The sequence below is a fragment of the Streptomyces sp. NPDC002868 genome (assembly GCF_055563295.1).
The window spans coordinates 1-51,991 of sequence record NZ_JBVHDR010000004.1 but is presented as its reverse complement, the minus strand read 5'-3'; the positions used below and the strand labels follow the sequence as shown (position 1 = coordinate 51,991).

The window sequence follows — 51,991 nt, the reverse complement described above, 5'->3', positions numbered from 1 at the left end:
GTCCGTCGTCCGGTGGCTTCCGCCGCGACGACCGCCCCACGGGTGGCTTCAACCGTGACCGTGACGACCGTGGTGGCCGTTCCTTCGAGCGCCGTGACGACCGTTCCTCGGGCGGCTTCCGCCGCGACGACCGCCCGACCGGCGGCCACCGTGGCAGCGACCGTCCGTTCAACCGCGACCGCCGCGACGACCGCCCCGCGGGCGGCTTCCGCTCCGGTGGCAGCGACCGCCCGTACGGCCGCCGCGACGACCACCGCGGAGGCACCACCGGTACCGGCACGAACACGGGTTCCTTCGGGCGCCGTGACGACAAGCCGCGCTGGAAGCGCAACGGCTGATCCGATCTGGTCCGACCAGACGGTCTGATCCGACGGTCTGACTGACAGGGCCCGTACGACACTTCGGTGTCGTACGGGCCCTGTTTGCGTCTGTGGGGCGGCTGTTGCTGCTGTTACGATCCGTCCACTCGCGTGGGGGTTCTGCCGGGGGGCAGCTCAACAAGATTCCGGTGCCGGACAGGTGCTTGGCCCTCCCACGCCATCTTTTTTGTCCTGGGGAGGGACTGAGTGGCCCATCGTGCCCTCATGCGCGGCGCTGCCATAGCGGTCAGTGTTGCCATCGGAATGACTTCAGGGATCGGCCCCGTCGGCGCAGCGCCCGCGGCCGTGGATCCCGCGCCCGCGCATACGGTCTTCCAGGCCGACCGCTATGTGCCGCGCGGCAGTTCGATGATCTCCGCCGGAGCGAGCGGCTTTCTGCGGCGGGTGGACGGAACGCCGGGCTATCTCTGGACGCGCTACTCCGATAGGCAGTCGGTTACGGTCGACGGGCTCGTCAGCGCCGGGACATATCCCGGGTACGCGGGTGCCGGATCGGACACGGTGGCAGTCCGGAGGGGCGGCGGCGTCGAGCTGCGGGGGATGCACGACGGCAGCGTGCGCCAACTCCCGCTCTCGACGGGCAGTTATCTGGGTACCTACGGCGAGACGGTCGTCACCTATGCCGCCGCGAGCGATACGTATGTCGCCGACCTGAAGCTGCACCGGTTCGCATCCGACGGCTCCGTTGAGGTACGGGACGTGGCACTGCCGGTCACTGCGCGGGTCGAGAAGACTCCTCTCGCTGCCGATGCCCGAACAGTCGTCCTGCGCTACTGGGATTCTTCGGTCTCTCCCGCGCGTCCCCACCTCGGATTGCTCGACATCGCCACCGGGACGTTCACCGTGGGACCGGAGGGGCCCGGGGGGAGCATCCTCGATGCCCGGGCGGCCCTGGGCCGGGACCTCATCGCCTGGTACAGCCCGGGGAACCCGATCCGCGTCGTGCCGCGCGACAACCCCGGTGCGGAACCCGAGATCAGGGCGCTGTCGGCCGGCGAGGGGTCCGTGCGGCTGGGCATCGCCGGTGACTGGGTGGTCGTGGCGCGCGCGCTCGTCAGTCAGCCCCAGGATTCGCGGAACGTGCGTGGCATGCCGCTGGTGGCTGTGCCCCCGGGCGGCGCTGCCCCGGTGAGGCTGCTGACGCACGCCGACAACGAGCTGGTGCAGACCCCGGACGGCGGTCTCCTGGTGACGGGCGGACCGGACTCCGCGCACTGGAGCGTGCGCCGGCTGTCCGGGGGGTCGGGCGGAGGCCCCATCTTCACGACCGACCTTGTCGGTGTTCCGCCCGAGCCTGCGACGATCCGGCACCTCTCTCTGGCCAACGGCACGCTGGCCACTGACGAGGCCGACTCAGGCTTCGGCGGCACATTCGTCAGTCGGTCGGTGACCACCGCCGGGACGAAGCTCTCGGTGGGCGAGCCGGTCACGATGGGCTGGTCGGACTACGGGGCAGGACCATGGTCTGCAGGTGACGGCCGGATGATCCGTACGATGCCGTTGAGCGATGAGACCAACTTCGACTCGCTCGACAAGAATGACTCCGCCGGATTCTTCCGGGTGCCCTCTGGGAATGCCACGGTGCTGGACATCACCGGCCGCTACGCCGTGGTCAACGGCGCGAACCCGGCCATGCAGTACGTGGGCGACCTCGGCGTCTACACCGACCTGATGCCGATCCGCACCCGCCCGGTCACCGCCGCCTCCGTCTGGGGCTCCATTCTCTGGTCGCCGTCGGCCACCGCCGGGGTGCTCGCGGCCGAGAACCTCCAGACCGGTGCCAAGTCGACCCTCGCCACGGGCGCCCCCTGCGTCGCCAAGGACCTTCAGGCGGTGGGGCGTTGGATCTACTGGTCCTGCGGCCCGACCGGTCAGGCCGGGGTGTGGGACCGTACCGCCCGCAAGAACATCCCTGTACCGTCCGGTGAGGCACTCATCGGCGACGGTTATCTCGTACGCCACGACAAGGCGGCGGGCAAGCTGCTGCTGACCGCCTTCCAGGACGGTACGGCCGACGTGACCCGGACCGTCGGCGATCTGCCCGGCACTGCGGTGAACAAGCGGGGCGTGACCTGGACGGTCGACAAGTTCGGTGGGCCGGTCGCGTATGTGGCCTCCGACAAGCGGGTCCATCTGGCTCACAGCGGTGTTCCCACCGAGCGGGTCTCGGCCCTCGAAGCCACCGCTTCCACTCTGGTGACGGTGGGCGGAGCGAGCTGGAGCGGGCGCTGGCTGGTCTCCAAGCCGGTGTCCGGCTGGCAGGTGACCGTACGGAGTGCCGCCACCGGCACGGTCGTACGGACCCTGTCGGGCACTGCGCCCCGTGGGGTGATCGAGGCGTACTGGGACGGGCGGACGGCCACTGGCGGGTACCTCCCCAACGGCAGCTACACCTTTGCGCTGACCGCCACGCCTGCCGACGGCCAGGGCCCGGCGTTCACCGCATCGGGGCCGGTGGCCCTGCGGAAGGGCGCGCCGGTTCGGCACGACCACGTCGGCACCCTGCCGGACGGCATCGGCGATCTGCTCACCCTCAACGGGGCCGGAGACTTCACCTTCCATCGCGGCGATTCCGGGATGCTCTCCGGCAAGACCACAGGCAGCGGCTGGTCCACCTCCGCCCTCGCGGTGCCCTTCGGGGACGTCAGCGGCGACCGGTGCAACGACGTGCTGATCCGGCTGGGCACCGGTGAGTTGCGGGCCTACCGGCCCGGGTGCGGCAAGCCGTTGGACGCCGAGGCCGTGTACACACGCGTCGGCACGGGCTGGGGGCAGTACAACGTGCTGACCTCGCCCGGCGACATGAACGGCGACGGCCGCGCCGACCTGGTGGCCCGCCACAAGGACACCGGGGACCTCTTCTTCTACGCGGGAGTGGACGGCGGTGGCTTCGCCGCCCGGGTGCTGATCGGTACGAACTGGAAGGCGTACACCAAGGTCGTCGGCGTCGGCGACATCACCGGAGACGGCCGGCCCGACCTGCTGGCGCACGACGCCAACGGAGGGCTGTGGCGCTACGAGGGTGCCGGCAACGGCACGTTCAAGGCGCGCGTGCAGGTCTTCTCGGGCTGGGGCCGCGGCTACAACGCGCTCGTGGGGGTCGGCGACATCACGGGCGACGGCAAGGCGGACCTCGTGGCGCGGGACACGGCGGGAGGCCTGTACCGGCACAACGGCACCGGCACCGGGACGTTCGCCGGCAGTGTGCGGATCGGCGCGGGCTGGCAGAGCTACAAGCTCTACTGACCCGGGCGAGAGGCTCTGGCGGCCGGGCCCGTACGGCCGGTCACCGGGGCGTCTCACCTGCGGGATCGATGTAGTAAGAGATGCGGAAACCGTCTTCTGCGCCTGACGGTGCAGCTGTTACGCTCCGGTCACTTGCATGGGGGTAGTGCCCGGGGGGGCTCAACACTTCACGAGGTCGACCGCGGCACATCGTGCCGCGTCCTCTCCATGCGCCAAATCGCCGTATGGAGAGATCCGTGACTCAGCACGTTCAGCCCCGTCGGGCAACTGTCCGCCGGATACTTGGCACCGCACTCGTGCCTGTCCTCGGGTTCGGCATCGCAGCGACGGGTGCCGCGTCCGCCTTCGCGGCCCCGGCCTCCGTCGCCGTCAACGCCGCGGCCGCCGACCCCTGGTCGGCCTCCGTTCCGCTGACGGACGGCACGGCGATCCAGGGTGTTCTCGACGTCAAGACGGCCAAGAACGGAGCCGTCGTCGCCCTGTGGAACCGGAAGCCCGCCGATCACAGCAAGCGTGAACTCGTCGTGGCGGTGCGCCCGGCAGGCAGCTCCACCTGGGGTGCGCCGCACGTCCTGGCCACTACCCCCAACGAGCGCGGTAACGCCCAGCTCGTCACCGCCCCCGACGGTGCCGTCACCGCGGCCTGGGTGGAATACCCGAACGACATCGCCCCGTTCGACGAGAAGCCCGGCGCCGCGTTCCGGATGTCCGTCCTTGCGGCCGGCGCTACGACATGGTCCGCCCCGGCCGACATCGCGACCGCCACGGACAACCTCAACGGCGGGAAGCTGGCCGGCTCCCCGTCCGGGACGCTCATCGCGGTCTGGTCGCACGGCTCGGGACGGTCGTCCGAGATCTACTCCTCCGTCCGCTCGGCGCCCGGCGCAGCATGGTCGGAACCGACCCGGCTGGACGACGGCGTGCTGGAGACGCTCGTCTCCGAACCGCAGCTCGTGTACTCGAGCGCGGGCACGGCGACGGTGGCCTTCTCGCAGTACGGACCCGACGGCGGTGTGCTCAAGGTCGTCGACCGGGCCGCCGACGCCGAGGGCTGGACTGCGCCTGTCCCGGTCTCCGACCCGAAGGTCAGCTCCGGAGCCGCCACCTTGGCGCTCGGTGAGGACGGCCGGGCCACGCTGGTGTGGACGTGGCACGACTTCAACGGGGGCGGCTTTGGCTGGGCGTCCGCTCAGCGGTCGGCCGGCAGCCAGGCGTGGGGGGCTCCGGAGCCGATCAGCGGCAGCGAAGGCGGGGCTTCCAGGGGCGCCGAAGTGGCCGTCGGCCCCGACGGCGATGTCACCGTGCTCTGGGTCGACTACATCGAGGGCAGCGGATTCGGCGCCCGTACCGTCACCCGGTCCCTGGCCACCGGCACCTGGTCCCCGGTGAAGGCGCTGTCCACGGGCTATGTGCCCGACGACCAGTTCGACCTCGCGGTCGGCCCCGACGGCACCGCGCACGCCGTGTGGACCCAGGGCGATGACTTGCGGAAGCTGATGACGGCCTCCCGGGTGAACGGTGTCTGGACCGCACTGAAGCCGCTGAGCACCAACACTGACGGCTACGCCCTGGGACAGGTCACCGTCGACGCCAACAACCGCCCCGTGGCGGTGTGGCAGCAGTCCACCGGCGACTTCACCACACAGCTGCGCGCCGCCACCACCGCACCCGCACCCCCCGCGCCCCTGCCCAAGTGGCGCGACTTCAGCGGCGACGGCAGGGGCGACCTGATCGCGCTCACGTCGGGCGGGACGTTGGCCGTACGCACGGGCACGGGCACCGGCGGCCTCGGGACCGGCGTGTCGGCGACCGGCTGGCCGTCGTCGTCGCTCGTCGTCCCGTTCGGCGATCTGTCCGGGGACAAGTGCAACGACCTCCTCGTACGGAACTCCTCGGGCGCGCTCACGCGGTACGACGGCAGCTGCGGCAAGGCGTTCTCGCCGAGCGGCCCCAAGCTGGCGCTAGGCACCGGCTGGAACATCTACAACACGCTGACCTCGCCCGGCGATCTGACGGGCGACGGTCGGGCCGACCTGCTGGCGCGTACATCGGCCGGTGAGCTGTACCTGTACGCGGACAGTGGCGCGGGCAAGCTGAAGGCCCGGGTGAAGATCGGCACGGGCTGGCAGATCTACAACTCGGTCGTGGGTGCCGGAGATCTGAACGGCGACACGTTCGGTGACCTGCTGGCCCGGGACAGCGCCGGAGTGCTGTGGCGCTACAACGGCACGGGCAAGGGCACGCTGAGCGCGCGCGTGAAGGTCGGCTCCGGCTGGCAGATCTACAACTCGGTTGCCGGTGTCGGCGACATCACCGGCGACGGCAAGGCGGACCTGGTCGCCCGCGACACGGCCGGTGTGCTGTGGCGCTACAACGGCACGGGTACGGGCACGCTGAGCGCCCGCGTGAAGATCGGCTCCGGCTGGCAGACGTACAAGGCGCTGTCCTAGCCTCCCGGGCGAGGGCGCTGCGCCTGGCCTGCCCCATCTTGTGACCGGCGACGGGCCGGTGATCCGATACCCGATCGGCTCACCGGTTCCGTCCGGCTATGCTCGGGGGTGTTGTGCCGAGGGCCGTTAGCTCAATTGGCAGAGCAGCGGACTTTTAATCCGTTGGTTGTGGGTTCGAGTCCCACACGGCCTACCACTCAGCCCCAGGTCAGAGACTCTCTGGCTTGGGGCTGATCTTGTTTCCGGTGCGCCCGGGTCGATTGCCGGCCCGATCGGCAAACGATCAAGACAGGAAAGAGCCCCGGTCTGTCCGCGACGGGGGACGCAGACAGGCCGGGGCAGTTGGAGAGGGCTAGGCGGTGGCCGGCGCGCTACCGGAGAGGCGGCCCTTCGGCGTGGCTCCTCCGCAGTTCTCGCAAGAGACGACGACCAGGCCCTGATAGATCAGCGGGACCGTTTGCCGACTCTGGCACTCCCGGCACGGGGTGTGGCGGAACTGCTCGATGCACCTGTGTGCCTGAACCACCTGGCTCGCGTCCATGATCAGACAGCCGCGGCGATCTCTGGAGCGGCCGCCAGCTCCTCCTCGCTCGCCCGGAGGTGGTCGAATTCGCCCGCGAGCACTCCGTCGAAGAACTTGCTGATCTCCACACGGCTCATGAACAGGACCGGACCGTCCGTGTCCTTGTCGTCGGAGATCGCCACCATGCGGGTGCCGTCCGGGATGCGGTCGTGCGGATGGTCCTTGGCGTCCGGCGCCGCGGCCAGAATCACGCAGTCCTTCACGATCGGGTCGAGGTCGGTCCGCCCTGCCTTGTGCCAGTCCAGCCCGGGGGCGTTCGCGTTCTCGAAAGCGACCGTTCCGCGGCCATTGCTGAGTGTGCCCATGAGTGGTGTCCTCTCTCGTGGATGTGCGCTGTCTGTGCAACCGCCCCGGCCGGGGTTTCCTGGCCGGAGTCATCCGGTCGGGGCGGGCGTCAGTGGGGTGTACGCAGCCGGCCGCGCGCCTTCTCAGCGGGCTCGTCGTTCTCACCTTCGGCGGTCTCGCAGTGCCCGCCGGCCTGGGCGATGCGGCGGCGCATGACGGCGCTGTGCGAGGCTCGCGGGCGAGGCGGTCCCAGTCGTCAACGAGGCACACGATGGGGCCGGTGGCTGCGTCCATGGCTACGCACAGCGAACTGAACTGCGGCGGTGCTGGCCAAGGGCGTGGTCGCCGAGGTCGAGCCAGATGCCCGCGATCTCCCAGCCGCGGGACTCGGCGTAGGCGCGGCACCGGGCGAGGCGGATGTCGAGGGTGACCGGGATCGGTGAGGCTCCGCACATCCAACTGTCCGACGACTTCATTGCCGCGTCTGACGCGGGTCCCTGGCAAGGCAACAGACGGATGCGCCACCTGGTGCGCGGTCTCACGCCACACCAGGGTTCTTCGACCTCAACGTGCACACCTTGTGGACGTTCCTCGCTGCCCGACCGAGCCTCCTGCGCCCTTCTCCTGCAGGCCGCGCCCTGCGCGAGCGGCTCCCCGTGATGTTGGATGGCCCAGAGCTGTCGACGCGTGCGCGCCGAGAGATAGAGGGCATCCGGTACGCAATCCGCCTTGCCGAGGCGTGAGAGGAGACGGACGGTGGCTGACGACCTGTCCGCGGTGGCGCACTTCCTGTACGAGGCGGGCACGCTCAAGCACGCGCGGCGCACGGGATGGTGGATGGCGGGGTCCGCGATCCGGAGAGCGTCGCCGAGCACGCGTGGCGCACGTCGTTGATCGCTTCGATCATCGCGAAGCTTGAGGGCGCTGACCCCGCGAGGGCAGCATTTCTCGCGGTGTGGCACGACTCCCAGGAGACCCGCACCGGAGACGTGAACTACCTCGGCAAGAAGTACTCGTCAGAGGCCAAACCGGAGGACGTGACCGCGGACCAGACGGCCGGCATGCCCGAGGTGCTGGCCTCGACCGTGCGGGACCTGGTGGCCGAGTATGAGGCGAAGGAGACCCCGGAAGCGATCTGCGCCCGGGACGCGGACAAGCTCGAGTGCATGCTGCAGGGCATCGAGTACAAGGCGCAGGGATACGAGAACGCGCAGCGGTGGATCGACAACAGTCGCGGCCGGCTCGTCACCGAAACCGGGCAGCGTCTCGCCGACGAGCTTCTCTCGCAGGGGTCGCTGGATTGGTTGCGTGCCGCCCTGGGCGAGAAGCCGGCCTGACCCTGGACGCACGAATGCGCCCCCTCCCACCCCAAGGTGAGAGGGGGCGCAGTGCGTCACGCAGGACGGACGCGTCAGCGCCCTGGGCGGCCTTGCCCTTGCCGAGGACCGTCACTCAGCTGGGTCGTCAGCGCGTGATCAGCTAAACGGGTCGAGCGTGATGTACGCCTGCTGCGGATTGCCGTCGTGCACCAGCGACTCATGGGCGCCGACATCGTCGAAGGCGAAGGCGTACGCCTTGCCGTCCGCCATCTGCGCGTGGATCTTCCGCGCGAAATGGTTGGTCACCGCGTCCTTGTAGAAGCCCGCTGAACTCGCGTCCGGCTGGCTGGGGTTGCTCAGCAGTGTGGAGCGGTTGTAGCCCGCGCACAGCGTGCGGGAGATCGGGCCGCGCACCTGGTCGTTCGGGGCGTCGAGCAGCTTGTAGCAACCGAAGATGCTGTCCGAGTCCGGCTTCTGGAAGGAGGTGACGACCGCACCGGAGCTGTTGGTGAAGTTCATGGTGTTGCCGGAGACCCTGCCGTAGTACTTGACGTTGGGCTGGTCGGCGAACGGAGTGACCGTCAGCGTCGAGGTGGAGTACTTGCTCCACACACGGTTCACGTAGTCGTTCATGACGCTCGCGGGCAGAGCGCCCGACGCGATCCCGTGGCCGGGCGCCAGCGCGCGCAGCACGGTGCCGTCGGAGCGGGTCTGGATCAGACCGGCCCAGCCGCCCGGCTGGCCCCGGAGCGCGTTGAAGAAGCCGTTGTAGCCGCCCGGCTTAAGACGCCCTGTGCTCTTGGTGGTTCCGTCGGGGCGTTTGACGCCGACGGCGTAGGGAGCCGAGAACATATCGACCTGTGTGCTGTTGATCCACAGGCCGGAGTCATTGAGCGTGTACTCGGACCAGTTGAACAGGATGTTCCTGTTCGGGTCGCTGGGGTTTTGGACCGCGGGCTGCACGAGGCCGCCCGTCGTCAGCTTGAAGACAAGCTTTTGTCCGTACGAGAAGTAAATCCGGCCCGAGAACTTCGGTATCCGGATGGTCTTCGACTGGCCGCCTGCCGGGCCGGCGATCGAGGCGTCGGGCGCCGGGGTGGGCGGATTGCTCCCGGCAGGCCAGGGGTGGAAGGTGCCGCTCGCGTCGGCCCAGCCCTGCTGACCCGTCGAGAGCAGGGTCCCGATGTTGTAGACGTAAATCTGTTCACTGCGGCCGGAGTTGTTCTTGAAGGTGAGCGGGATGGTCGCGGGGACGGCGGCTTTGGTGGTTCCTTCGGCCTCGGCGGCTCCGGCGGGGGCCCGTGGGGCCGGCCGTCATCAGTCCCGCGGCGCTCAGCATCGCCGCGATGAGCGGCACCAGCAGCTTTCGTCTCAGCTTGACAGGCACGCGGTACTCCTTGTCAGAGGGAGAAGGGCACGATCACCGGGGCAGGGTCGTGGAGTCGATGTACGCGTTGACGGCGGCCTGCGGCTGGTCGTGTGCCGGTCCGTCCAGCGGATCCCAGGTGTTGGTGTGCCAGACGTTCTGCATGAAGGCGGACGGCTTGCCGGGGATACGGGAGGCGGGGCCCCGGTAGTCCCACAGGATGTTCTTGGTGCCGTCGTTGTTGTACGTCCAGAACGTCACCGATCCGGGCTGCCAGTCGAACATGTAGGTGTGGAACTGCGTCGCGGAGTTGAATCCGGCGATCGGTTTGACGCTCGCGGGGCTGTTCTCGCCGGGCTGCGCGCTCTGGCAGGGGCCGCCGAGCTTGGTGACGTAACAGTTGTGCAGAACCGTTCCCGTACGCATGTCAATGGCACGGGAGATCTTCCTTACCGCGCCGGTGCTGTCGCTGTAGTCGGTCCACAGGGTGAGCCAGACGACATGCGGCTGGGCGCAGAGCACCTCGACGTCGATCTCGTCGTTGTCGGGAAGGCCGTTGCCATTGGCGTCGGAGTGGTCGGACGCATAGGTGAAGGTGCCGGTGACGACGCCCGGGCGCCCTTGTCCCGAGCAGTCGGCGGTGCGAAGACGCGAGCCGTAGGTGCCGTAGCGATACGTCTTGTCGTCGCTGGTGATCTCCACCCCCTTGCCGGGACCGACGCCGGGGCGGGCGGCGAGCTGCATCCGCAGGGCCTTGCTGTCGTTGGCACCGGACATCGTGACCACGCTGACGGTGCCGCCGGACGCGGAAGTTTTCGAGAAGTAGGGGGAGTTGCCCGTCCAGTTCTCGACGCGTGGCGCGGCGGAAGCGGGGGTGATCGCGAGCACGAACGCCGCGGCGGCTGCGGCGACGACCACGACTCGGCGCGAGCGCAGCCGGGTTTGACGGGCGGGCAGGCAGCCGTTGGGGGACGTGTGGGGTGGCTCGTGATGACGATCCATGACCTCTACTTCGTGGGGGAAGCGTAGATGCTGACGGAAGCGTGAGAGCGCTCTCAGAATGGGAGGACACCGTCAACCTGTCAATGGTCCAGACAAAGGCGCAGGCCGACGCGTCCGCGCCGCACGGTGCCGGGCGGCGAGGCGGGCATAGCGGCTCTTTCGGGATGCCGCGGGGTGGGGGTGCTGCCGCGCATGCGCGGCTACCGCGCCGGAGCGCGGCGCTCCGGCGCGGTATCGGTGCGCTGAGGGCTGGTGCTAGTTCCAGGGGAGCTGGGACCTGCGGGACCAGTAGGTGTGCGGGGTCTCGGCGAGGTCGGCGAGCTGGGCAAGTTGGTCGGTGCTGAGGTGCACGGTGGTCGCGAGCAGGTTGGCGGTGAGCTGGCGCGCGGTCGCTGCCCCGGACAGGACGATGTGGGCCCAGGGCTGATGGAGTGCGGCGGCCAGGGCGATGGCGTCGCAGGAGGCGTTCGTCGCGTCCGCGATCGGGGCGAGGACGGGGTGCAGAGCCAGGTGTGGCTGGGCGAGCCGGCCGTTGGCGAGTGCTTCCTTGACGATGACCGTGCGGCCGGCGTCGTACGCCTCGGCCAGGGCCGGTCCGGCGGAGGGCTCCAGCAGGTTCCAGGTGGTCTGCACGCTGCGGAAGAGGGGTTCACCGTCGACGGCGATGTCCAGGGCGGCGCGGATGGCGTCGCGCTGATTCGGGCCGCTCGTGGTCAGGCCCACGGTGACTCCCTGGGCGGCCAGTTCGGCGAGGCGGTGGTGCAAGGTGGTGTCGGTGAGGGCGGTGCTGTCGGGGGTGACCGAGTGGACCTGGTGGAGGTCGAGCCGTCCGCCGAGGAGGGATCGGGTCTCGGCGAGCTGCCGGTCGTAGGTGCGGGCGCTGTGGTCCTTGACCTCGTGGGTCGGGGCGTCGACGCGCCAGTCAGCGGTGTACGTGTAGCCCCACTTGCTGCCGACGAGCAGGTCCCGGGGCTTGCCGCGGCCGTTCAGCCAGTCGGCGAGGAACTCCTCGGCGCGGCCGTAGGAGCGGGCGGTGTCGATGTAGCGGATGCCGCGGTCGTAGGCGAGGTCGAGGAGTTCGTGCGCGTGCCGCCGCATCGCGGCGATGGTGCGCTCGGCCGGCAGATCGCTCTCGTGCCCGAGGGTGATGTAGCCGGGCCGGCCGACCGCGGCCAGGCCCAGACCCATCCGTTCGATCGACGCCCGGGGAGGTGCGGGGGACATAGGCATGGTCGGCGGCTCTTCCGGTGCGGTGGTGGGTGGGCCTGGCTATTCGGCGGTGGCGAGGATATCGGCCAGGGCGGTGACCGCCCTGGCCGCGTCGGGGCCTTCGGCGCGCACAGTCACCGTGCTTCCGGCGGTGGCGCCCAGGCCCATCACGGCAAGGACGCCGGTCGGGTTGACCGTCCGGCCCGCGTACTCGAGCTGTACGGCGGCACTGGTGAAGCCGGCAGCAGCGCGGGCGAGCCGGCCCGCCGGACGGGCGTGCAGGTTGGCGGGCAGGACGATGGTGATCTCGTGGACGGCGGTAGGCGCAGTGGCTGCGGTGGTCGCGGCGTATGCGGTGGTCGCGGTGTGTGGGGTGGCGGTGGACTCAGAGCTTGGGGACATTGCGGGCCTCCTTGGCGGCCTTGGAAACCGTCTCCAGGTCGGCGCCGGATGCGGCGGTGACCACGGCTGTGACAGCTCCCTCGACGAAGGGCGCGTCGACGATCAGCACGTCGGAGCGGGGATGGTCTTCCAGAACGGTGCGGGCGGTGAGGACGGAACTGCCGAGGTCGGGAAGTACGACAACGCCGCCTCCGCGATCGGCATCACGGATCGCGGCGAGAACGAGGTCGTAGCTGGTGCCGATCCGGCCGTCCTCGGTCCCCCCGGCCGTGGCGACGGGGACATCATCGGAGCCGATCTGTTCCACCAGCAGGCGAAGGCCCGCGGCGAGCTCGGCGCTGTGGGACACGAGTACGATGCCGACAGGTGTGTTCATGAACGCCTACGCTAAATCTCGGAACGAGATTCAGCAATACTGAACAAGGAGTTTTTATGGTGCAGGCGGTGCAGCGGGCGGCGCAGATCCTGCGGGAGCTCGCGTCCACAGGGCCCCGGCTGGGCGTGACCGAGCTGGCCGACCGCCTGGGTGTGGCCAAGCCCACCGTCCATGCCCTGCTCCGCACGCTGGAGGCCGAGGGGATGGTGGTCCAGGACCGTGACAGCTCCAAGTACCAGCTCGGCCCGGGCCTGGTGCGGCTGGGCAACGCCTACCTGGACACCCAGGAGCTGCGCACCCGCTCGCTGACCTGGGCGGACCAACTCGCCACCCGGGCGGGCGAAGCGGTGTGGGTGGCCGTGCTCACCGACGACCACATCCTGGTGGTGCACCACGCCTTCCGGCCGGAGGGCGCCGTGCAGATCCTCGAAGTGGGCGCCAGTATCCCGTGGAGCACCTGCGCCCTCGGCAAGGCCATCGTGGCTTTCGTTCCGGCGGCCGAGCGCGAGCGGCTGCTCGCCGGCGAGCTCGCGGTCCTCACCGGCACCAGCGTCACCGACCCGAAGGAGCTGGCGGGCCAGCTGGGCGAAGTCCTCAAGACGGGTTACGCGCTGGAGGACCAGGAGTCCGCCATCGGTGACGCGGGCATTGCGGCCCCCGTCTTCGACCGCTCGGGCGAGGTGGTGGGTGCCATCGGCATTGTGGGTCCAGTCGAGCGTCTGCTGGCCGAAACGGCACGTCAGGAGCTCGCTGTCGCGGTCCGCGAGACCGCCCGCAATCTCTCCCGCGACCTGGGCGCACCCCGGGGAACCGCCCGGCGCGCAAACACCTGACCCACCAGGGGGCGCAAGCGCCCTGGCCCGCCCGCCCCGTACGCCCGAGACTCCCTCCGCAGTCGGGCCGCGACCGTCCGAGCAAGCCCGGTCGCGTAGCTGACAAAGGCCCACGGCACCCGCCGTGGGCCTTTTCGCTGCCCGGGCAGCCGCGGCTTCAGACCTCTTGACACGCGCGAAACCCGGGCTTAACGTCCGAACAACGTTCATCAATGATGAACGCTTTTGCCGGAAGTTCCTATCCGGTTCCCTTGAGCCGGCCGCCAGGCTGCCCGTCCCCAACCGCAGACTGGCGGCCACCTCCCTTCACAGCCCGCTCCGCGCGGAGGAGGTGAGACGCCCAATGCGCCGCCCGGCGCTGGGCGCCATCATGGAAGAGAACACTTACCCTCAAAAGCTTCTCGCCGAGATGCTGGGCACCGCGACGCTGGTGTTCATCGGCGTCGGTTCGGTCCCCGCCACGCTCATCATCGGCGGCCAGGCCCCGTTCACCATGGCCGAGCTGGGAATGATTTCGCTCGCGTTCGCCACGGCCGTCATTGCGATGGTCTACGCGATCGGTCACATCTCCGGCTGCCAGATCAACCCGGCCATCACCCTGGCGCTGGCCGTCACCAAGAAGATGCCCTGGCGGGACGTCCCCGGCTATATCGCCGCCCAGGTGACCGGTGCACTCCTGGGATCCCTGGCGATCGTCGGCGTACTCGGCCACAAAGCCGTGGACGTCGGTCTGGGCATCGCCACGTACAGCCCTCAGATCAGTACGGGCCAGGCCTTCTTCGCCGAAGTCATAGGCACGTTCATCCTGGCCTTCGTCGTCTTCGGTGCCATCGACCGCCGCTCGGCCGGTGGCTTCGCCGGCCTTGCCATCGGACTGGCCGTGTTCGCCATCATCATCCCGGTCGCGCCCGCCACGGCGGCGGCCATCAACCCTGCCCGTGCCATCGGCCCCATGATGATCGGTCAACTGTTCGGCGGCACGGTCCACTGGAACCAGCTGCCCGTCTATGTGATCGCCGAGGCCGTCGGCGCAGTCGCGGGCGGTTTGCTCTACGCCGCCTTGAACGCCCGTCGCCGCGCCGCCATCGTGACCGAGGGACCGGCCAAGCCGGTCGCGGCCGCCGAAGGAGTCCTGTCGTGAAGAAGCTCATCAACGCTCCCGAGGCCGTCCTGGACGACGCCCTCGCCGGGATTGCCGCCGCCCACCCCGATCTCCGTGTGGACGCGGAGAACAAGGTGATCACCCGGGCCGACGGCATCAGACCGGGCAAGGCCGCCCTCATCTCCGGCGGCGGCTCCGGACACGAGCCGCTGCACGGCGGCTTCGTGGGACTCGGCATGCTGGACGCCGCCTGTCCCGGGGAGGTGTTCACCTCGCCCGTACCCGGGCAGATGCTTGCCGCAGCCCAGGCTGTCGACGGCGGTGCGGGCGTGCTGTTCATCGTGAAGAACTACACCGGCGACGTCCTCAACTTCTCGATGGCTGCCGAACTGGCCGCCGAGGAAGGCATCACGGTCGAGACCGTCCTGGTCGACGACGACGTCGCCGTCCAGGACTCCACCTGGACCGCCGGGCGCCGGGGCACCGGAGCCACCGTCTTCGTCGAGAAGATCGCCGGGGCCCTGGCCGAACAGGGCGCCTCCCTCGCTTCTGTCGCCAAGATCGCCCATCAAGTCAACACCTCCTGCCGGTCCTTCGCCGTCGCCCTGACCTCCTGCACCACACCCGCCTCCGGGAGGCCCGGCTTCGACCTGCCCGAGGACGAGATCGAGGTCGGCGTCGGCATCCACGGCGAACCCGGACGCAGCAGGGAAAAGCTCCGTCCGGCCAAGGAGATCGTGGCCACCGCCCTGGACGCGATCCTCGCCGACCAGCCCCTCACCGCAGGGGACGAGACCATCGTCATGGTCAACGGCCTGGGCGCCACGCCCCTGCTGGAGCTGTACGTGGCCTACAGCGAGGTCGCCGCCGTACTCGCGGACAAGGGCATCGTCATCGCCCGCAACCTGATCGGAAACTACGTCACCAGCCTGGACATGGCTGGTGTTTCCATCACCGTGTGCAAGGCCGATCCCGACATTCTGTCCCTGTGGGACATGCCCGTGAACACCCCCGCCCTGCGCTGGGGAGCCTAGAGAGAGCCGGGCGGGTCCGGCACTCGTGAGAGTTCCGGACCCGCCCCCACCCCCGACAGCGCGACCCCCAAGAACGGAGACTCCGTGGACATCGACCTCGCCCGCACCTGGGTGCAGGCCATCGCCGCCGCCGTGGAAGAGCACAAGGACCACCTCACCCAGCTCGACTCGGCCATCGGCGACGCCGACCACGGCACCAATATGCACCGCGGCTTCTCCGCCGTCGGCGCCGCACTCGCCGACCTCGCGCCGGACACCGTGGGGGCCGTGCTGGTCAAGACGGGCACAACCCTGATCTCCAGCGTCGGAGGCGCCTCCGGCCCCCTCTACGGCAGCGCCTTCCGCGCCATGGGCAAGGCCCTGGACACACCCACCGCCGACACGGAACAGTTCGCGGCCGCCCTCGCGGCCGGACTCCACAGCGTCCAGACACTCGGCACGGCGGCGGCCGGGGACAAGACAATGATCGACGCCTACGCCCCCGCGCTGGCCGCCTTCCGACTGGCGGCCGACTCAGGCAGCGATTTCGCCGCCGCCGCCCTCGCGGCCGCCGACGCCGCCGAGGAAGGCATGCGTGCCACTACCCCCATGCAGGCCCGCAAGGGACGCGCCTCCTACCTCGGCGCCCGCAGCATCGGCCACCAGGACCCGGGGGCCACCTCCACCGCGCTGATCTTCCGCGCCCTCGCCGAAACGATGGCCTCCCGATGACTCGTCGGACCTTCCCCGGCCACGCCGCCTCGCACGGCATAGCCCTGGGCTTCCTCCACCGCACGGACCGCCCGCCCACCCATACCGCCCTGCCCCGCCGTAACGCCGGCGACCCGGTGCAGCAGGTCACCGACGCCTTCGACTCTGTCGCAACCCGGCTGCTCGACCTGTCCACCTCCCTGCGCGACCAGGGCAAGGACGAGCAGGCCGACATCATGGAGGTCAACAGCTACATCGCGCTGGACCCAGACCTGCGCGGCCAGGCGATCCAGCGAACGCGCCAGGGACAGCCGGTGCCCGTCGCCGTCCACCAGGCTGTCGACAGCTACGCCGGGGTCATCGCCGCTCTCCCCGACCCCACGCTCGCAGAGCGCGCCGCCGACGTCCGACAGGTCGGCCGCCGCGTCCTGGCCCACCTGCACGGTGACACCGGCACAGCGCCCGACCAACCGCTTGTCCTGGTCGCCCACGAAATAGGCGCGGCCGACCTGCTCGAACCCGGACAGACAGTGATCGCCGCCGTCTCTGTCACCGGCGGCCCCAACTCCCACGCCGCGATCGTTGCCCGCTCCCTGGGCATCCCCCTCCTGCTGGCGGCCGACCGCCAACTCCTGGACCTGCCGGACGGCCAAGAGGTACTGCTGGACGCCCACCGAGCCACGGCGGTCACCCACCCCGACGAGCACGAACGCACCGCAGCCCTGGCAGCCATGGACGCCGCCCGTGCCCGCCGGGCCACGCTCGCTGAAGAGCGGTATCTGCCCGCCGAAACACTCGATCACCACCGCGTCACGCTGCTGGCAAACGTTGCCACCCTCACCGAGACCCGCGCGGCGCTGGAGGCCAATGCCGAAGGTGTGGGCCTCCTCCGCACCGAACTGCCCTTCCTCAATGCCCGCACCTGGCCGACCCGCAGCCAGCACGCCGCCGCACTCGGCCCGCTCCTGCGAGCCCTCAAGGAACACCCCGTCGTCGCCCGCACCCTGGACTTCGCCGACGACAAGCTGCCCCCCTTCCTCAGCAACGGCCACGAAGGCCAACGGCTCGGGCGTGGCCTTCCCCAAATGCTGGCCCAACCCGACGCCTTCGCCGATCAGTTCCGCAGCCTGCTCACCTCGGGCAGCGAGACCGATCTGCGCATCATGATCCCCATGGTCGCCGGGATCGACGAGCTACGCGCCTGCCGGCGTCTGCTCTACGCCGCCGCCGCCGAGCTCGGCGTCGACGCACCGCCCCTTGGCATCATGGTCGAACTCCCCGAAGCTGTCGCCGCTGCCGACGACCTCGCCCGCGAGGCAGCCTTTCTCTCCATCGGCAGCAACGACCTCACCAGCCAGATCCTGGGCCTGGACCGACGCGACCCCGCTGCCACCCCGGCCCTGGCCGCCCACCCCGCCGTACTCCGCGCCATCGCCCAAGTCGTCACCGCGGCGCACCGCCACCACCGTCACGTCTCCGTCTGCGGCGATGCGGCTGCACACCCCCTCGTCCTCCCCCTCCTCATCGGCCTCGGCTGCGACACCCTCTCCGTCGCACCAGCCGCTCTGGACGAGGTCCGCGCCCGCATCCGCCGCCTCAGCCGCGACACCTGTGCCTCTGTCGCCACCACCGCCCTCACCCGCGAAACTCCCGAGGACGCGTGGCAACTCGTCCAGCAGCACTGCCTGCCCCCGCTGCCCTGATAGTTGCGAGCGTGCTGCGGGATCGCCCTCACATCCCTTCAGCGGAAGGTGCGGTCACTTCTCGGCTTGGCTGCTCAGCAGCCCCCTTCGTGCGTGAGCGATGCGTGAGCGATGCGTGAGCGGACGACGAAGCGCACGCCGTCCTGGGGCGGGTGGGCGGTTGCCCCTCTGACCTGCTACGCAGCGCCCCGACTGGTTTTCCACGGTCGGGGCGCTGCTGATGGCGGTCTTCACCGTGTTCGCCCGACTGTCGAGTCGCAGGCAATTCCCTTACACGGACTGAAAAAACCTCAACGCCTCGGCGTCCCGTCGACGTATTCCGGGGTGCCGTAGACCAACTCTGGCTGGTGTTACGGCGCTTCCGGGCGCCCCTCGCGAAGTTTCTCGGGGATCTGCTGCTCGAACCAGACGACCTTGCCGGTGCTCAGCCTCCTCGCACCCCAGCGCCGCGCGAGCTGATCGACCAGGAACAGGCCGCGGCCGCCCTCGTCGCCCGGCTCCGCGTGCCGCATCCTGGGCACTTGCGGCGAGTCGTCGGCCACCTCGCAGCGGAGCACGTCGGTGCGGAGCAGCCGCAGCGCGACGGGCCGCGAGGCGAAGCGTACGGCGTTCGTCACGACCTCGCTGACCAGGAGTTCCGTCGAATCGAGCATGGAGTCCAGGCCCCAGCGGTGCAGTGCCCTGCGGGTCAGCCGGCGTGCCCGCCCCGCGGTCAGCGGATGAGGTTCCAGGAACCAGTACGCGACGCTGTCCGGAGGGAAGCCGTCGAACCGGGCGGTGAGCAGTGCGATGTCGTCGTCCCGGTCGCCCGGGCCCAAGGTGTCCAGCACCTGGTCGCACAACAGTTCCAGCGGTGCGAATACGAGCTTTTGGGCTGCGGCCGAGAGGCGGGCGCGCAGCGACTCAATCCCTGTCCACACGTCTGTGCCGCGGGACTCGACGAGGCCGTCCGTGTAGAGAAACAGGGTCGCTCCGGTGGGCGCGGGCATCTCCACCGATTCGAAGGCGACGCCGCCGACGCCGATCGGCGCGCCCGGCGGGACGCGCAGCACCTCCCCGCGACCGTCCGGGTGCAGGAGAACCGCGGGCGGATGGCCGGCGTTCGCCACCAGCAGGCGGTGCGATATCGGGTCGTAGACCGCGTAGAGGCAGGTCGCTATGTGCTCGCTGCCGAGGCGCTGGGCCTGCTCGTCGAGGTGGTGCAGGACCTCGTCCGGGGGCAGGTCGAGCCCGGCGAGGGTCTGCACGATGGTGCGCAGCTGGCCCATGATCGCGGCCGATGTCATGGAATGGCCCATGACATCGCCGACGATCAGCGCGACGCGGTTGCCGGGGAGGGGTATCGCGTCGTACCAGTCGCCGCCGACCTGGGCGGTCTCCGAGGCGGGCAGGTACCGGCTGGCCAGCCGGACGCCGGTGGGCTCGGGCAGCGACGACGGGAGCATGGTGCGTTGCAGCGTGTCCGTGACGGAGGCCTCGTGTCCGTACATCACTGCCTTCTGGACGCCGAGAGCGGTGTGCGTCGCGAGCTGGGAGGCGACGAGCAGGTCGTCACCGGTGAAGGCGGGCCGGTCGGGCCGGCGCAGGAGGACGACGGTGCCCAAGACGCGGTGGCGGCCGTGCAACGGGGCGATAATCAGCCTCCGGCCCGGCGGCAGCGTCCCCGGGTCACTCGCCATCGGCCCCAGCAACTGGGCCACCGCGGGCGCGACCTCCGGCTCGTCGCCGAACGCCGGCCGCCCGGCCCACAGCAACTCCGTGAGCTCGGCGACATCCGGGCAGGTGAGAAGGCTGCCCAGCAGGGGCATCCGGGACCAGTCGGCGTCCCGAGCCTCCGGCGCGACGTCGATGCTGTGCAGCTTCAGCGCGACGGGCGTGGCCGACTTCTCGTCCCCGACCGGCAGCGGATCGTGCAGGTGGATGACTATTGCGTCGGCGAACGCGGGGACGGCTGCCCGGCGCAGTTCCAGGAGCGTCTCGTCCAGGTCCATCCCGCGGGCGATCTGCCGGGTCGCCACGTCGAGGTATCGAAGCCGGTCCGTCTGCGGCCCGGCATCGTGTGTCGCCGCGTCCCGGGAATGTTCCACTTCGGGACTTTCGGCGCGCGACGCGGTTCGCCCCGTGTCGAGGGCCGGGGCGAGCGGCCCCCACTCCGGCCGCCCGGACGCGGCCCCGGCGCGGCCCCGGCGCGGCGGGGGCGGCCGGGGTGTCCGGGTGACCCGCGGGTCCATGGGCGCGGTACCCCCCACCTGACCCAGGGGACCGCCCGGCCGGGCGGCCTCGGGGGACGGCCCGGCTGGGCCTTCATCGGGGATACGGTGCTCCGTCACGCGGTTCGTCCCGTTCGGGGGTTGGCGCCGCGGACCGCGGCAGAAGGATTGCGCGTCTCAGCCGCGTCGCCTGCAGCAGAGGAAGAGCTGCTCCTCGGGCGGCACGTCGGTGATCGCCGGGGCGTAGGTGTAGGAGGACTCCTTGATGATCTCGAAGCCCCCCTCCCCCATGACCTTGTGCAGGTCCTCACGTAGGTAACCGGACACCCGGATGGTGTTTCCGAGGAACGGGATCGAGAAGTCGTCCACATCGGCCTCCACCATCGACATGATGAACAGCCCGCCGGGAACCAGCAGCTCGTGGACAGTCCGCAGCGCGAGGGGGATCTCGGCGCGCGGGAGCATCAGCAGGGAGAAGAAGGCCGCGACCGCGTCGAAGCGGCCCAGGTCCACCGGGCCACCGTGCCGCAGGTCTGCGATGTCCAGCTGGTGGAATGTCGCGCCGGGGACGTACTGCCGGGCGAGTTTCACCATCCCGTCGGACAGGTCGACGCCCACAACATCGAACCCCGCGTCCGCCATCTGGCGCGCGGTCGGGACGCCGGTGCCGCAGCCCAAGTCCAGCACCCGGGATCCGGCAGGCAGGGACGCGGCCAGCCATTCACCGGCGGAGAGCTGACCCTCCTTGTGCGGGAAGGCCTCGTCGTAGCGGTCGCCTATGGCGTCGAAAGCCTCGGCCTGGCCCCTGCGGTCGAGCCGAATGCTCTCGTAGCTGGTCCCTCTGTCCCCATTGATCACGAAAGTACCCTTCCGTAAGCCATTTCGAAGTATCCCATAATCGCATTGCCCGTCCACGGCCGTCGATCACGAGCAGGCACGAACAGGCTCGTGTACGTGTCCGAGGTGAGCGTGAGCGTGATCGCGGAGTGGAGCAGGGTCTCGTTGATCGTGTGGAGATCACCACCGCGTGCGCCTTGGTGGCGTCGGTGATGCGGCGAGGGCCATATCGTGCGCGGGCCGCACTGCGCACGCCAGACTTCCCTCCCCGCATTCCCTGAGTGGGTGTCAAGTAGGCGTCTGCACACGGCAGTACGAGTCGACAGGGGCCGCTGTCCGCAACCCTTGGGCGGGACTACTCTGTTGAGTGAAGCCCCAGCCCCCGGCAGCGATGACCTGTTCTGCTCCGGGAGGCCTGCCATGCTCGTCCTGCTTTTCATCCTCGTCGTGGCTCTGATCGGCTTCGGTTTCCTCAACTCCCTCTGGTGGGTGGCCGCGGCCGTTTTGATCTTCGGTCTCGTCCACTACGGCCGCGGTGGTTCCGGGCGCCGCGGCCATGGCGACGATCCCGATTACCGGGACTATCGGGACTACCGCGATCAACAGGACCGCTGGGACCGCCGATACAGTCGGCAACACCGGAGCCGCTGGAATCGCCAGGACCGTCGGGACCACGATCGTCGCAGGTGAGCGATGGTCGACGCCGCCCGACAGAGCCGCCCGCGCGGCAGGTCGGCGTGGTGGGGCGTGGGGCGTGGCGAAAATATCGGCGGTCGGCAACGCGCATCAGACCCTCAGCCGGGGGCACTCGGGGACTCAGGACGCGTACCGCGCGCCCACACTCGAGGGAGACATCGTGACGTCGTCCCACACACGCGGGCGGGGCCGAGCCTCGAGATTCACGACCCGCCACTCCGCGGAGGAGCAGACTTTGACCGCCGCAGGTCGGGCGGGCTTTGTCGCCCGGGGTGTCGTGTACATCCTCATCGGCGCGCTGGCCGTCGGGATCGCTCTGGGAAGCGGTGGCGAGGAGGCTGATCGCCAGGGCGCGCTCCGCCAGGTCGCGGAGCAGCCCTTCGGGAGTGTGATGCTGTGGGCGCTTGTCGTCGGCTTCGGCTGTATGGCGCTCTGGCGGGGCGCCCGCGCGGTGACGACCAGGGGGCCTCGGCGGAAGGCCGGTTCCCGGCTGCTGGACGGTGGCCGGGCGCTCTTCTACGCCGCGGTCTGCTGGGCAACTGCCGCGTTTGCCGCCGGGAGCGGCCAGGGCTCCAGCGGCGATGCGAAGTCTCAGGACTGGACGGCATCGGTGCTGAAACTGCCGTACGGACGTGTGCTGGTGGGTGTCGTGGGCTGCATCCTGATCGGCGTCGGCGTGGTGCTCGCCGTGCGAGCGGCGCTGCGGCGCTTCCTGCGGCATTTGGACACCGGCGCCATGGGCCGCCGCACGCGGCAGGTCGTGACCTGGCTGGGCGTGGGCGGCGGAGTGACGCGCGGCACGGTGTTCGCCGCAGCAGGGATCTTCATCCTGGTGGCGGCCGTCCGTTTCGACCCGAATGAGGCCAAGGGCGTGGACGCGACGCTCCGCAGCTTCGCGCACACCCCGATGGGGCCGTGGCTTCTGGTCGCCGTCGCGGTCGGACTGATTCTCTTCGGCATCTTCTCCTTGGCCTCGGCACGGTGGCGCCGCCTGTGACCGTTTCACCGGCGGCGGTCGTCGAGTCGTGTGGCGTCGCGGCCGGGGACTCGGGCTGCTTGGGTGCTGTGCAACTGCCGTGGCGAGGGTCAGGTGCCCAGGCCGGTGAGGGGTTCGGAGTCGTTGATGAAGGCGCGGGCGAGGTCGGACAGGCGGCGGTTGTGTGCGCGGGCGTAGCCGCGTAGTGCGGTGAAGGCTTGTTCCATGTCGATGCCCTGGCGTTCGGCGAGTTTGCCTTTGGCCTGTTCGATCAGTACGCGGCTGTTCAGCGCGGTCTGCAGCTGTTCGTTGAGGACGTTGCTGCGGTGGGTGGAGCGTTGTTGCAGGAGGCTGATGGTGGCGACGTCGGCCAGGGCTTGGGCGATGGGTGTGCCGACCGGGTCGAAGGGGCCGGGGTGGGTGCGGAAGAGGTTGAGGGCGCCGACGACCTCGTCCCGCAGGCGCATCGGGAGGGCTTGGACTGCCGTGAACCCGCTGTGCTGGGCCTGCGCGACGAAACGGGGCCAGCGGTCGGCCTGCGTGCGCAGGTCGGGGACTGTTACGGGTGCGCCGGTGTGGAAGCATTCCAGGCAGGGGCCTTCGTCGTTCTGGAGCTGGAAGAGCTCGAGCAGGCGTACTTGTTCGTCGGAGGCGGCCATGACGCGGAGTTCGCCGTCCCGGTCTGCGAGCAGCACTCCGGCCGCGCTGGCACCGAGCATGCCGACGCACCGGTCGGTCAGCAGGCGCAGGAAGTCGATCAGGTCGAAGTCGGCGACCAGGTTGTCCGCCAACTCGACAAATGTCTTGGCGAGGAGCTGCTCATTCATCGTGCCACCCTCCGTCGAAACTACTCCCGCCGGGGAGGGGCGGGAAGTGCAGCACGTGCATCGGTCGGCTCCTGCCTCAGGCGTCCTCGTCGGCCTGATCCGCGTCCGTGTCTGTGTCTGTCTCCGGGAGGAATTGGTCTGTCTCCAGAAGGAATTGGAGTCGGTGGTCCACCACGTCGGCGGCCACGTCGGCGAGCCGGCGTCCGTGGGCGTAGGCATGGGCGCGCAGTCGGACGAAGGCCTCCTCGACGCCGACACCGAGTTGTACGGTGAGCATGCCGGTGGCCTGGTCGATCTGGGCCCGGTACCTGCCCAGGTCTTCGGACGGCCTGTCCGGCGGGATCCCGGCGGGCGGCGTATTCGGCTCTTCGATCTGCGCATCGAGCAGGACCAGCGTCGCGGTGTCGGCGAAAGCCATGGCATCGGCCAGCTCCTCCGCGTTCAGCTCGATGGGTACGCTGGAGTAGAGGTCAAGAACTCCCGGGCTGATCGCCCCGATCTGCAGAGGGAACGCGAAGACCGCGCCCGCTCCGGCCTCCAGGGCCGCAGCGGCGAACGCAGGCCAGCGGCCCTGTATTTCACCGGTGCGCAGATCGGGTGTCAGAACGGCCGTGCCGAGGGCGAAGGCATCCACGCACGGCCCCTCACCGAGGGTGAGTTGCAGTTCCTCCAGCTGCTGGCTGATGTCGTCGGTGTGCACAACGGATGGCTGGCCGCGGTCCGGGACATCGCGGACACCCCGGCCCCGCCGACCGGCAGGGCTGCCACCGCGGCGGTGCACACATCCACCACGCCGACCCGGGCGCCCCGTGGGGCCGCCTGCTCGGCCACCAGCACCCGGATCCGCGCCGACCGGCTTTGAGGCATCATCCGGGCCACTGCTCACACAAGTCCTCGGCCTGTCGGCGGTTCACCCGGCAGGCCATCCCGGCACACCGCCCGAGAGGGCAGGCACGACCGGAGCAGGCCGACGCGGCGAGGCTGAAGCAGTCGGGACGGGTCCGCCCTGGAGAGGAGCGAGCAGGCGTCCGAGCGGGAGGCCCCGGAGCAAGAAGCCGGAGTCGGTGAGATCGACGAGCCGGGCCACCAGCGGCCGCGGGTAGTGCAGTTGGAGTGATCCACCGGCTGCGGTGGTCTGCTGTGACGCGTGGAGGAAAGCGTTGAGGCCGCTGCAGTCGCAGAAGGCGACAGCGGTGAGGTCGATGTCGATGGTGCGGATGCCGTCGCGCAGGCAGTTCTCCAGCGATTCGCGCACCAGCGGGGCTGTGTCGATGTCGATTTCACCGGCCAGGGTGAGCAACGCCCGGTTCTCTCTGTCGTGCCGATAGACCTTCAGCTGCGGAATGGGCATGACGCCTCGGTTCAGGAGACCATCCGGGCAGCGGATGCGGCGATGCCGGACTTCCGGCTCCTCCTGGCGCGCTGCCGGTCGGGGCATACATTCGGCGGAGGCAGGCGAATGACCGGTCCAGCAGCCTGTGTACCAGGACAGGGGACCCACCCAGTTCCCTCCAGAGGGATGCGCCGGGTGACCGGACGGAAGATCCGCTCCCCGCAGCCATCTGTGTTGAGCAACAACATGCCGCCGGGGTCTGGGACGTCCACGCAGCAGCATAGTCCTCAGTCCGGTCCGATGGACGACCGAAACCCCTCATCCTCAGCGACTGGACACAGTCCTGGAGGACTTGGGGACGTACGAAAAGCCGCGGGGACGTGATCGCGGCGATGGAGCGGACAACGGGTCTCGAATTCGTCGCCTCGCTCAGCGCCGGCGTCCGCGGCCCCTGGGGGACAATCCGGAACCCACGCCCCCCGAGTGCAGGGCGAGGAGGGCAAGTCCGACGAACATGAGGCTCGTCGGGCTGAAGATCGCCTCGGTCGACGTCTCGGTTACGTGAATGATGAAGGCGATGACGAAGAGCGCGGCCGCCGCGAATGCCAGCATCTGACTTCTCCTGCCAATGGACGGCGAACCACACGTGGACCCGGTGATTGCGCCGCTGTCGGTCGTCTTCCCTGCCAAAAGCCGAGCATTCGTGCTCGAGCCCACGCGTGCTTGAGCCTCACGCGTGTGCGGACGGCCCGGGTCGCGAGCCTGCCGAGTTGGCGCCGGTGTCGATGAGGATCTGTTCGGCCTCGGTGGTGTTGTGTGCCTCGACCGCTCTGGCCATCGCGGCGCGCGCCGCATCGGGTGTTGCCTGCGGCGGCACCACCAGCAGTGAGAAGTGATCCCCGTCGCCTCGGGTGATGAGGACGGTGTCGTCACCCACGGGGAACGAGTCGATGTGCACGACCCGGTCGTCGATGGTCAGGCGCGTCGGGAGTCCCTCCCAGGCGCTCGCATCCAGTCCGACGCGGGTGACGGGGCCGAGGTGTTCGGTCAACGCGGAGACAAGGCTGGGCAGCTCGGCGTCGATCCTGCGGGAATGCGGCCACCACGCGCCGTCCAGCGTCCCCTCCCGGGCCCGGGTCGTTTCCAGCCGCAAGAGAGCTGTGCCGGGTTTCACGGCGTGGTAAATGGCGTCCGGCAGGAGCTTGCCAAGGTCGGGGGTGTCGGAGTCGCCCATTGCGTGTCCGCCCGTCCGAGACTCCTGTGTCCGCCGGTCGTCAGATGGGATGGCGGTGTCGGCGTGGCTGCGCGCCAGGGAAGTCTCCTTGGCTCAACCGTACCCCGGGGAGCCCCGGCGCGGTGCTGAGAATCCGGAGGAAATGCCTGGTCGCACGCATGTTTGTGGCCCCTGGACCGGAGTACATTGAAGAGACCGGGGGCATTTCGCGCATCTGCTCCCATGCGGGTGCCGCTCTCGGCGAGCAGCAACACCGGGCCGTTTTGCGACGGCCCGGGGGCGGGTCCGCACCATGGCCGTGACCATCGACCGTACGACAGTCCCCGGGCGGGTTTCCTCGCCGGAGGCCCGCTTGTCCCTGACGTCGGCGGGCTCGGTTCCGGGGCTGCTGGACGGCGCCTGGTGGCCTCGCTCCCGCGACCTCTCCCGCGAACTCCCTGCCCTGACGGACGCGCTGGACGGACTCTGGGGCAGGATCACGCGCGTCACGGTGAATCCGACCTATTGGCCCGTGGTCCCGCGCAAGGTGCCGGTCACCGGACGCATGCTGCACGTGGGGTGGTTCAGGGACGAGCAGGACCCGCACAAATTGATTCTGCTTTCCTACACCGTCGGCCGCTGGGACCTGTTGGTGATTCCACCGGAAACCGATGCGGCTTCCGCCGCGCGGCTCATGGCCGCCGCAGCCACCCCCGGGAATTTCCGCACAGCCAGCCGTCTGATGGCCGACGAGGCCATTGCTCGCGGCGCGACGGATGCCCGGAGCCGGGAAGAGGAATGGGAGACCGACGGTGGGGCCGGGTCCGGCGGGGCCGGATCCTCACCGCTCGGGATCCCGAGCGGCCTCCAGCGCTGTGCCCAAGGGATGTGAGCAACATGGAGACCATCATCACCGTGGCAGTGGTCCTCGCCGTGATCGCCATGGGAATCTTTCTGATCCACCAGCTGAATGCCCAGCACGACGCACGCATCGCCTCGTTCCACTACGGCGAAGCCATCCAGGGACTGGGCCGCCGCCGGAGGCCGAGGCGCCGTCGGCCGGCCACCGGGCCCGCCGGACCGCCCGAGGCCGGCACCCACGGCGACCAGCACGATGGAGGCCGCGGATGAGCCCCGCGGAAGGAGTGCCTGCCGCCGGGCGCGCCGAAGTCCGGATCGTCGCTGCGTCCCCCGGGGCCGCCCGTCAGGTCGCAGAGGTTCTGCGGCGCTGCTTCGCCTCCACCGAACAGCGCAGCTACCCCGCCGGCCGCGACGGCGGCACCAGACTCCACCTCACTGTGGACACCGCGCATGCCGCCGAGCCCGCGCGGTCGTGGCTTGCGGCCAGCCGGTCAGCGGGCGACGACCCTGCGCAGGCGGACGACACCTGACGCAGCAGGACTCCTGCACCCACGCCGAGCACGAGAGGACGGCAGGCAGTCATGGCAACACTGCGCGAGCGGAAGACCTATCGGGAGCAGGTCATGAAGGCCCTGTACGAAACCACCGAGGGCAACCGCCTTCTGGGTGTCACCGGGGCGAAGTTGCGCGACGACCTCGGTGTCCATGAGGAGGACCTGGCTGCGGCGTGCACGTATCTGGTGGGCGAGGGGCTGATCGCCGTTGACTGGGCGACGGGCAATACGCCCTCGATGGTCACGCTGACACATCAAGGAATCCGGGTCATGGAGGCTGAAGAGGAGGAGCAGGGCTGAGGTGACGCCCGCGGACCTGATACGCGGCGCCCCGACAGGGCTCCACCGGTCGGGGCGCCGCGCTGGGCAGGGCCTGCTCCCCGATCAGCCCCGCGTGCTCCCGGCGAGTGGTTCCGAAAAATTCTCGGCGCGATGTCGAGAATCCGTCATCGGCTGCGACGTCCCCTGTGAAAGTTGCCCACCAAGGGTGGCTACGCATCCGAAGGAGCGACGACATGAAGTATCTGGTGATGGTCCAGGGCTCGCAGGCCGACTACGAAGCGATGCGCGGCACGGCGTCCGCCCACAGCCCGGCCTGGAGCGAGAAGGATCTACAGGCGATGTTCGCCTTCATGGGCGAGGTCAACAACGACCTCTCCGAGTCCGGCGAGCTCGTGGACGGGCAGGGACTGGCAGAGCCGGCCCTGACCCGCCATGTCACCGTGGACAAGGACGGACGGCCTGTGATCACCGACGGTCCGTACGGAGAGACCAAGGAGCTGCTCGCCGGGTACTGGGTGCTCGACTGCGAGAGCCTGGAGCGGGTCACCGAGATTGCCGCGCGCGTCGCGCAGTGCCCCATTCCCGAAGGAGCCACCGACTACCCCGTGGTCATCCGGCCCATCCAAGACGGCGGAGGCGATTGTTGAGACGTACGACCGAGGTCGAGGACCTGCTGCGCCTGCACGCGCCGCAGGTCCTCGGTGCGCTGGTACGGCGGTACGGACACTTCGGCCCGGCCGAGGACTCCGTACAGGAGGCGCTGCTCGCCGCCGCGCAGCAGTGGCCTGAGCAGGGACTGCCCGACAATCCCCGCGGCTGGCTGATCAAGGTCGCGTCCCGTCGTCTCACAGAGCAGCTGCGCAGCGAAGAGGCCCGGCGCAGACGCGAGGAGACGGTCGCGGCGCTGACCCCCCGGGACGCGTTCACGGCGCCTGCGCCCGGCGAGAGCCGCGCCCCCTCCGAGGACGACACCCTCACTCTGCTCTTTCTGTGCAGCCACCCCGAACTCACCCCGGCCGCGCAGGTCGCGCTCACGCTGCGGGCCGTCGGCGGTCTGACCACGGCCGAGATCGCCCGCGCGCATATGGTGCCCGAGGCGACGATGGCGCAGCGGATCAGCCGTGCCAAGCAGAAGGTCAAGGGCGTGCCCTTTCGGCAGCCGGGGCCTGAGGATCGCGATCGGCGGCTCGCCGTGGTGCTCCAGGTGCTCTACCTGATCTTCAACGAGGGCTATACGGCCACTTCCGGCAGCGATCTGCACCGTGCCGACCTGGCCGGCGAAGCGATCCGGCTGACCCGGGCCGTACGCCGGCTGCTGCCCAAGGAGGGTGCGGTGGCCGGGCTGCTGGCGCTGATGCTGCTCACCGACGCCCGCAGCGCGGCGCGCACCGGCCCGCACGGCGAGCTGATCCCGCTCGACGAGCAGGACCGCACCCGCTGGGACCAGGAGTCGATCGCAGAGGGCACATCCCTGGTGGAGGAGGCCCTGTCCGAGGGGCCGGCCGGGGCCTATCAGCTGCAGGCGGCGATCGCGGCGCTGCACGACGAGGCGGCGCGCGCCGATGACACGGACTGGCCGCAGATCCTCGGCCTGTACGACCTTCTCGTACGCCTCGCTCCCGAGCCGATGGCCGAACTCGGCCGGGCCGTGGCCGTCGCCATGGTGCACGGGCCCGAGGCCGGGCTCGCCGAAGTCGCCAAGCTGGAGGACCGGTTGGCGGGCCACCACCGGCTCGACGCCGTACGCGCGCACCTGCTGGAGAAGGCGGGAGACGTCGAAGGCGCACGCGCCGCCTACCAGTTGGCCGCCCGGCGCACCCTCAGCGTCCCGGAGACGCGCTACCTCCAGATGCGGGCGGCTCGTCTGCTGCCCTGACGCGGTCGGCGCAGCTCGCGGCCGGACCGGCCAACCCCCAGGTCAGCGGCGGGTTTTGGCACGGCGGGCGCTGTTGCGAAGTGGTGACAGTACGGGGATTGTCCGGCCGATCTTGAGCGGTGAAGATGAGCACTTCGCCGCAAGCCGGGACCGCAAAGGACCGAACGGGCCCGAAGAGGCCCGCGAGGGACCCAGAGGGCCCGAAGAGGACCGGACGGACGGCGATCTCTCATCTCGCTCGACCGCCTGTCGCGGCGCGCTGCCGCGCTGCTCTTTCGTACGGCCAACTGTCGCCCAACCCGGCCTGTGGGGCAACGTCGACCTGTTCCACCAGCTCAAGGGCGAGGGAACCTTCGACACCGATCTGGCGACCACCCTGGAGATCGCTCCGGAGCCCGACGCCGACGGAGAGGATCGAGGAGTGGCTCGGCGACGGCAAGCTGGTCAGGGCCCCGAAGGTGCCCGGCCAGGACAGGTGGCAGCTGGCCGACCTCCCCAAGAGTTACTTCACCGAGAAGGGGAAGCTGCACCGCTACATCCTTCGCGTGCGCGTCATCGACTTCAAGGGCATCCAGAAGCCGGTCAAGCTCACGCTGCGGGCGACGACATCGCTGACCGAGGGCAACACGATGCCGTTCCTGGAGGCCGAGGCCAAGATCACGGTCGCCCCCGAGCGCGGCACCGCCCCGAGCGGCGAGCCGACCGCGAACCCCTCCCCGACCGCGTCCGCCTCGCCCTCCCCGACGGCGTCCGCGACTCCGTCAGGGACCCCGTCCGCCTCCGCCACGACCTCGGCGGCGGCCGCCGCGAACGACGCCGTTACCACCACCGACGCCCTCGCCAGCACCGGCTCTTCCAGCTCCACCTGGTACGCGGCGATCACCGCCGCGGTCCTGATCGCGGCCGGCGGCGCGCTCACCGCACTCCGCCTGCGCCGCCGCTGAAACAGCGCGCCTTGCCGCTGCGCAGCCGGGCGACACATCCCTCCGGAGGGGCTCCCGAGCCGCTCCGGAGGGGCTCGGGAGCGGCTTCAGAGCGGCTTCAGATCAGGCGTACTCATAAAATGGAGTTGATCTTGCTCCGGATGGCGTAAGGTTGTGTTCACCGACGCGGGGTGGAGCAGCTCGGTAGCTCGCTGGGCTCATAACCCAGAGGTCGCAGGTTCAAATCCTGTCCCCGCTACTGAAGACAGTGGCCCGGCACTCGATGAGAGTGCCGGGCCACTGTCGTATCTCCTCACTCACACCCTTCGCTCACACCCGCGTCGCCCGGTTGGCCGACGGTGAGTCGCCGCCCGGCGCGGCTACGGCCAGCCTGGGGAGGGCGCGGTACCGTCCGCAGCCAGGCGGACGGGCAGGAGATCACAGGTGGGGCACCGACAGCAGGCCGGCGGCTACAGCGCTCCTCGTATCGTCCGTGTGCTGCCCACGCTGATGATCGTCGGCGGTCTTGTCTTCGACTACTTCACCCCGCCCAGATTCACGGCCGTGCCGTTCTTCGCGGCCGCCCCGCTGATCGCCGCGCCCTTTTCCTCCTGGATCGCCACTCTGCTGACCGGCATCGCGGCGACCCTGTCCGTGCTCGGTCTGCGCTACTACAACGAGACCGTGTCCGAGGTCACGTCGTTCACCGAGCTGTTCACCGTTCTCACCGTCGCCGGGCTCGCCCTGCTCATCAACCGCCTCGTACGGCTCAGCCGTGAGCGCCTCGCCTCCGCCCGGGTGATCGCCGAGGCCGCCCAGCGCGCCGTGCTGCCCGCCCCCGCCGCCCGGATCGCCGGGCTGCACATCGCCGCGCGGTACGAGGCGGCGCAGGCCGACGCCTTCATCGGCGGCGACCTCTTCGCCGTACAGGACACGCCCTTCGGGGTGCGGCTGGTGGTCGGAGACGTACGGGGCAAGGGGCTGGAGGCGGTCGAAACGGTGGCCGTGATCCTCGGGGCGTTCCGGGAGGCTGCCGAGCAGGAGAGTTCGCTCGAAGGGGTCGCCGCGCGTCTTGAGCGGGCACTGGCGCGCGAGGGCACGCGGCACGACGAACTGGATGCCGTCGAGGGGTTCACCACGGCCGTGCTCGCCCAGATCCCGCGCGGCGAGGGCGTGGTGCGGGTGGTGAACCGGGGCCACCCGGAACCGCTGGTGCTGTACGCCGACGGGGACGTGGACATCCTGGAGCCGACCCAGGCCGCGCTGCCGCTGGGAATGGGCGAACTGGGGGCGTGGCCGGACCGGTCGGATGCGCATCCGCTGCCCCCCGGGGCCACGCTGCTCCTCTACACGGACGGTCTCTCCGAGGCGCGCGACGCGGGCGGCGTCTTCTACGACCCCGGCGAGCGGCTCGCGGGGCGGCTCTTTCCCGGGCCCGAGGAGCTGCTGGACGCGCTCGTCGACGACGTACGACGGCATACGCGCGGCGGGGCCACGGACGACATGGCGCTGCTGGCGGTCAGCCGCCCCACCGAGGGGCAGCCGGACCGCCGCAGGACCGTGCCGGTCGTCAGAGCCCTTGCAGGCTTGGAGCGCCGGAGCAAGTGAAGGCCCGTCGCGCGGCCATGGGCCCGACGCAGGACGCGGCCACGGGCCCGACGCGCCCGACGCAGGACCCGGCACCGTGCGTAGTCGAAGCGCACCCCTCCGCATAACATTTGAAGCACTGTCAGATGAGGTACCGGCCCGCGGGTAGATCAAGTCGCCCGACTCCGGCCGCTTGTGTCCTGGTTAGTCCCCGTCAAAGTCGTTAATGATCAGTCGGAACAGCTTGGAATACGACCCCGGAGTCTATTAACGTTCGATAACGCAGCGCGGTCGTCCCAGTCGTCGCCAGAGACGGCACCGTGCGCACGCGCCGAATCCCGCAAGGGAACCGGGGAACCACCAATTGGGGTGAATCGGGCACCTTTTGCCGCTTTTTCCGCGGTCGAGGCGCCCGTAGGAGACCTTCCTGCTCCGAACCCGTCAGCTAACCCGGTAGGCGAGAAGGAAGGAAAGGAGCACGCCTCCGTGGCGTCCAACAAGCCTGCCCCCGAAGCACCCTTCGGAACCCTGGAAACTGACTTCTTCGGCGACGAACCGGCGGAGCGGGCATGGGAGGAATGGAACCCCACCGAGGACTCCGTCCGTCCGGTGCGCGGCCGGCACCGTGTCATGAAGCAGCGCGGCGGGCTCGCCCGCAGCTCCACGGTGCTGGGCGTCGGCGTGATCGCTGCGGTAGGCGCGGGCGGCATGGCAACCGCGCAGGCCAAGCCGCCGGTCTCCATATCGCTCCCCGACTCGATCGCGGACAACCTGCCCGACGCCAAGTCCCTGCCGGGTGTGGGCTCCCTGATGTCCGACGACGCGTCGGACGCCGACGCGGGGAACGTGAACGCGGCCCCGCTCACGGCGATGAGCCTCGCCACGGACTCCGGCACCGAGGCCGGAACGGACAGCGCGGCCGGCGCCGGTGAGGCGCTGCGCGCCCGCATTCTCCAGCAGGCCGAGCAGCAGCAGGCGGAGGCGGACGCCGAGGCGAAGGCGGCCGCGGAGAAGCTCGCGGCCGAGAAGGCCGCGGCGGAGGCCGCGAAGCAGCAGACCGCGGCGGAGGCCAAGGCCGAGGCCGAGAAGCTCGCGGCCGAGAAGGCCGCGGCGGCCAAGGCGGAGGCCGAGCGGCTGGCCCAGCTCGCGAAGAGCTACGCCCTGCCCACCTCCTCGTACACGATCACCTCCACGTTCGGCGAGTCCGGCTCCATGTGGTCCTCGGGCTACCACACCGGCCTGGACTTCGCGGCCCCGACGGGCACGCCGATCAAGGCGGTGCACAGCGGCACCGTCAAGTCGGCGGGCTGGTCCGGGTCTTACGGCTACCGCACGGTGCTGGAGCTCGAAGACGGCACGGAGGTCTGGTACGCCCACCAGTCCTCGATCTCGGTCAGCGCCGGCCAGAAGGTGACGACGGGCGAGACGATCGGCCGCGTCGGCGCGACGGGCAATGTGACGGGCCCGCACCTGCACCTGGAGGTCCACACGCCTGGCGGGTCGGGGCTCGACCCGATGGCGTGGCTGCGCGGCAAGGGCCTCAGCGTCTGATCGTGCGCCACAGTCCCCGGCAGCTCTGGCGCACACCCCCCGACGCCAGGGCTGCCGGTACAGCGCGTAGACCCGTACAGCGCGTAGACGGTACAGCGCGTAGACGGTACAGCGCGTAGACGGTACAGCGCGTAGACGGTACAGCGCGTAGACGGTACAGCGCGTAGACGGTACAGCGCGTAGATCGGAATAGCGCGCGCCACCACGGGCGTTGATCAACCCATGACTTCTCTCCGGACCCTCGGCTCGTCCGACATCGCCGTCTCCCCGCTCGCCCTCGGCGGCAATGTCTTCGGCTGGACCGCCGACCAGGCACAGTCCTTCGCCGTGCTCGACGCGTACGCCGCCGTCGGTGGCAACTTCGTCGACACTGCCGACACGTACTCCTCCTGGGCGCCGGGCCACGAGGGCGGCGAGTCCGAGACCGTCATCGGCAACTGGCTCACCGCGCGCGGCAACCGTTCCGACGTCGTCGTCGCGACCAAGGTCGGCGCGCACCCCCAGTACCGGGGGCTCTCCGCCACGACTATCAGGGCCGCGGCCGAGGAATCCCTGAAGCGGCTGCGCAGCGACTACATCGACCTGTACTACACGCACTTCGACGACCCGAGCGTCCCCGTCGAGGAGATCATCACCGCCCTCGACCAGCTGGTGCAGGACGGCAAGGTCCGTGCCATTGCCGCCTCCAACCTCAGCGCCGAGCGGCTCCAGGCGTCCCTGGACTTCTCGGAACGCGAGGGGCTTGCCCGTTATGTCGCGCTGCAACCGCACTACAACCTCGTCTCCCGCGACACGTACGAGGGCGAGCTGCTGGACACCGCCGTCCGTGCCGGGCTCGCCGCCGTCCCCTACTCCGCGCTCGCCTCCGGCTTCCTCACCGGCAAGTACCGGCCGGGTGTGACGGTGGACAGCCCACGGGCCGCGGGCGCCGGCAAGCACCTGGAGACCGGGCGGGGTCTGGCGGTCCTCGCCGCGCTCGACAAGGTCGCCCGGGCCCGTGGCGCGCAGGTCGCGACCGTCGCGCTCGCCTGGCTGGCCGCGCAGCCGACCGTCGTCGCGCCGATCGCCTCGGCCCGCACGGTCGAGCAGCTGCCCGCGCTGACTGCGGTCGCCGAGCTGGAGCTGACGGCCGAGGAGCTGGCCGAGCTGACCGCGGCGTCGGACAGCTAGCCGCGGTACGGGTTGTAGCCGCCGTAGTCGCGGTACGGCGGCGGCGTCCACACCCGGCCCGTCGCCCGTGCCGCGTACGTCAGCGCGGGACCGGCGACGTCCTTGCGCTGCCACAGGTGGTGCAGCAGCTCCTGCTCGCGCTCCGCGAAGTCCGGGCCCGCCGCTCCGCGGTGGGCCCGGTGGCGCAGAAAGGCCAGGGACGTCGCGAACCGCTGGTACTCCGAGACGGCGTGCGCGGCGGCCGGTCCGTGCGCGCGCCGGGCGACGTCGCGGGCCATCGTGCGCGCCCGCATCGAGGAGAGCGCGCGCGGCTCGGCGGCGGTCAGCCAGCCGGCCGCGGCGTACGCGGGCAGCTCGGTGGATATCGTGCGCAGTTCGCGCTGCCGGGTCCAGACCGTCAGCCAGGTCAGCAGCCCGAAGACGGGGACCATGAACGCTCCGTACACGGCGTAGAAGCCCCACGGGCCGAAGAGCGACGACGAGCCGTTCCACAGGGCGTGCATGCCCATGGCGAGGGCGAGGCCGAGCAGCGGCAGCGCGATCCGGCGGATGCGCTGGCGCTGGGCGGCGAGCGCGGCGATCCCGAAGCCGATGCCGGTCAGCACGGTGAAGAGCGGGTGCGCGAACGGCGACATGACGACGCGTACGAAGAAGGTCGCCGCAGTCACCGAGGCGAACCCCGATGTGCCTATCTCCTGGTCCTCGCCGAAGGCGCTGCCCAGGTAGAGGATGTTCTCGGTGAAGGCGAAGCCGGTCGCGGTGAAGCCGGCCACGACCACGCCGTCGACGATCCCGGTGAAGTCCCGTCTGCGGAAGATGAAGATCAGCAGGATCGCTGTGGCCTTCGCGCTCTCCTCGACGATCGGGGCGATCACCGTCGCGCCGAGCGTGTCCGCACTCGCCGGGTCGGCGGTGGCGGTGGCTATCCAGCGGGTCGCGAAGGTGTTCGCGATGATCGCGACGAGGGCAGCGGCGAACGCACCCCAGGCGAAGGCGAACAGAAGGTTCTTCCAGGGGCCCGGCTCGACCCGGTCCAGCCAGCGGAAGGCCGCGGCGAGGAGCGGGACGGGAAGGGTCGCGAGGCCGAGACCGACCAGGAAGCCCTGGGTACCGGTCTGTTCGCGTACGAGCGCGAGGATGACGAGGCCGGAGAGGGCGAGGAGGGTGATCAGCGCCCCCGCCCGTACCGCCCTGCTGCGCCAGAGCTGGGAGGCGCGGCGCGGTTTGTAGCGCCAGCGGGCACGCTCCGGCACGGCGGCGAGCAGCTCGGCGAGGTGCTGCTGCTCGAACGCCGGGACCGCCGGATGCGGTGCGGGGTCCTGCGGGGGCGACTCGGACACCCAATGACCCTAACGAGGGTCACTGACAACTGGCGACGGTGTCTGGGGTGCTACTCAGGGTTACGCGGGCCCCAACGGGCGGCGGAACAGCAGGTCGTGAACCCTGTGCCCCTTGTCCAGGCCCTGTCCTTCGAACCGGGTGAGCGGGCGGAAGGCGGGGCGCGGGGCGTAGCCGCCGTCCTCCTGGGTGTTCTCGAAGTCCGGGTGCGCGGAGAGCACCTCGAGCATCTGCTCGGCGTACGGCTCCCAGTCGGTCGCGCAGTGCAGGATCGCGCCGGGCTTCATGCAGGTGGCGGCGAGGGAGAGGAACTCGGGCTGGATCAGCCGCCGCTTGTGGTGCCGCTTCTTGGGCCAGGGGTCGGGGAAGAAGACGCGCAGCCCGTCGAGCGAGCGGGGCGGGAGCATCTCCCGCAGGAGGATGATCGCGTCGCCGTTGGCCACCCGGATGTTGGACAGTCCGTTCCGCTCCGCGAGACCGAGGAGGTTGCCCTGGCCGGGAGTGTGGACGTCGACGGCGAGAATCCCGGTGCCGGGGTCCGCGCCTGCCATCTGCGCGGTGGCCTCGCCCATCCCGAACCCGATCTCCAGGACTACGGGCAGCCCGCCGAACATCTCCTCGAGGTCGAGGACGCGATGTCCGTCGATGTCGAGGCCCCAGACGGGCCACAGCCGCTGAAGCGCATCCTCCTGCCCGGCGGTCACCCGGCTCCGCCGCGGCTGGAAGCTGCGGATACGCCGCTCATGGTGCGACCCGGCGGGATCGGCGACGGGCCCGCCGGGGAAGCGGGGCTCGCGGTTGGCGCGGATGGGGGCCGGGGGGGCGTCGGGGGTGTGGTTTCGGAGCTCAGACACAGTGGGTTAATTCTACGGGGGCGTGGGGGTGGGGCCGGGGCCGCCCGGCAGTCGGCTTTGTCCGCAAACGCCGGACGGCATGAAATCAAGCGTCAAATCAAGCGTCGAGCGGCAGGGCCCGCACGGGCTAGCGGCGCGACTGGGCCAGGTTGCCGCCCGTCAGCGCGGTCAGGGCCCTGCGCGCCACCTCGCGGCCGATCGGCAGCGACGCCGTCGCCGCCGGGGACGGCGCGTTCAGCACATGCACCGTCCGCGGGGCCTCGCGGATCAGGAAGTCGTCCACCAGCGTCCCGTCCCGCAGCACCGCCTGCGCCCGCACCCCAGCAGGGGCCGGGCGCAGATCGTCCTCAGTCACCGCCGGGAGCAGCCTCCGCACCGCCGTCGCGAACGCCCGCCTCGACAGCGAGCGGTGCAGCTCCCCCGCTCCGTACCGCCAGTGCCTGCGGGCGATCCGCCACGAACCCGGCCAGGCCAGCGTCTGTGCCATGTCCCGGAGGCGGACCGCCGACCAGCTGTAGCCCTCGCGGGCCAGCGCCGGGACCGCGTTCGGCCCGACGTGGACGCCGCCGTCGATGCCGCGGGTGAGGTGGACCCCGAGGAACGGGAAGGCCGGGTCAGGGACGGGGTAGACCAGGCCCTGGACCAGCTCGGGCCGCGTCAGCTCGTAGTACTCACCCCGGAAGGGGACGATCCGCATCCCCGGATCGTCTCCCGCCAGCCGTGCGACCCGGTCGCAGTACAGCCCCGCGCAGTTGACCAGCACCCGCGCCCTGATCACCGCCCCCGATGCCGCACGCACCGCGACGCCCCAGCTGCGGCGGTCGATCGCGGCGGCTTCCTCGCCGTACCGGATGTCCGCGTCGGACGCGGCCCCCAGCTGCGCCGCTACCGCCCCGAAGTCGCACACCCCCGTGGTGCCGACCCGGATCGCCGCGAGGCCCCGCACCTGCGGCTCGTACTCCATGATCTGGGCGGGGCCCAGCTCCCGCACCGGAATGCCGTTCTCCCGGCCGCGCTGGACCAGTGCGTGCAGCCGAGGCAGCTCGTCGCGGCCGGTGGCCACGATCAGCTTTCCGGTGACCTTGTGCTCGATGCCGTGCTCCGCGCAGAACTTGACCATCTCGGCCGCCCCGCGCACCGCGAACCGCGCCTTGAGCGACCCCGGCCGGTAGTAGATCCCGCTGTGGATCACTCCGCTGTTCCGGCCGGTCTGGTGCCGCGCGGGCCCGGGCTCCTTCTCCAGGACCGTCACCCGGGTGCCGGGAGCCGCGCGCGTGAGCGCATACGCAGTCGACAGGCCGACGATCCCGCCGCCGATCACCAGCACGTCACAGTCGAAACCATGCCCATGGCCATGCCCGTGGCCATGCGCGAAGTCCTGCCCGGACGCCGTCACCGCGTCACCTCCCACCCCGATAGTGCACTGGCCCACTGACAATGCCCTTAAACCAGGTGAGCCGGGTTGCGCGCCATCGGCCAGTAGTCCTACGCCGGAGCCACCAGCAGCGGCCGGGCCCGCTCCCGCAGCTCCACCACCCGCGGCTCGTCGCCGTACGGCTCCAGCCGGTGCAGCAGATCCCGTACGTATTCCGTGGTGCGCGCCGAGGAGATCCGCCCCGCGACCTCCACCGCGCGCGTGCCCGCCGCGCACGCCGCGTCCAGGTTCCCCGACTCCAGTTCGGCGACGGCCGACACCACGAGCCGCAGCCCGTGCGAGCGCACGAACTCCTCCGTGGGCCGCGACAGTGCCTGCTCGGTGAAGCGCCGCACCTGGCGCGGCGCCTTCAGATCGCGGTAGCACTCCGCGGCGTCCGCGGCGAACCTGTCGTACGAGTAGAAGCCCAGCCAGGACGGGTCCGCGTCGCCCTCCCGCGAGCGCTCCAGCCAGCCCTCCGCCGCCTTCAGCGCGGCCCCCGACGCCGGCGCGTCGCTCGCCTTCGCATGCGCCCGCGCCTCCACCAGCCGGAAGAAGCTCATGGTGCGGGCGGTGGCGAGGCCGCGGTTGCGCTCCAGGGCCGCCTGCGCCAGGTCCACGCCCTCGTCCGCGAAGCCGCGGTACGTCGCCTGCAGCGACATCGAAGCCAGTACATAGCCCCCCAACGGCACGTCGGCCGCCGCGCGGGCCAGCCGCAACGCCTGGATGTAGTACCGCTGCGCCGCCTCCTGCTGACCCGTGTCGAAGGCCATCCAGCCGGCCAGCCGGGTCAGTTCGGCGGCTGCGCCGAACAGCGCGCGCCCCACTTCGTCCGAATACGACCCGAGGAGCAGCGGCGCCGCGTCCACCCGCAGACACTCCGGCACCATCGACGAACGCCAGTCCCCACCGCCGTACTTGGAGTCCCAGCGCCGCGCGTCCTCCGCCGCCTCCCTGAGCTTGGCCACGTCGCTGTGACCCACGCGGGCGGGGGTGTCCTCCGCCGCGTCCACCGACCTCTCGACCGAGGAGTCGGCGGGGGTTATCAGCCATCGGGACGCGGGCGTCGCGTAAGCGCTCACTGCGAAGGAACCGGCCAGCGACTGCCAGATGCCGCCGCTGCCCGCCCGCCGCCCCGCCAGATCCAGGCGATACAGCTCGGTGGCCGATTTCACCGCCTCGCCGACATCGCGCGGGAAGGCGAGCCCGACCTCGGGGGCCGGGTCGGCGTCCGCCAGACCGATCTCGTGCAGCGGCACCGGACGGCCCAGTTTGGCACCGATCGCGGCGGCGATGAGATGAGGCGCGGCGCCCTGCGGCACCATGCCCTTGGACACCCATCTCGCTACGGAGGTCTTGTCGTATCGAAGGGTCAGACCGCGCTGCGCGCCGAGGTCGTTGACCCGCCGGGCGAGGCCGGCGTTGCTGATTCCCGCGAGGGCGAGAACGGTTCCGAGTTTTTCGTTCGGCCCGCGTTGCTCCCTGGACATGAGCCACCCCTCGACACACAGACGGCCGCCGCGTCGCTGCCTGGGCGCACGGCATTCGTGCTGTGTCCTCCGCTGGTGAACAGCTCCGAGCAGCTCTGGGGGTCCCGGCTGCAAAAGCACCTGGCCGAGCCCCTCGGAATATGCACCCGTGCGGAGAACATCAGTAAACCCAGCGTAGTTCGCCGCATCCCGACCGTTAAGAGGCGGTGTTCCGTATGGCGAGATTGTTGTGTGTTGGAGGAGACGGCGGGTGATGGCGGGTCGTCGTCGTGCTCCCTGGCGTGCTCCGGGCGTGTGGCCGTGCGCCCGTCCGTGCGCTCTGGCCGGGCCGGTGGGCGAGCGCTTCGATGAGTCCTGCGTGGGTCGGCCCACTGCGTACTGGAACCAGTGGGCTGGGGGACACCGCTGCCTCAATCCCCGCGGGTGGCGGACCGGTCCGGGAGGCGAACAGCGCCTCCCGGACCGTGTGTGCACCGGTGGTGGACGGGTCAGCGGTCCGGAGAATGTCCGCAGAATGGCTGAATGCTGACCGTCCTTCGCGTCCCTTTTGCGCCTTTGTGGGCGTCGGCCGTCCTTACCGTCGTGTCCTGGATGTGTCCTGGAACGTCGTCAAATCGCCAATGCCAGGGGCGCGTTCGCTTTTTGCGCGTGCGACCCGGAGCCCCTCCTGTGCGCCGCCTTCGTGGCAGCATGTTCCCGAAGCGGCATGTTCCCGGACGGCTATGGCCAGGGGCCGGGTTTGTCCACAGCCTGTGGAGGCGGCGATGCGGTGGTTGGTGGGCTGGAGCAGTATCGCCGCGAACTTCGGCACGGCCGGGGCCGTCGGGGCGTCCGACGAGGGCCGTACCGTCCACCCCGTGGGCGCCCAACTCCTGTGGGGCGACCCGGATCCACTCTGGGCGGTCGGCGACTGGCGACCCGACGAGGTGCGCATAGTCACCGTCGATTCCATCACCAAACTCGCTGTCCTCGGCTGCTGCGCGGCCACGGACGAGGAGCTGCGCGTCGGGCTCTTCGCGGCGCGCGGCGGGGCGCTTCGGCATCTGACCGCGTGGGCCGGCAGCTATACGTGCGTCGTGCAGGTCGGCCGCCGGATCACGATCGTCGGCGATCTCGCCGGGGCGAGACCCGTCTTCTACACGCCGTGGGCGAACGGCACCGCGTACGCAACCGCCGCGCTGCCGCTCGCCGACCTGATCGAAGCACAGCTGGACATCGGGCACTTGGCGGCGCTGCTCGCCTGCCCGGAGACGCCGGAGGCGCTGCGCGACTCGACTCCGTACGACGGTGTGAAGCGCATCCCGCCGGGACACGCGCTGATCCTGCGCGAGGGGTCGAGGGAGATCACCGGATACGAGCCGGTGGCCTCGCTCGCGGTGGCCGGGCCGCAGATCGAGGCGGAGCGCGCGGTGGAGGGCGTACGGGACGCGCTGATCGATGCGGTACGGGCCAGGCTCACCGCGCCACGGCACGCGCCCGAGACCCTGCCGCCCGACCCCGGGCCCGTACCGGGGATGGGGCCTGCGGATCGGCGCGCCGCGCGCGGGGGTCCGGCTCCGGGGATCGGCGCGGACCTGTCCGGCGGTAGCGCGTCCGGCACGATCGCGCTGCTGGCGGCGGGGCTGCCGGGACGGCCGGGCACGGTGCTCGGCCATGGCACGGGCGCGGGGGAGCGGCTGCTCGCGGTCACCTTCAACGATCTGGTGACGGGCGGGCGCGAGGCGGAAGAGGCAGCCGAACTGGAACGGGCGCGGGCGATCGCAGCGAATCCGCGGCTGCACCATGTGGTGGTCGCGGCCGGGGAGGAGAGCCTGCCGTACGCGGGCCTCGACGGGCAGCTGACCGACGAGCCCGCGCCGTCGCTGGTCACGGCGGAACGTCATCGCAGTCGGCTGGCCGCGGGGAGCGCCGACCACTTCACGGGGGCGGGTGCGCGGCAGGTCCTGGACGCGCATCCGGCGCGGCTGGCGGACCTGCTGCTGGACCGGCAGCGCCGTCATCTGCTGCGCCCGGCCGCGGCGTTGGCGCGCGCCGAGGGCCCCTCGCCGCAGTCGCTGTTCATCCCGCTGACGGTGTACCGGGCGGCGCGGCGGCTGGCCCGTACGCCCTACCGCACCGGCCTGGAGACGGCGGCGGACCACCTGCTCGAGGCGAACCGGCCCGGCGGCATGCGGGGCGGCACCGGGCCGCTGGGTGCGTCGCTCGCCGCGCTGACCTGGTCCCGGCCGGGGCCTGCCGCGCGCTGGCTGACGGGTGAGGCGCTTGCTGAAGTATCGGTTCGCCTGACGGGGGCGGCGACGCGCCCGACATCGGTCCAGCGCCCCGGCGAGGCTCGCGCCCGGGCGGCGCTGACCCGCCACGCGTCGGACCAGCGGATCCTGGAACAGGCCGCGGAAATCCGCAGCCAGCGCCTGCATGCGCCCTTTCTGGACAACCAGGTCGTACGGGCCTGCCGCGACCTTCCCGAATCGCTACGGGTCAAGCCGGGCGCCCGCGCGGAAATCCTCCGCAAGGTCCTCGCGGGCGCGGGCATCCATGACCTGCCCCCCGGCTGGGGCGCGACAACCCACGCCTCTTCCACGGCAGCGGCCCGCACAGGCCTGCGTGCCTCGCTCCCCCACCTGATCGCCCTCTTCGACGTCCCGCTGCTCGCGGACGCGGGCCTGGTGGAGGCCCGCGTCATCCGCAAGGCTCTCCGAGCGGCGTCGGAGGGCGAACCGGTTCCGCTGGACGGTCTGGCGGATCTGATCTCGACGGAACTGTGGCTGCGGCGGTTGCTCTCTCGCCGGGGCACGTGCTGGACGGGCACGGCGGCGCCGAGGCAGAGGGCGGTGGCGGGAGGGGTTCCGCCGAGGCCGACGCTGCAATCGGGGTGACGGCTGCGGGTGACGGCTGCGGGTGACGGCTGCGAGGTGACGGCTGCGAGGCGGCCCGGGAGCCGTGGGGCCGGGCTGCAGTCGGGCCCGGTCAGCGGCAGCTGATCCGGGACTGGGCCCAGTCTCCGAGCGCCGCCGAGTCGAGCGCCTTCTGCGGTTCGACGACCAGCCGGATCGTCTTCAGTCCGGCGAGCGACACATGCACCGGCACGGCCGCGTCCCCACCGCGCATCACCGGGGACCGCCACAGCCGATCGCCGTCGCCGTAGACGGAGAAGCGCATCGCGCCCAGGCCCAGCGTCAGGTCGTCGACCCCGACCAGCGCGTCGTAACTGGCGCACTGCCGGTTGAGGTCGATGGTGACGGAGGACTTGGCGTGCACGGTCACCCCGTGTGCGTACCGCCTGCCGTCGATCGACATCCCCGAGCGCTGCCAGAGCCAGCTGCTCCCGCGCAGGCGCACCTCGGGCCGGGTGTGGTCGCCCAGCAGGCCGTACTCCAGCCGGTTGACCTGGTACACCCGCAGGGCCGGAGCGGGCGGCGGGGTGGGCTTGGGGGCGGGCGGCGCGGGCGGGGCCGGTGGCTTGGGCTCTGGCCGGGCAGGCGTGGGCCCGGGACTCGAAGTCGAAGTCGGCGTCGGCTCGGCGGTCGGCGTGGGCGCCGACGCGGCCGTGGAATTCTTCGGCGGCGGGGTCGGCTCCGCCGGGTTCGGGTCCGCCGCGGACCGCGCCGGGGGCTCCGGCTTCGATGACGGCGCGGGCTTCTGCGGTACGACGGGTTGCGCGGCCGAGGGCTTCGCCTCGGGCTGCGGCGCGGTCTTGGGGCCGTCGCCTGAGAACGCCCACACCAGCCCGGCGGCCGCCGCGACGGCCACCGCCGCCGCGATACCGGCCTTCGCCGGTGCGCCCAGTCCCTCCGTTGCCGCGGCTCCACCGGCCGCACTCCCGGAGCCGACCGACGCACCGCCCGCGGCAGCGGCGGCCGCACCGGCCCCCGCGGCCCCGCCGGCCACGACCCCGGCGACCTTGAGGGAGTACCCGGCGGCGAACCAGCCGATGACCGCGACCGGCAGCAGCGCCGGAATCCCGGCGTTGACATGCGCGAGCTCGCGCGCAGCCAGCCGGCACCTGGGGCATTCGTCCAGGTGCTTGCGCAGCCCCCGCTCTGCCCGCGTCCGCAGACCCCCGCGGGCATACGCCCCCAGCCGGTCGGCGTACCGGGCGCAGTCGCCGCCTGAGGTGAGCGCGGTGCTCACATGGGCCTGCAGATAGGCCTGCTTGAGGCCCTCGCGGGCCCGGCTGGCCAGCACCGCCGTGGCGTTGGCGGTCAGCCCGAAGAGCGGTGCGACCTCGCTCGGCGACTCCTCCTCGACGGTGGTGTGCCAGAGGACCGCCTGCCAGCGCTCGGGCAGCGAGCGGAAGGCCCGGATGGCCAGCGACTGCTCCGCCTCGTGCATTGCGCGCACGTCGGCGCCCAGGTCGAGCGCGACGTCGTTGGCCGCGTCCGAGCTGCGGGCGGCCTCCGCGGCGAACACCGCGAAGTCCTCGACCAGTTGCTCCCGCTTTGCCGTTTTCATCCACGCGGCGGCGACGCGCCGGACGGTCGTGAGGAGATACGCCCGCACCGCCTGTTCGGGCCCCGAGCCCCCGCGTACCGCCTGCAGTGTCCGCGCGAACACCTCGGCCGTCAGATCGTCGGCGGTGTGCGCGTCCCGGCAGCAGGTGCGCGCATACCGGCGGACGGCGACCGAGTGGCGGCGGAACAGCTCCTCGTAGGCGCTGTCGTCGCCGTCCCGCATCCGCTGGATCAACTCGGCGTCGGACGTCGGCAGTTCGCGCGGCGGAGTTACGGAGTCGAGGCTCCCGCCCTCGAGGCTCCCGCCCTCGCGCTGCGACGGCACGAGATGCTCGTGCGCGCCACCCACCCCAGAACCGGACGCGCCGGATGCACCAGCGGGACCCGAGGCGCCAGGCACCCCGGACGACCCACCGGGCCATCGAGAGCCCGGCACCTGCCGAGAGGGCAGCTCGGCCCGCTCAGTGCCGCCCGATCCATAGAGTGACTCGTCCCGACCGTCACCGCTCATCGCGGAAGCCCCCGTAAAGCACCATCAGACCCGAACACCGGCCAAGAGTGCCACAGAGCGGCATGGGTCCATACCCCCTGCCACGTCAACCACTCATCCGGGGAGGCTTCCCGGATCCGAGCCACCCCTCACACGTTCGGGGAAGGCTCAACCGGCCTTGTGCAAAAGCCAGTTGGCGAGCAGGTCTAGAGCAGAGCAGAGCCGGCGGATCGCTCACTCACCGCCGGCGCACCTCACGCGGATCGCGACCGCAGTCCCTCCAGCAGGATGTCCAGCAGCCGGGCCGAAGCCGCCGCCTGCTGTGCCGCATCCGGCAGCGAAGGCGCGGCCGTGGCTATCACCAGCAGCACGTCCGCCACGGTCACATCGTCGCGCAGCTCACCCGCCGCCCGCGCCCGGTCGACCAGCTGCCCCACGACCTCCAGCAGATCCGCCGCGCCCGTGTCGTCCTGTTCATCGGCCGGCACCGGACGCGGCCCGACCACCCGCAGCCCGGGCTGCGCGCCGACCCGCTGAAGCGGCACCCGCGCCCCGTCCCGTACGCCGGCCGTCGACTCGTCGGCGTCCACGCCCACCCGCAGCACCTGCGGCGGCAGCAGCCGTCCCGCGCCCGAAGCCACCGACGTACGCAGGAAACGGGAGAGCGCCGACCACGGCTCCTCCTCCTGCCCCAGAGCCGTACGCGCCTGCTCCGTCAGCCGGGAGGTCTCCTCCTCGGCTATTCGCCGCACCAGCACGTCCTTGCTCGGGAAGCGGCGGTACACCGTCCCGACGCCGACCCTGGCCCGGCGCGCCACGTCCTCCATCGGCGCGCCGTACCCCAGCTCGCCGAACACCTCGCGAGCAGCCCGCAGTACATGCTCGAGATTGCGCTGTGCGTCCACACGCAGCGGCGCCGAGCGGCTGGCCCCGCCCGATCCCGCCCGTCCGTTCCCGTCGGCCGTCGAACCCTGTGCGACGGCAGCCTGCCAATGCGAATCCTGAATGGTCATACACGTTCCCCCGGTCATGATGTCTCCCCCCGGAGACCTCCCCGCCCAGTCTGCCGGGCGTGCCTTGACCGGACACCCCGACGAGGTACGAACATAGTTGAGCCAGGGTCAATTCAGAAGGGGGTAGTTCCGCACAGAGCGCCCCCCGATCGGAGCAAGGGCCGGAAGGTTCCTGTTTACGCCCTCTCCCACAACCCTCCTCGCAGGGTCTGACCTGCACACCTTCCCCGCCGCCCGACGGAGCGCCGCCGCAGAGTGGCGTGAAGCCTCCGGTCACACAATTTGCCGAGGCTGTGGACAAACGCCTGAGGTCGTTGCCTCATGGGATGGTGAAGGCTGCTAACTTCCGGGGGACGACCCCCGGCCCCCCGCAGGGCGCGCGCATTCTCGTCGTCGGCGGCGGCTACGTCGGGATGTACACAGCACTGCGTCTCCAGCGGAAACTGAAGCAGGAGCTGGCACGTGGCGAGGCGGAGATCATGGTGGTCGCGCCCGAACCGTACATGACCTATCAGCCCTTCCTCCCGGAAGCGGCCGCCGGTTCCATCTCCCCGCGGCATGTCGTGGTCCCCCTGCGCCGCGTGCTCAACCAATGCAAGATCGTCATCGGCGAGGCCAAGGCAGTCGACCACGGCAAGCGCACCGCGACCGTCGCCACCCTCGCCACCCTGGAAGAGGGCACCGGCCCGGTGGAGATCACCTACGACGAACTCGTCATCGCGCCGGGCTCGGTCTCCCGCACCCTCCCGATCCCCGGCCTCGCCGACTACGCCATCGGCTTCAAGACCGTCGAGGAAGCCATCGGCCTGCGCAACCACGTCATCGAGCAGATGGACATCGCCTCCTCCACCCGCGACCCCGCAATCCGTGACGCGGCCCTCACCTTCGTCTTCGTCGGCGGTGGCTACGCGGGCGTGGAGGCACTCGCCGAGTTGGAGGACATGGCCCGCTACACCGCGCGGTACTACCACAACATCAAGCCCGAGGACCTGAAGTGGATCCTCGTCGAGGCCAGCAACCGCATCCTCCCCGAGGTCGGCGAGGAGATGGGCAAGTACGCCATCCGCGAGTTGCGTTCGCGCAATATCGACGCACGCCTCGAAACCCGCCTGGACGCCTGCGAGGACCGTGTCGCCGTACTCAGCGACGGCACCCGCTTCCCGACCCGCACGGTCGTCTGGACCGCGGGTGTCAAGCCGGCGCCCGTCCTCGCCGCCACGGATCTCCCGCTCAATGAGCGCGGCCGGCTCGTCTGCACCGCCAAGCTCACCGTCGCCGGCGTCGACCACGCCTGGGCAGCAGGCGACGCCGCGGCCGTTCCTGACGTCACTGCCGATGAGCCGGGCAAGGAATGCGCGCCCAACGCCCAGCACGCCGTGCGCCAGACCAAGGTCCTCGCCGAGAACATCACGGCGTCGCTGCGCGGCGAGCCCCTCAAGGAGTACGCGCACAAGTACGTCGGATCGGTCGCCTCCCTCGGCCTCCACAAGGGCGTCGCGCATGTCTACGGCCGTAAGCTCAAGGGCTATCCGGCCTGGCTGATGCACCGCGTGTATCACCTCAGTCGTGTCCCCACCTTCAACCGCAAGGCCCGGGTGCTCGCCGAGTGGACCTTGTCCGGGCTGTTCAAACGCGAGATCGTCTCTCTCGGCTCGCTGGAACACCCGCGCGCCGAATTCGAACTCGCCGCGGGCGGCAGACGCCCGGGCCACGGGCCGGACAGCGCACCGCACCATGGACCCAAACCGGGGCCCAAACCCGGCTCCCAGACCGGCTCCGACGGCGACCCGCAGGGCGGCTCCAGAGGGAACTGAGGGAACTGGACGACGAGGACTGTCAGTCCGGTCGGTCACACTGGACGTGTGACCATAGGTGGGCTCACACCTGCACAGAGTGACCCTTGGCGACAACCATTGAGGCTAGAAAGTCAGTGAACTTCACGCGTTGGAGCGCAAGGCTCCCCGGGACGCAGCGCCGCGCCGCAGCGCGGAGGACCGACCGTGGGATCTCCCCCGCTCAGCGAGGGGAAGGCTCCGTGCCGGCGGCCCGCGTCGAATACGAACAGCAACCGGAGCCGCTGTCCGACGTCCCCGCCCTCGATGACTTCTCCGTGCCCGAGATCCTCGGCCGCCTGCCCGCCCTGGTCGCCGTGATGTACGGCACCGAGCACCGCGTCGCGTACGTCAACGACGCGTACGCCTCGGCCTTCGGCCACCGCCCGGCCGGCACGGCCGCCGCCGACACCTGCCCCGAGCTCGCCGAACTGGGCCTGCTGCCGCTCATGGACCAGGTGCTGCGCAGCGGCAAGCCCCGCACCGTCAAGTCCCGCAAGGTCCACGGCCAGGGCTCGTACACCGTCACCTGCCTGCCCGCCGAGAGCCCCAAGGAAGGCGGCGGAGTCCTCGTCTTCGCCGCCGACGTCACCGACCACGCCGAGGCCGCCGAGCGGCTGCGCGCCAGCGAGCGCCGCCACCGCGAGACGGCTGTCACCCTCCAGAGATCGCTGCTTCCGCAGGAGTTGGAGCAGCCCGACGATCTGCGCATCGCCGCGACATATCAACCGGGCGGCACGGACGCCGCGGTCGGCGGCGACTGGTACGACGTCATCACCCTCGGCGCCGGCCGCACCGCCCTCGTCATCGGCGACGTGATGGGCCGCGGCGTGCGCGCGGCCGCCGTCATGGGCCAGCTCCGAACGGCCGTGCGGGCCTACGCCCGCCTCGACCTCCCGCCGCACGAGGTGCTCCAGCTGCTCGACGGCCTGGCTTCCGAGATCGACGCCAGCCAGATCGCCACCTGCGTCTACGCCGTCCACGACCCGAACGAAGGCCGGCTCGTCTACGCGTCGGCGGGCCACCTCCCGATCCTCGTACGGGACGAGGACGGCACGGTCCGCTGCGCAGAGGAACCGACCGGCCCGCCGCTCGGCACCGGCGGCTGGCTCCACACGTCCGGCACCATCGCCCTCCCGCCCGGCTCCAGTGCCGTCCTCTATACGGACGGTCTTGTCGAGCGCCGCGGCGAGGACATCGACGAGGGAGTGGCCGCCCTGGAGCGCGCGCTCCGCGGAGCGACCGGCACGCCGCAGGTCGTCTGCGACCGGCTGATCCGCTCCCTGGGAGTGACCGCGGAGCACGACGACGACGTGGCCGTACTGGTCGTGCAGCACCCCACACGTACGGGCGTGTCCGCCGAGCTCTTCCACAACGCCGCTCTGGAGCTGCTCGGCGGCATCGAAGCGGCGCCGCGGGCCCGCGCCTTCGCCTCCGGCGTCCTGGCCTCCTGGCGTTTCTCCCCCGAGCTGCACGATCTGGGGGTGCTGGCCGCCAGCGAACTGGTTGCCAACTCCCTTCAGCACGGCACCCCGCCCATGCGCCTCAGACTCCGCCGCACCGACCGCCGCCTGATCATCGAAGTGACGGACGGCGACGACCACCTGCCGCGCCGCCGCCGCGCGGAAACGGAGGACGAGGCGGGCCGCGGGATTTCCATCGTCGCGACGATCGCCTCGTCCTGGGGGAGCCGCCGCACTCCGGGCGGCGGCAAAGCGGTGTGGTGCGAGTTCGCCCTGCCCGCGTAGTCCTTCCCGCGTGCCTCGTCAGGCAGCGGGCTCCATCTGCTCGGCCGGCTTGTGCGTGGCGACCACCCGCGACCTCGACACGAGCGAGGGCTGGTCCTGTACGGGAGTGAGCCGCCTGCCCAGCCGCAGAGCCAGCAGGCTGATGCCGAGCGAGAACAGCACGAACGTCACGATGTACGGCCCGTGCAGCGCGGCCCCCATCGGGCCGCCCACGGCCGGACCGACCGCCAGCGCGAGCTGCTTGACCAGGGCGAAAGCGGAGTTGTACTGCCCGACCATCGCCTCCGGCGCCAGATCGGCGACAAGCGGCGCGACGGTCGGCGACAGCATCGCCTCTCCGAGCCCGAAGAGCCCGTACGCGGAGACGAACGCGGCGGTCGCCATCGCCTGGCTGCCGTGCCCGAGCCCCGCGTACCCCGCCGCGATCCACGCGACGGCCCAGATCAGCCCGACGGCTGCGATCACCCGGCTGCGCCTGCGCCGCTCGACGAACTTCAGCACGACGAACTGCGCGACCACGATCACCGCGGTGTTGGCGGCCAGCGCCGTCCCGAGGGTCGCGGGCTCGATCCCGGCGGCCTCGGTCCCGTACGCGGCGAGCCCCGACTCGAACTGTCCGTAGCAGGCGAAGAAGAGGACAAAGCCCAGCACGCACAGCTGCACCATGGCCCGGTGCCCGAGCAGCGCGCGCATCCCGCCCTTTGCCTTGGCCTCGGCGTTCTCGGGCCGAGCCTCCTGCAGCGAGAGGGAACGCGGCAGCCGCACACTGAACGCGATCCCCGCGAGCACCAGGAACATCGCGGCCTCGATGCCGAACAGCAGGAGGAAGCTCCCCGGCCGGCTCTCGTCGACGATGTGCCCGCCGATCAGTCCGCCGATGCCGAGCCCGAGGTTCTGCAGAAAGAACTGCGTGGCGAAGGCGCGGGTACGGGTCGAGGCGTCCGAGCTCCAGACGATCATCGTCGCGAGCGCGGGCTGCATCACGGCCGTACCGGCCCCGAGCAGGGCGGCCGACAGCACGACGGCCGGCACACTGCCCGCGAGCCCCATCGACGCCGCGCCGACGGACGCGAGCACGGCAGCCCCCACCAGCACGGGCAGTGGCCCGCGCCGGTCGATGACCCGCCCGGTGAAGGGGAGGGCGACGAGTGCGGCCATCGCGAAGACCGCGAGGACGGCACCGGCCGTCGTCGCGCCCAGATCCCGCACCTGCGCCACATAGACGTAGAGATACGGAACGGTGAAGCCGAGTCCGAACGCGCTCAGCGCGTTCCCCGCCTGAATCCGGCGCATCGCTGCACCCGTCGCCCTGGTCACACTCACCTGCCTTGAGGTCTTGAAGGACTGAAGCCTGAAGACTTCAATACTAAAGTTAGGACCTCAACAGTACACAGTGAAGGACTTCAACGCCAACGCGCCCCGTGCGATACTTCGGCGCATGCCAACCGAGAGCCCCGAGGGCCCCGAGTCGCCCGGCAGTCCCGGCCCCGGCCTGCAGGAACCGAGCCTCGACGAACAGATCGCCGCCTATCAGCGCGAGTTCGGCGACCTGGACCCCCAGGTCGAGAAGGTCGTCTCGGCCCTGGGCCGCCTCAACCGCCGGATGAACGTCGCGTACGGCCGCCAGGTCGCCGAGCTCGGCATCAGCAACGCCGAGTGGGAGGTCCTGAAGAGCCTGGTGCTCGCGGGGGCCCCGTACCGGATGGGCCCGGGCGAACTCGCCAAGCGCCTCGGCCTCACCCCGGCCGCGATGACCCACCGCATCGACCGCATGGCGAACGAGGGCCTGGTCACGCGCGACCGCGACGAGACCAACAGGGTGCGGGTCATCGTGGAGCTGACGGACGAGGGCCGTACGAAGTGGCTCGAGGCGATGCGCATGGCGACGAACTTCGAGGAGGACCTGCTCCAGGACCTCTCGTCGGACGAACGGGCGTTGCTCGGTGAGCTCCTGATCCGCGTCCTGCGCCGCGTGGAACACGCCCAGCCGGACGCCGGCGGCAGGCTCACCGACCTGGACTAGGACGCCGGTGGGGCGGAGTTGACACACCCTTCACCCGTACGTAAGGTTCTTCGAGTTGTCACGGAGTCGGAACGGTTCCGCGGCAGCCACTCCCGCCGCGAATGCGGCAACCAACTCAGCACGATCTCCCAGCCGGGATGAATTTCGGCATGCCGTAATTCATTTCGAAGACTCGATTATGAGTCGGCCGGGAAATCCGCTAGAGTTCGGACGTCGGAACGGCCCAACAGCCGGAAAGACACCCCGAGTTCGACCGGGAATCAGGCCCGAAAGGATCTGATAGAGTCGGAATCGCCGGAAAGCCGAAAGGCTGGAAAGCAAGCCCCTTCTGACGGGGAATCGGACACGAAAGCGTCTGATAGAGTCAGAAACGCAAGACCGAAGGGAAGCGCCCGGAGGGCCCCATGAAAAGGGTCTGAAGGAAGCGTCCGTTCCTTGAGAACTCAACAGCGTGCCAAAAGT

The 51,991-nt window shown here is 70.5% G+C and carries 44 protein-coding genes, 2 tRNA genes, 3 pseudogenes and 1 riboswitch; of the genes and pseudogenes, 28 read left to right on the top strand and 21 right to left on the bottom strand.

Features of this window, described 5'->3' with window-relative positions:
* The 4 genes and pseudogenes from ACZ3H8_RS14200 to ACZ3H8_RS14185 all read left to right on the top strand — a co-directional run.
* Positions 1-338 (top strand): annotated as a pseudogene (locus ACZ3H8_RS14200) (DEAD/DEAH box helicase); the annotation flags it as partial.
* Positions 339-584: 246 nt separating this feature from the next.
* Entirely contained in the window at positions 585-3,626 is a 3,042-nt protein-coding gene (locus tag ACZ3H8_RS14195) for an FG-GAP repeat domain-containing protein (RefSeq protein ID WP_467401400.1), read from the top strand.
* Positions 3,627-3,862: 236 nt separating this feature from the next.
* A complete protein-coding gene (locus ACZ3H8_RS14190) occupies positions 3,863-6,076 on the top strand; it encodes an FG-GAP-like repeat-containing protein (RefSeq protein WP_467401399.1) in 2,214 nt (737 codons plus the stop codon).
* Positions 6,077-6,196: 120 nt separating this feature from the next.
* Positions 6,197-6,272, top strand: a tRNA-Lys gene (locus ACZ3H8_RS14185).
* Between the two features lie 347 nt (positions 6,273-6,619).
* Here the strand turns inward: ACZ3H8_RS14185 and ACZ3H8_RS14180 are convergent.
* Positions 6,620-6,964, bottom strand: coding sequence for a DUF397 domain-containing protein (locus tag ACZ3H8_RS14180; protein WP_467401396.1), 345 nt, complete (start codon positions 6,962-6,964; stop codon positions 6,620-6,622).
* A 276-nt stretch (positions 6,965-7,240) separates the two neighbouring features.
* Entirely contained in the window at positions 7,241-7,420 is a 180-nt protein-coding gene (locus ACZ3H8_RS14175) for a hypothetical protein (RefSeq protein ID WP_467401394.1), read from the bottom strand.
* Positions 7,421-7,700: 280 nt separating this feature from the next.
* Between ACZ3H8_RS14175 and ACZ3H8_RS14170 the strand changes: the two are divergent.
* Positions 7,701-8,281 (top strand): annotated as a pseudogene (locus tag ACZ3H8_RS14170) (HD domain-containing protein).
* A gap of 138 nt (positions 8,282-8,419) precedes the next feature.
* Here the strand turns inward: ACZ3H8_RS14170 and ACZ3H8_RS14165 are convergent.
* From ACZ3H8_RS14165 to dhaM, 5 genes and pseudogenes are all read right to left on the bottom strand, one after another.
* A pseudogene (locus ACZ3H8_RS14165) lies at positions 8,420-9,581 on the bottom strand (glycoside hydrolase family 64 protein).
* Between the two features lie 102 nt (positions 9,582-9,683).
* Positions 9,684-10,631 (bottom strand): glycoside hydrolase family 16 protein, encoded by a 948-nt coding sequence (locus ACZ3H8_RS14160; RefSeq protein ID WP_467401392.1) that lies wholly within the window; start codon positions 10,629-10,631, stop codon positions 9,684-9,686.
* Positions 10,632-10,886: 255 nt separating this feature from the next.
* The gene (locus ACZ3H8_RS14155; RefSeq protein WP_467401389.1) at positions 10,887-11,861 is read right to left on the bottom strand and encodes an aldo/keto reductase; all 975 of its coding nucleotides are present in this window, start codon (positions 11,859-11,861) and stop codon (positions 10,887-10,889) included.
* A 39-nt stretch (positions 11,862-11,900) separates the two neighbouring features.
* Entirely contained in the window at positions 11,901-12,242 is a 342-nt protein-coding gene (locus ACZ3H8_RS14150; protein WP_467401388.1) for an HPr family phosphocarrier protein, read from the bottom strand.
* Positions 12,226-12,618: a dihydroxyacetone kinase phosphoryl donor subunit DhaM gene (gene dhaM, locus ACZ3H8_RS14145; RefSeq protein WP_467401387.1), complete on the bottom strand. Its 393-nt coding sequence runs from the start codon at positions 12,616-12,618 to the stop codon at positions 12,226-12,228. Before dhaM ends, ACZ3H8_RS14150 begins: the two co-directional genes overlap by 17 nt.
* A gap of 56 nt (positions 12,619-12,674) precedes the next feature.
* On the opposite strand from dhaM, the gene ACZ3H8_RS14140 reads away from it, so the two are divergent.
* From ACZ3H8_RS14140 to ACZ3H8_RS14120, 5 genes are all read left to right on the top strand, one after another.
* Positions 12,675-13,451: an IclR family transcriptional regulator gene (locus ACZ3H8_RS14140; protein ID WP_467401384.1), complete on the top strand. Its 777-nt coding sequence runs from the start codon at positions 12,675-12,677 to the stop codon at positions 13,449-13,451.
* 124 nt (positions 13,452-13,575) lie between these two features.
* The gene (locus ACZ3H8_RS14135; RefSeq protein ID WP_467401382.1) at positions 13,576-14,592 is read left to right on the top strand and encodes an MIP/aquaporin family protein; all 1,017 of its coding nucleotides are present in this window, start codon (positions 13,576-13,578) and stop codon (positions 14,590-14,592) included.
* Positions 14,589-15,587, top strand: a complete 999-nt coding sequence (gene dhaK / locus ACZ3H8_RS14130) for a dihydroxyacetone kinase subunit DhaK (protein ID WP_467401380.1) — start codon at positions 14,589-14,591, stop codon at positions 15,585-15,587. Before ACZ3H8_RS14135 ends, dhaK begins: the two co-directional genes overlap by 4 nt.
* A gap of 84 nt (positions 15,588-15,671) precedes the next feature.
* On the top strand, positions 15,672-16,298 hold the full coding sequence (dhaL, locus tag ACZ3H8_RS14125) for a dihydroxyacetone kinase subunit DhaL (protein WP_467401378.1): 627 nt from the start codon (positions 15,672-15,674) through the stop codon (positions 16,296-16,298).
* The gene (locus tag ACZ3H8_RS14120) at positions 16,295-17,980 is read left to right on the top strand and encodes a phosphoenolpyruvate--protein phosphotransferase (RefSeq protein WP_467401376.1); all 1,686 of its coding nucleotides are present in this window, start codon (positions 16,295-16,297) and stop codon (positions 17,978-17,980) included. Before dhaL ends, ACZ3H8_RS14120 begins: the two co-directional genes overlap by 4 nt.
* 350 nt (positions 17,981-18,330) lie before the next feature.
* Here the strand turns inward: ACZ3H8_RS14120 and ACZ3H8_RS14115 are convergent, their stop codons facing one another.
* Both ACZ3H8_RS14115 and ACZ3H8_RS14110 read right to left on the bottom strand, forming a co-directional pair.
* On the bottom strand, positions 18,331-20,211 hold the full coding sequence (locus ACZ3H8_RS14115; protein ID WP_467402270.1) for a SpoIIE family protein phosphatase: 1,881 nt from the start codon (positions 20,209-20,211) through the stop codon (positions 18,331-18,333).
* Positions 20,212-20,367: 156 nt separating this feature from the next.
* Entirely contained in the window at positions 20,368-21,048 is a 681-nt protein-coding gene (locus ACZ3H8_RS14110; protein ID WP_467401373.1) for a class I SAM-dependent methyltransferase, read from the bottom strand.
* 399 nt (positions 21,049-21,447) lie between these two features.
* Here ACZ3H8_RS14110 and ACZ3H8_RS14105 point away from each other — a divergent pair, with 399 nt between their 5' ends.
* Together ACZ3H8_RS14105 and ACZ3H8_RS14100 are read left to right on the top strand one after the other, a co-directional pair.
* Positions 21,448-21,717 (top strand): hypothetical protein, encoded by a 270-nt coding sequence (locus tag ACZ3H8_RS14105; RefSeq protein ID WP_467401371.1) that lies wholly within the window; start codon positions 21,448-21,450, stop codon positions 21,715-21,717.
* A gap of 166 nt (positions 21,718-21,883) precedes the next feature.
* Entirely contained in the window at positions 21,884-22,720 is an 837-nt protein-coding gene (locus tag ACZ3H8_RS14100) for a DUF1206 domain-containing protein (protein WP_467401369.1), read from the top strand.
* A gap of 89 nt (positions 22,721-22,809) precedes the next feature.
* On the opposite strand, the gene ACZ3H8_RS14095 is transcribed toward ACZ3H8_RS14100, so the two are convergent.
* Together ACZ3H8_RS14095 and ACZ3H8_RS14090 are read right to left on the bottom strand one after the other, a co-directional pair.
* Positions 22,810-23,526, bottom strand: coding sequence for a GAF and ANTAR domain-containing protein (locus tag ACZ3H8_RS14095; RefSeq protein ID WP_467401367.1), 717 nt, complete (start codon positions 23,524-23,526; stop codon positions 22,810-22,812).
* Positions 23,527-23,602: 76 nt separating this feature from the next.
* Entirely contained in the window at positions 23,603-24,226 is a 624-nt protein-coding gene (locus ACZ3H8_RS14090) for an ANTAR domain-containing protein (protein ID WP_467401365.1), read from the bottom strand.
* Here ACZ3H8_RS14090 and ACZ3H8_RS14085 point away from each other — a divergent pair.
* Positions 24,221-24,388, top strand: coding sequence for a hypothetical protein (locus ACZ3H8_RS14085; protein WP_467401364.1), 168 nt, complete (start codon positions 24,221-24,223; stop codon positions 24,386-24,388). The genes ACZ3H8_RS14090 and ACZ3H8_RS14085 overlap by 6 nt on opposite strands.
* 48 nt (positions 24,389-24,436) lie before the next feature.
* Here the strand turns inward: ACZ3H8_RS14085 and ACZ3H8_RS14080 are convergent, their stop codons facing one another.
* From ACZ3H8_RS14080 to ACZ3H8_RS14070, 3 genes are all read right to left on the bottom strand, one after another.
* Positions 24,437-24,877 (bottom strand): STAS domain-containing protein, encoded by a 441-nt coding sequence (locus ACZ3H8_RS14080; protein WP_467401361.1) that lies wholly within the window; start codon positions 24,875-24,877, stop codon positions 24,437-24,439.
* Between the two features lie 411 nt (positions 24,878-25,288).
* The gene (locus tag ACZ3H8_RS14075; RefSeq protein WP_307662528.1) at positions 25,289-25,471 is read right to left on the bottom strand and encodes a hypothetical protein; all 183 of its coding nucleotides are present in this window, start codon (positions 25,469-25,471) and stop codon (positions 25,289-25,291) included.
* Between the two features lie 118 nt (positions 25,472-25,589).
* Entirely contained in the window at positions 25,590-26,093 is a 504-nt protein-coding gene (locus tag ACZ3H8_RS14070; RefSeq protein WP_467401360.1) for a DUF5994 family protein, read from the bottom strand.
* 292 nt (positions 26,094-26,385) lie between these two features.
* Between ACZ3H8_RS14070 and ACZ3H8_RS14065 the strand changes: the two genes are divergently transcribed.
* From ACZ3H8_RS14065 to ACZ3H8_RS14015, 11 genes are all read left to right on the top strand, one after another.
* The gene (locus tag ACZ3H8_RS14065) at positions 26,386-26,964 is read left to right on the top strand and encodes a DUF5994 family protein (protein WP_467401357.1); all 579 of its coding nucleotides are present in this window, start codon (positions 26,386-26,388) and stop codon (positions 26,962-26,964) included.
* 5 nt (positions 26,965-26,969) lie between these two features.
* Positions 26,970-27,203 carry a hypothetical protein gene (locus ACZ3H8_RS14060; RefSeq protein ID WP_467401356.1) on the top strand — a complete coding sequence of 78 codons (234 nt, stop codon included), beginning with the start codon at positions 26,970-26,972 and terminating at the stop codon, positions 27,201-27,203.
* Entirely contained in the window at positions 27,200-27,463 is a 264-nt protein-coding gene (locus tag ACZ3H8_RS14055) for a hypothetical protein (protein ID WP_467401353.1), read from the top strand. Before ACZ3H8_RS14060 ends, ACZ3H8_RS14055 begins: the two co-directional genes overlap by 4 nt.
* A gap of 51 nt (positions 27,464-27,514) precedes the next feature.
* On the top strand, positions 27,515-27,787 hold the full coding sequence (locus tag ACZ3H8_RS14050) for a hypothetical protein (protein WP_467401351.1): 273 nt from the start codon (positions 27,515-27,517) through the stop codon (positions 27,785-27,787).
* A 215-nt stretch (positions 27,788-28,002) separates the two neighbouring features.
* Positions 28,003-28,416, top strand: coding sequence for a YciI family protein (locus tag ACZ3H8_RS14045; RefSeq protein ID WP_467401348.1), 414 nt, complete (start codon positions 28,003-28,005; stop codon positions 28,414-28,416).
* The gene (locus ACZ3H8_RS14040) at positions 28,410-29,645 is read left to right on the top strand and encodes an RNA polymerase sigma factor (protein WP_467401346.1); all 1,236 of its coding nucleotides are present in this window, start codon (positions 28,410-28,412) and stop codon (positions 29,643-29,645) included. Before ACZ3H8_RS14045 ends, ACZ3H8_RS14040 begins: the two co-directional genes overlap by 7 nt.
* A gap of 458 nt (positions 29,646-30,103) precedes the next feature.
* Positions 30,104-30,589 (top strand): LPXTG cell wall anchor domain-containing protein, encoded by a 486-nt coding sequence (locus ACZ3H8_RS14035; RefSeq protein ID WP_467401343.1) that lies wholly within the window; start codon positions 30,104-30,106, stop codon positions 30,587-30,589.
* A gap of 164 nt (positions 30,590-30,753) precedes the next feature.
* Positions 30,754-30,827: transfer RNA gene (locus tag ACZ3H8_RS14030), tRNA-Met, on the top strand.
* 185 nt (positions 30,828-31,012) lie between these two features.
* Complete coding sequence (locus ACZ3H8_RS14025; RefSeq protein ID WP_467401341.1) at positions 31,013-32,176, top strand: PP2C family protein-serine/threonine phosphatase; 1,164 nt, start codon at positions 31,013-31,015, stop codon at positions 32,174-32,176.
* 298 nt (positions 32,177-32,474) lie between these two features.
* A riboswitch (cyclic di-AMP (ydaO/yuaA leader) is annotated at positions 32,475-32,630 on the top strand.
* Between the two features lie 11 nt (positions 32,631-32,641).
* A complete protein-coding gene (locus ACZ3H8_RS14020) occupies positions 32,642-33,706 on the top strand; it encodes a M23 family metallopeptidase (RefSeq protein ID WP_467401339.1) in 1,065 nt (354 codons plus the stop codon).
* Positions 33,707-33,928: 222 nt separating this feature from the next.
* Positions 33,929-34,876, top strand: coding sequence for an aldo/keto reductase (locus ACZ3H8_RS14015; RefSeq protein WP_467401336.1), 948 nt, complete (start codon positions 33,929-33,931; stop codon positions 34,874-34,876).
* Here ACZ3H8_RS14015 and ACZ3H8_RS14010 read toward each other — a convergent pair.
* From ACZ3H8_RS14010 to ACZ3H8_RS13995, 4 genes are all read right to left on the bottom strand, one after another.
* On the bottom strand, positions 34,873-36,216 hold the full coding sequence (locus ACZ3H8_RS14010) for a PrsW family intramembrane metalloprotease (RefSeq protein ID WP_398992443.1): 1,344 nt from the start codon (positions 36,214-36,216) through the stop codon (positions 34,873-34,875). The two genes, ACZ3H8_RS14015 and ACZ3H8_RS14010, sit on opposite strands and share 4 nt — an antisense overlap.
* Positions 36,217-36,276: 60 nt before the next feature.
* Positions 36,277-37,068: a tRNA (guanosine(46)-N7)-methyltransferase TrmB gene (gene trmB, locus ACZ3H8_RS14005; protein WP_467401334.1), complete on the bottom strand. Its 792-nt coding sequence runs from the start codon at positions 37,066-37,068 to the stop codon at positions 36,277-36,279.
* 127 nt (positions 37,069-37,195) lie between these two features.
* Positions 37,196-38,464 (bottom strand): L-2-hydroxyglutarate oxidase, encoded by a 1,269-nt coding sequence (lhgO, locus tag ACZ3H8_RS14000; RefSeq protein ID WP_467401331.1) that lies wholly within the window; start codon positions 38,462-38,464, stop codon positions 37,196-37,198.
* A gap of 89 nt (positions 38,465-38,553) precedes the next feature.
* Entirely contained in the window at positions 38,554-39,972 is a 1,419-nt protein-coding gene (locus ACZ3H8_RS13995; protein WP_356227793.1) for an MFS transporter, read from the bottom strand.
* Between the two features lie 764 nt (positions 39,973-40,736).
* Here ACZ3H8_RS13995 and ACZ3H8_RS13990 point away from each other — a divergent pair.
* On the top strand, positions 40,737-42,848 hold the full coding sequence (locus ACZ3H8_RS13990) for an asparagine synthase-related protein (protein ID WP_467401329.1): 2,112 nt from the start codon (positions 40,737-40,739) through the stop codon (positions 42,846-42,848).
* A 91-nt stretch (positions 42,849-42,939) separates the two neighbouring features.
* On the opposite strand, the gene ACZ3H8_RS13985 is transcribed toward ACZ3H8_RS13990, so the two are convergent.
* The gene (locus tag ACZ3H8_RS13985; RefSeq protein WP_467401326.1) at positions 42,940-44,934 is read right to left on the bottom strand and encodes a sigma-70 family RNA polymerase sigma factor; all 1,995 of its coding nucleotides are present in this window, start codon (positions 44,932-44,934) and stop codon (positions 42,940-42,942) included.
* A gap of 233 nt (positions 44,935-45,167) precedes the next feature.
* The gene (locus ACZ3H8_RS13980) at positions 45,168-45,926 is read right to left on the bottom strand and encodes a TetR/AcrR family transcriptional regulator (RefSeq protein ID WP_467401324.1); all 759 of its coding nucleotides are present in this window, start codon (positions 45,924-45,926) and stop codon (positions 45,168-45,170) included.
* A 326-nt stretch (positions 45,927-46,252) separates the two neighbouring features.
* Between ACZ3H8_RS13980 and ACZ3H8_RS13975 the strand changes: the two genes are divergently transcribed.
* Both ACZ3H8_RS13975 and ACZ3H8_RS13970 read left to right on the top strand, forming a co-directional pair.
* Positions 46,253-47,740: an NAD(P)/FAD-dependent oxidoreductase gene (locus tag ACZ3H8_RS13975; RefSeq protein WP_467401322.1), complete on the top strand. Its 1,488-nt coding sequence runs from the start codon at positions 46,253-46,255 to the stop codon at positions 47,738-47,740.
* A gap of 116 nt (positions 47,741-47,856) precedes the next feature.
* Positions 47,857-49,506 (top strand): ATP-binding SpoIIE family protein phosphatase, encoded by a 1,650-nt coding sequence (locus ACZ3H8_RS13970; protein WP_467401319.1) that lies wholly within the window; start codon positions 47,857-47,859, stop codon positions 49,504-49,506.
* 18 nt (positions 49,507-49,524) lie between these two features.
* Here the strand turns inward: ACZ3H8_RS13970 and ACZ3H8_RS13965 are convergent, their stop codons facing one another.
* Complete coding sequence (locus ACZ3H8_RS13965) at positions 49,525-50,799, bottom strand: MFS transporter (RefSeq protein WP_467401316.1); 1,275 nt, start codon at positions 50,797-50,799, stop codon at positions 49,525-49,527.
* Between the two features lie 145 nt (positions 50,800-50,944).
* On the opposite strand from ACZ3H8_RS13965, the gene ACZ3H8_RS13960 reads away from it, so the two are divergent.
* Positions 50,945-51,529 (top strand): MarR family winged helix-turn-helix transcriptional regulator, encoded by a 585-nt coding sequence (locus tag ACZ3H8_RS13960; protein ID WP_307662551.1) that lies wholly within the window; start codon positions 50,945-50,947, stop codon positions 51,527-51,529.
* Positions 51,530-51,991 lie beyond the last annotated feature (462 nt).

Bases quoted from the DNA above. Each gene is read 5' to 3' on its own strand.
- ACZ3H8_RS14075 (WP_307662528.1), bottom strand. From the start codon at position 25,471: ATGCTGGCATTCGCGGCGGCCGCGCTCTTCGTCATCGCCTTCATCATT.
- ACZ3H8_RS14140 (WP_467401384.1), top strand. From the start codon at position 12,675: ATGGTGCAGGCGGTGCAGCGGGCGGCGCAGATCCTGCGGGAGCTCGCG.
- ACZ3H8_RS13960 (WP_307662551.1), top strand. From the start codon at position 50,945: ATGCCAACCGAGAGCCCCGAGGGCCCCGAGTCGCCCGGCAGTCCCGGC.
- ACZ3H8_RS13965 (WP_467401316.1), bottom strand. From the start codon at position 50,799: ATGCGCCGGATTCAGGCGGGGAACGCGCTGAGCGCGTTCGGACTCGGC.
- ACZ3H8_RS14065 (WP_467401357.1), top strand. From the start codon at position 26,386: ATGGCCGTGACCATCGACCGTACGACAGTCCCCGGGCGGGTTTCCTCG.
- ACZ3H8_RS14120 (WP_467401376.1), top strand. From the start codon at position 16,295: ATGACTCGTCGGACCTTCCCCGGCCACGCCGCCTCGCACGGCATAGCC.
- ACZ3H8_RS14105 (WP_467401371.1), top strand. From the start codon at position 21,448: ATGCTCGTCCTGCTTTTCATCCTCGTCGTGGCTCTGATCGGCTTCGGT.
- ACZ3H8_RS13995 (WP_356227793.1), bottom strand. From the start codon at position 39,972: ATGTCCAGGGAGCAACGCGGGCCGAACGAAAAACTCGGAACCGTTCTC.
- ACZ3H8_RS14080 (WP_467401361.1), bottom strand. From the start codon at position 24,877: ATGCCCATTCCGCAGCTGAAGGTCTATCGGCACGACAGAGAGAACCGG.
- ACZ3H8_RS13975 (WP_467401322.1), top strand. From the start codon at position 46,253: ATGGTGAAGGCTGCTAACTTCCGGGGGACGACCCCCGGCCCCCCGCAG.
- ACZ3H8_RS14055 (WP_467401353.1), top strand. From the start codon at position 27,200: ATGAGCCCCGCGGAAGGAGTGCCTGCCGCCGGGCGCGCCGAAGTCCGG.
- ACZ3H8_RS14175 (WP_467401394.1), bottom strand. From the start codon at position 7,420: ATGAAGTCGTCGGACAGTTGGATGTGCGGAGCCTCACCGATCCCGGTC.
- ACZ3H8_RS14015 (WP_467401336.1), top strand. From the start codon at position 33,929: ATGACTTCTCTCCGGACCCTCGGCTCGTCCGACATCGCCGTCTCCCCG.
- ACZ3H8_RS13985 (WP_467401326.1), bottom strand. From the start codon at position 44,934: ATGAGCGGTGACGGTCGGGACGAGTCACTCTATGGATCGGGCGGCACT.
- ACZ3H8_RS14045 (WP_467401348.1), top strand. From the start codon at position 28,003: ATGAAGTATCTGGTGATGGTCCAGGGCTCGCAGGCCGACTACGAAGCG.
- ACZ3H8_RS14050 (WP_467401351.1), top strand. From the start codon at position 27,515: ATGGCAACACTGCGCGAGCGGAAGACCTATCGGGAGCAGGTCATGAAG.
- ACZ3H8_RS14195 (WP_467401400.1), top strand. From the start codon at position 585: ATGCGCGGCGCTGCCATAGCGGTCAGTGTTGCCATCGGAATGACTTCA.
- ACZ3H8_RS13990 (WP_467401329.1), top strand. From the start codon at position 40,737: ATGCGGTGGTTGGTGGGCTGGAGCAGTATCGCCGCGAACTTCGGCACG.
- ACZ3H8_RS14070 (WP_467401360.1), bottom strand. From the start codon at position 26,093: ATGGGCGACTCCGACACCCCCGACCTTGGCAAGCTCCTGCCGGACGCC.
- ACZ3H8_RS14180 (WP_467401396.1), bottom strand. From the start codon at position 6,964: ATGGGCACACTCAGCAATGGCCGCGGAACGGTCGCTTTCGAGAACGCG.
- ACZ3H8_RS14095 (WP_467401367.1), bottom strand. From the start codon at position 23,526: ATGAATGAGCAGCTCCTCGCCAAGACATTTGTCGAGTTGGCGGACAAC.
- ACZ3H8_RS14060 (WP_467401356.1), top strand. From the start codon at position 26,970: ATGGAGACCATCATCACCGTGGCAGTGGTCCTCGCCGTGATCGCCATG.
- ACZ3H8_RS13980 (WP_467401324.1), bottom strand. From the start codon at position 45,926: ATGACCATTCAGGATTCGCATTGGCAGGCTGCCGTCGCACAGGGTTCG.
- dhaM (WP_467401387.1), bottom strand. From the start codon at position 12,618: ATGAACACACCTGTCGGCATCGTACTCGTGTCCCACAGCGCCGAGCTC.
- ACZ3H8_RS14150 (WP_467401388.1), bottom strand. From the start codon at position 12,242: ATGTCCCCAAGCTCTGAGTCCACCGCCACCCCACACACCGCGACCACC.
- ACZ3H8_RS14155 (WP_467401389.1), bottom strand. From the start codon at position 11,861: ATGCCTATGTCCCCCGCACCTCCCCGGGCGTCGATCGAACGGATGGGT.
- ACZ3H8_RS14160 (WP_467401392.1), bottom strand. From the start codon at position 10,631: ATGGATCGTCATCACGAGCCACCCCACACGTCCCCCAACGGCTGCCTG.
- ACZ3H8_RS14115 (WP_467402270.1), bottom strand. From the start codon at position 20,211: ATGGACCCGCGGGTCACCCGGACACCCCGGCCGCCCCCGCCGCGCCGG.